Annotated in this window: 50 protein-coding genes and 4 pseudogenes (1 of these 54 running past the window's edge); 26 read left to right on the top strand and 28 right to left on the bottom strand. The window is 71.9% G+C overall.

Features of this window, described 5'->3' with window-relative positions; genetic code table 11:
- Both SSQG_RS02300 and SSQG_RS02295 read left to right on the top strand, forming a co-directional pair.
- Positions 1 to 461: the 3' portion of a TetR/AcrR family transcriptional regulator gene (locus SSQG_RS02300; protein WP_003988064.1), read on the top strand. It extends 169 nt beyond the left edge of the window; the window shows 461 of its 630 coding nt (coding positions 170-630); the start codon falls outside the window, past its left edge; the stop codon is at positions 459 to 461.
- A gap of 53 nt (positions 462 to 514) precedes the next feature.
- Positions 515 to 1673, top strand: a pseudogene (locus SSQG_RS02295) (acetyl-CoA C-acetyltransferase).
- 43 nt (positions 1674 to 1716) lie between these two features.
- Here SSQG_RS02295 and SSQG_RS02290 read toward each other — a convergent pair.
- Complete coding sequence (locus tag SSQG_RS02290; protein WP_039931801.1) at positions 1717 to 3180, bottom strand: aldehyde dehydrogenase family protein; 1464 nt, start codon at positions 3178 to 3180, stop codon at positions 1717 to 1719.
- 185 nt (positions 3181 to 3365) lie between these two features.
- Here SSQG_RS02290 and SSQG_RS02285 point away from each other — a divergent pair, with 185 nt between their 5' ends.
- Positions 3366 to 5795, top strand: a complete 2430-nt coding sequence (locus SSQG_RS02285) for a SpoIIE family protein phosphatase (RefSeq protein ID WP_003988061.1) — start codon at positions 3366 to 3368, stop codon at positions 5793 to 5795.
- Positions 5796 to 5852: 57 nt separating this feature from the next.
- Here the strand turns inward: SSQG_RS02285 and SSQG_RS02280 are convergent, their stop codons facing one another.
- Both SSQG_RS02280 and SSQG_RS02275 read right to left on the bottom strand, forming a co-directional pair.
- Positions 5853 to 7106, bottom strand: coding sequence for an SLC13 family permease (locus tag SSQG_RS02280; protein WP_244299018.1), 1254 nt, complete (start codon positions 7104 to 7106; stop codon positions 5853 to 5855).
- Positions 7107 to 7211: 105 nt separating this feature from the next.
- Entirely contained in the window at positions 7212 to 8333 is a 1122-nt protein-coding gene (locus SSQG_RS02275) for a PrpF domain-containing protein (protein ID WP_039931797.1), read from the bottom strand.
- 162 nt (positions 8334 to 8495) lie between these two features.
- Here SSQG_RS02275 and SSQG_RS02270 point away from each other — a divergent pair, with 162 nt between their 5' ends.
- Together SSQG_RS02270 and SSQG_RS02265 are read left to right on the top strand one after the other, a co-directional pair.
- Positions 8496 to 9452, top strand: coding sequence for a LysR family transcriptional regulator (locus SSQG_RS02270; protein WP_003988058.1), 957 nt, complete (start codon positions 8496 to 8498; stop codon positions 9450 to 9452).
- 35 nt (positions 9453 to 9487) lie between these two features.
- Positions 9488 to 9712 (top strand): annotated as a pseudogene (locus SSQG_RS02265) (MFS transporter); the annotation flags it as partial.
- A gap of 36 nt (positions 9713 to 9748) precedes the next feature.
- Here the strand turns inward: SSQG_RS02265 and SSQG_RS02260 are convergent.
- Both SSQG_RS02260 and SSQG_RS02255 read right to left on the bottom strand, forming a co-directional pair.
- Positions 9749 to 10978, bottom strand: a complete 1230-nt coding sequence (locus SSQG_RS02260; RefSeq protein ID WP_003988056.1) for an acyl-CoA dehydrogenase family protein — start codon at positions 10976 to 10978, stop codon at positions 9749 to 9751.
- A gap of 78 nt (positions 10979 to 11056) precedes the next feature.
- A complete protein-coding gene (locus SSQG_RS02255; RefSeq protein WP_003988055.1) occupies positions 11057 to 12076 on the bottom strand; it encodes an amino acid ABC transporter permease in 1020 nt (339 codons plus the stop codon).
- Between the two features lie 541 nt (positions 12077 to 12617).
- On the opposite strand from SSQG_RS02255, the gene SSQG_RS02250 reads away from it, so the two are divergent.
- The 9 genes from SSQG_RS02250 (at position 12618) to SSQG_RS02210 (ending at position 21128) form a co-directional block, all read left to right on the top strand.
- The gene (locus SSQG_RS02250) at positions 12618 to 13754 is read left to right on the top strand and encodes an LLM class flavin-dependent oxidoreductase (RefSeq protein WP_003988054.1); all 1137 of its coding nucleotides are present in this window, start codon (positions 12618 to 12620) and stop codon (positions 13752 to 13754) included.
- A complete protein-coding gene (locus SSQG_RS02245) occupies positions 13751 to 14248 on the top strand; it encodes a GNAT family N-acetyltransferase (RefSeq protein WP_003988053.1) in 498 nt (165 codons plus the stop codon). The genes SSQG_RS02250 and SSQG_RS02245 overlap by 4 nt, the downstream gene beginning before the upstream one ends.
- 8 nt (positions 14249 to 14256) lie before the next feature.
- The gene (locus SSQG_RS02240) at positions 14257 to 15198 is read left to right on the top strand and encodes an ABC transporter substrate-binding protein (protein WP_003988052.1); all 942 of its coding nucleotides are present in this window, start codon (positions 14257 to 14259) and stop codon (positions 15196 to 15198) included.
- 3 nt (positions 15199 to 15201) lie between these two features.
- Positions 15202 to 16134, top strand: coding sequence for an amino acid ABC transporter permease (locus SSQG_RS02235; protein ID WP_003988051.1), 933 nt, complete (start codon positions 15202 to 15204; stop codon positions 16132 to 16134).
- Positions 16131 to 16895, top strand: coding sequence for an amino acid ABC transporter ATP-binding protein (locus tag SSQG_RS02230; protein ID WP_003988050.1), 765 nt, complete (start codon positions 16131 to 16133; stop codon positions 16893 to 16895). The genes SSQG_RS02235 and SSQG_RS02230 overlap by 4 nt, the downstream gene beginning before the upstream one ends.
- Before the next feature lie 35 nt (positions 16896 to 16930).
- On the top strand, positions 16931 to 17914 hold the full coding sequence (locus SSQG_RS02225; protein ID WP_003988049.1) for an ABC transporter substrate-binding protein: 984 nt from the start codon (positions 16931 to 16933) through the stop codon (positions 17912 to 17914).
- A gap of 183 nt (positions 17915 to 18097) precedes the next feature.
- A complete protein-coding gene (locus tag SSQG_RS02220; RefSeq protein ID WP_039931795.1) occupies positions 18098 to 19225 on the top strand; it encodes an MsnO8 family LLM class oxidoreductase in 1128 nt (375 codons plus the stop codon).
- A gap of 151 nt (positions 19226 to 19376) precedes the next feature.
- The gene (locus SSQG_RS02215) at positions 19377 to 20477 is read left to right on the top strand and encodes a winged helix DNA-binding domain-containing protein (RefSeq protein ID WP_003988047.1); all 1101 of its coding nucleotides are present in this window, start codon (positions 19377 to 19379) and stop codon (positions 20475 to 20477) included.
- 69 nt (positions 20478 to 20546) lie between these two features.
- The gene (locus tag SSQG_RS02210) at positions 20547 to 21128 is read left to right on the top strand and encodes an Rv1733c family protein (RefSeq protein WP_039931794.1); all 582 of its coding nucleotides are present in this window, start codon (positions 20547 to 20549) and stop codon (positions 21126 to 21128) included.
- Between the two features lie 107 nt (positions 21129 to 21235).
- Here SSQG_RS02210 and SSQG_RS02205 read toward each other — a convergent pair whose 3' ends face one another.
- From SSQG_RS02205 to SSQG_RS02165, 9 genes are all read right to left on the bottom strand, one after another.
- Positions 21236 to 22489 (bottom strand): cation:proton antiporter, encoded by a 1254-nt coding sequence (locus SSQG_RS02205; protein ID WP_003988045.1) that lies wholly within the window; start codon positions 22487 to 22489, stop codon positions 21236 to 21238.
- Between the two features lie 6 nt (positions 22490 to 22495).
- On the bottom strand, positions 22496 to 22981 hold the full coding sequence (locus tag SSQG_RS02200) for a cation:proton antiporter regulatory subunit (RefSeq protein ID WP_003988044.1): 486 nt from the start codon (positions 22979 to 22981) through the stop codon (positions 22496 to 22498).
- A gap of 128 nt (positions 22982 to 23109) precedes the next feature.
- Complete coding sequence (locus tag SSQG_RS02195; protein WP_003988043.1) at positions 23110 to 23568, bottom strand: hypothetical protein; 459 nt, start codon at positions 23566 to 23568, stop codon at positions 23110 to 23112.
- 168 nt (positions 23569 to 23736) lie between these two features.
- Positions 23737 to 25404, bottom strand: coding sequence for a purine-cytosine permease family protein (locus tag SSQG_RS02190; RefSeq protein ID WP_039931793.1), 1668 nt, complete (start codon positions 25402 to 25404; stop codon positions 23737 to 23739).
- A 144-nt stretch (positions 25405 to 25548) separates the two neighbouring features.
- Positions 25549 to 26811: a glycosyltransferase family 39 protein gene (locus tag SSQG_RS02185; RefSeq protein WP_003988041.1), complete on the bottom strand. Its 1263-nt coding sequence runs from the start codon at positions 26809 to 26811 to the stop codon at positions 25549 to 25551.
- A complete protein-coding gene (locus SSQG_RS02180; RefSeq protein WP_003988040.1) occupies positions 26808 to 28112 on the bottom strand; it encodes a bifunctional glycosyltransferase family 2/GtrA family protein in 1305 nt (434 codons plus the stop codon). Before SSQG_RS02180 ends, SSQG_RS02185 begins: the two co-directional genes overlap by 4 nt.
- Before the next feature lie 138 nt (positions 28113 to 28250).
- Positions 28251 to 28781: a hypothetical protein gene (locus SSQG_RS02175; protein ID WP_003988039.1), complete on the bottom strand. Its 531-nt coding sequence runs from the start codon at positions 28779 to 28781 to the stop codon at positions 28251 to 28253.
- 11 nt (positions 28782 to 28792) lie between these two features.
- Entirely contained in the window at positions 28793 to 29299 is a 507-nt protein-coding gene (locus tag SSQG_RS02170; protein ID WP_039931792.1) for a SigE family RNA polymerase sigma factor, read from the bottom strand.
- 236 nt (positions 29300 to 29535) lie between these two features.
- Positions 29536 to 29892 carry a DUF6479 family protein gene (locus SSQG_RS02165; RefSeq protein ID WP_003988037.1) on the bottom strand — a complete coding sequence of 119 codons (357 nt, stop codon included), beginning with the start codon at positions 29890 to 29892 and terminating at the stop codon, positions 29536 to 29538.
- Between the two features lie 117 nt (positions 29893 to 30009).
- Here SSQG_RS02165 and SSQG_RS02160 point away from each other — a divergent pair, with 117 nt between their 5' ends.
- The 4 genes from SSQG_RS02160 (at position 30010) to SSQG_RS02145 (ending at position 32919) form a co-directional block, all read left to right on the top strand.
- Positions 30010 to 30384, top strand: a complete 375-nt coding sequence (locus SSQG_RS02160; protein ID WP_003988036.1) for a hypothetical protein — start codon at positions 30010 to 30012, stop codon at positions 30382 to 30384.
- Between the two features lie 113 nt (positions 30385 to 30497).
- Entirely contained in the window at positions 30498 to 31676 is a 1179-nt protein-coding gene (locus SSQG_RS02155; protein WP_003988035.1) for an acyl-CoA dehydrogenase family protein, read from the top strand.
- 56 nt (positions 31677 to 31732) lie between these two features.
- Entirely contained in the window at positions 31733 to 32530 is a 798-nt protein-coding gene (locus SSQG_RS02150) for a metalloregulator ArsR/SmtB family transcription factor (protein WP_003988034.1), read from the top strand.
- A complete protein-coding gene (locus tag SSQG_RS02145) occupies positions 32527 to 32919 on the top strand; it encodes a VOC family protein (protein WP_003988033.1) in 393 nt (130 codons plus the stop codon). The genes SSQG_RS02150 and SSQG_RS02145 overlap by 4 nt, the downstream gene beginning before the upstream one ends.
- Positions 32920 to 33024: 105 nt before the next feature.
- Here the strand turns inward: SSQG_RS02145 and SSQG_RS02140 are convergent, their stop codons facing one another.
- Both SSQG_RS02140 and SSQG_RS02135 read right to left on the bottom strand, forming a co-directional pair.
- Positions 33025 to 33684 (bottom strand): response regulator, encoded by a 660-nt coding sequence (locus SSQG_RS02140; protein WP_003988032.1) that lies wholly within the window; start codon positions 33682 to 33684, stop codon positions 33025 to 33027.
- Entirely contained in the window at positions 33681 to 34808 is a 1128-nt protein-coding gene (locus SSQG_RS02135) for a sensor histidine kinase (RefSeq protein WP_039931789.1), read from the bottom strand. The genes SSQG_RS02140 and SSQG_RS02135 overlap by 4 nt, the downstream gene beginning before the upstream one ends.
- A 230-nt stretch (positions 34809 to 35038) precedes the next feature.
- Here SSQG_RS02135 and SSQG_RS02130 point away from each other — a divergent pair, with 230 nt between their 5' ends.
- Positions 35039 to 35437, top strand: coding sequence for a DUF6223 family protein (locus SSQG_RS02130; protein ID WP_003988030.1), 399 nt, complete (start codon positions 35039 to 35041; stop codon positions 35435 to 35437).
- Between the two features lie 83 nt (positions 35438 to 35520).
- Here the strand turns inward: SSQG_RS02130 and SSQG_RS02125 are convergent, their stop codons facing one another.
- Positions 35521 to 36192, bottom strand: a complete 672-nt coding sequence (locus SSQG_RS02125; RefSeq protein ID WP_003988029.1) for a CBS domain-containing protein — start codon at positions 36190 to 36192, stop codon at positions 35521 to 35523.
- 803 nt (positions 36193 to 36995) lie between these two features.
- Between SSQG_RS02125 and SSQG_RS02120 the strand changes: the two genes are divergently transcribed.
- A complete protein-coding gene (locus SSQG_RS02120; RefSeq protein ID WP_003988028.1) occupies positions 36996 to 37409 on the top strand; it encodes an Hsp20/alpha crystallin family protein in 414 nt (137 codons plus the stop codon).
- 183 nt (positions 37410 to 37592) lie between these two features.
- Here SSQG_RS02120 and SSQG_RS02115 read toward each other — a convergent pair whose 3' ends face one another.
- From SSQG_RS02115 to SSQG_RS02095, 5 genes are all read right to left on the bottom strand, one after another.
- Positions 37593 to 38348, bottom strand: coding sequence for an FAD:protein FMN transferase (locus SSQG_RS02115; RefSeq protein ID WP_003988027.1), 756 nt, complete (start codon positions 38346 to 38348; stop codon positions 37593 to 37595).
- A gap of 79 nt (positions 38349 to 38427) precedes the next feature.
- Positions 38428 to 38892: an FMN-binding protein gene (locus SSQG_RS02110; RefSeq protein ID WP_003988026.1), complete on the bottom strand. Its 465-nt coding sequence runs from the start codon at positions 38890 to 38892 to the stop codon at positions 38428 to 38430.
- Positions 38893 to 38922: 30 nt separating this feature from the next.
- Positions 38923 to 40290 carry a ferredoxin reductase family protein gene (locus SSQG_RS02105; protein ID WP_003988025.1) on the bottom strand — a complete coding sequence of 456 codons (1368 nt, stop codon included), beginning with the start codon at positions 40288 to 40290 and terminating at the stop codon, positions 38923 to 38925.
- A gap of 99 nt (positions 40291 to 40389) precedes the next feature.
- The gene (locus tag SSQG_RS02100) at positions 40390 to 41883 is read right to left on the bottom strand and encodes a sensor histidine kinase (RefSeq protein WP_003988024.1); all 1494 of its coding nucleotides are present in this window, start codon (positions 41881 to 41883) and stop codon (positions 40390 to 40392) included.
- Between the two features lie 2 nt (positions 41884 to 41885).
- Positions 41886 to 42629, bottom strand: a complete 744-nt coding sequence (locus SSQG_RS02095; RefSeq protein WP_003988023.1) for a response regulator transcription factor — start codon at positions 42627 to 42629, stop codon at positions 41886 to 41888.
- Positions 42630 to 42941: 312 nt separating this feature from the next.
- Between SSQG_RS02095 and SSQG_RS02090 the strand changes: the two are divergent.
- Positions 42942 to 43820 (top strand): annotated as a pseudogene (locus SSQG_RS02090) (universal stress protein).
- A gap of 121 nt (positions 43821 to 43941) precedes the next feature.
- Here SSQG_RS02090 and SSQG_RS02085 read toward each other — a convergent pair.
- Positions 43942 to 46272: a heavy metal translocating P-type ATPase gene (locus SSQG_RS02085; RefSeq protein WP_003988021.1), complete on the bottom strand. Its 2331-nt coding sequence runs from the start codon at positions 46270 to 46272 to the stop codon at positions 43942 to 43944.
- A 290-nt stretch (positions 46273 to 46562) separates the two neighbouring features.
- Here SSQG_RS02085 and SSQG_RS02080 point away from each other — a divergent pair, with 290 nt between their 5' ends.
- On the top strand, positions 46563 to 47468 hold the full coding sequence (locus SSQG_RS02080; protein ID WP_003988020.1) for a universal stress protein: 906 nt from the start codon (positions 46563 to 46565) through the stop codon (positions 47466 to 47468).
- Positions 47469 to 47572: 104 nt separating this feature from the next.
- On the opposite strand, the gene SSQG_RS02075 is transcribed toward SSQG_RS02080, so the two are convergent.
- Together SSQG_RS02075 and SSQG_RS42385 are read right to left on the bottom strand one after the other, a co-directional pair.
- Positions 47573 to 48304: a CBS domain-containing protein gene (locus SSQG_RS02075; RefSeq protein WP_039931787.1), complete on the bottom strand. Its 732-nt coding sequence runs from the start codon at positions 48302 to 48304 to the stop codon at positions 47573 to 47575.
- A gap of 38 nt (positions 48305 to 48342) precedes the next feature.
- A pseudogene (locus SSQG_RS42385) lies at positions 48343 to 48565 on the bottom strand (acetate--CoA ligase family protein); the annotation flags it as partial.
- Between the two features lie 691 nt (positions 48566 to 49256).
- Between SSQG_RS42385 and SSQG_RS02070 the strand changes: the two are divergent.
- Positions 49257 to 50180 (top strand): universal stress protein, encoded by a 924-nt coding sequence (locus tag SSQG_RS02070; RefSeq protein ID WP_003988016.1) that lies wholly within the window; start codon positions 49257 to 49259, stop codon positions 50178 to 50180.
- Positions 50181 to 50205: 25 nt separating this feature from the next.
- Here SSQG_RS02070 and ppk2 read toward each other — a convergent pair whose 3' ends face one another.
- Positions 50206 to 51009: a polyphosphate kinase 2 gene (ppk2, locus tag SSQG_RS02065; protein ID WP_003988015.1), complete on the bottom strand. Its 804-nt coding sequence runs from the start codon at positions 51007 to 51009 to the stop codon at positions 50206 to 50208.
- 90 nt (positions 51010 to 51099) lie between these two features.
- Complete coding sequence (locus SSQG_RS02060) at positions 51100 to 51603, bottom strand: flavodoxin domain-containing protein (protein ID WP_039931785.1); 504 nt, start codon at positions 51601 to 51603, stop codon at positions 51100 to 51102.
- A gap of 196 nt (positions 51604 to 51799) precedes the next feature.
- Here SSQG_RS02060 and SSQG_RS02055 point away from each other — a divergent pair, with 196 nt between their 5' ends.
- Positions 51800 to 52825: a 6-phosphofructokinase gene (locus SSQG_RS02055; RefSeq protein WP_003988014.1), complete on the top strand. Its 1026-nt coding sequence runs from the start codon at positions 51800 to 51802 to the stop codon at positions 52823 to 52825.
- 4 nt (positions 52826 to 52829) lie between these two features.
- Here the strand turns inward: SSQG_RS02055 and SSQG_RS02050 are convergent, their stop codons facing one another.
- Complete coding sequence (locus tag SSQG_RS02050) at positions 52830 to 53717, bottom strand: universal stress protein (RefSeq protein WP_039931783.1); 888 nt, start codon at positions 53715 to 53717, stop codon at positions 52830 to 52832.
- Positions 53718 to 54153: 436 nt separating this feature from the next.
- On the opposite strand from SSQG_RS02050, the gene SSQG_RS02045 reads away from it, so the two are divergent.
- On the top strand, positions 54154 to 55002 hold the full coding sequence (locus SSQG_RS02045; protein ID WP_039931781.1) for an oxygenase MpaB family protein: 849 nt from the start codon (positions 54154 to 54156) through the stop codon (positions 55000 to 55002).
- A 66-nt stretch (positions 55003 to 55068) separates the two neighbouring features.
- A partial coding sequence (locus SSQG_RS02040) for a serine/threonine-protein kinase (protein ID WP_158680983.1) occupies positions 55069 to 55991 on the top strand: 923 nt, incomplete at its 3' end.

Genomic DNA, 55991 nt, shown 5'->3' with positions numbered 1-55991 from the left:
ACTACCACTTCGACTCCAAGGAGTCGATGCTGGACGAGATCCTCTCCGGCTTCCTGGACGAGCTCTGGGCACGGTACGACGCCGTGCTCTGCGCCGGGCTCGGTCCCAGGGAGACGCTGGAGGCCCTCGTCACCGAGTCCTTCCGGGAGATCGACCGCCACCTCGACGCGGTCGCCATCTACCAGAAGGAGTCCAGGCACCTCGGGACGCAACCGCACTTCGCCTATCTCGTCGAGTCGCAGCAGAAGTTCGAGAAGGCGTGGCTGGGCACGCTGGAGCGCGGAGTGTCCGCCAAGGTCTTCCGCGCCGACCTGGACGTACGGCTCACCTACCGCTTCCTGCGCGACACGGTCTGGGTCGCCGCGTCCTGGTACCGGCCGGGCGGCCGGCACAGCCCCGAGGAGATCGCCCGCCAGTACTTGTCGATGGTGCTGGAGGGCATCGCGCCACGCGACTCGTAGGCAGACCCGCACATCGCAGACCCGCACATCGCAGACACGGATGAGGAGACGTCATGGCCGAGGCCTACATCGTCGAAGCGGTGCGCACCCCGGTCGGCCGGCGGGGCGGCGGGCTGTCCGCCGTCCACCCGGCCGACCTCGGCGCTCACGTGCTGACCGCGCTGATGGAGCGCTCCGGCGTCGACCCGGCCGCCGTCGAGGACGTCGTCCTCGGCTGCCTCGACACCGTCGGCCCGCAGGCCGGTGACATAGCCCGCACCAGCTGGCTGGCCGCCGGACTGCCGGAAGAGGTGCCCGGGGTGACGGGTCGACCGCCAGTGCGGCTCCTCGCAGCAGGCCCTGCACTTCGCCGCACAGGGTGTGCTCTCCGGCACCCAGGACCTGGTCGTCGCCGGCGGTGTGCAGAACATGTCGCAGATCCCCATCGCCTTCGCCACCCGGCAGGCCGCCGAACCGCTGGGCCTGACCGAGGGACCGTTCGCCGGCTCGGTGGGCTGGCGGGCCCGCTACGGGGACCGGCCGGTCAACCAGTTCCTCGGCGCCGAGGAGATCGCCCGCAAGTGGGACATCACTCGGGAGGCCATGGAGGAGTTCGCGCTGCGCTCCCACCAGCGGGCGATCCGGGCCGTCGACGAGGGCCGCTTCGACCGGGAGACCGTCGCGTACGGCGACGTGACCCACGACGAGGGACCACGCCGCGACACCAGCCGGGAGAGGATGGCCGCACTGCAGCCGCTGGTGGAAGGCGGCAGGCTGACGGCCGCGCTCTCCTCGCAGATCTCCGACGGCGCCTCGGCCGTGCTCATCGCCTCGGAGCGAGCCGTACAGGAGCACGGTCTGACCCCAAGGGCCCGCGTCCACCACCTCTCGGTGCGCGGCGAGGACCCGATCCGCATGCTGTCCGCCCCGATCCCCGCCACCGCGCACGCCCTGAAGAAGTCCGGGATGACGCTCGACGCCATCGACCTGGTCGAGATCAACGAGGCCTTCGCCTCCGTGGTGCTGGCCTGGCTGAAGGAGACGGGCGCCGATCCGGAGAAGGTCAACGCCAACGGCGGCGCGATCGCTCTCGGCCACCCGCTCGGCGCCACCGGCACCCGGCTGATGACCACGCTCCTGCATGAACTGGAACGCACGGGCGGCCGCTACGGCCTGCAGACGATGTGCGAGGGCGGCGGTCAGGCCAACGTGACCATCGTCGAACGCCTCTGAGCCGACGGCACCCCACCGGCGGCCCCCGCCCCCGCTGGCAGGGTCACAGCGACCCGGGCGCCGTCATCCAGCGCCACTGCGTGAACTGCTCCAGGCTGGAGGTCCCGCCGATGCGGGAGGCGTTGCCCGAGAGGCCCATGCCGCCGAACGGCGCGTTCGCGGCGTCCTTGGCGGACACGTCGTTGATGTGGATCATGCCGGTGCGCAACCGCTGCGCGAAGGCGGTGGCCCGGGGGAGGGACCGGGAGTGGACGGCGGCGGTCAGGCCGTACGCGGTGTCGTTGGCGATCTCCACGGCCTGGTCCTCGCCGTGGAACGGGATGACGGGAGCGACAGGTCCGAAGATCTCCTCGGTGAAGACAGGCATGGTCCGGTCGACGCGGTCCAGCACGGTGGGCGGGTAGAAGAGCCCCTCGCGGGTGCCCCCGGTCAGCACACGTGCCCCGCCGACCACGCTTTCGTCCACGATCCGCTCGATCCGGGCCGCCTGCCGTTCGCTGATGACGGGACCGATCACCACGCCGTCGTCGCGCGGGTCCCCGATCGGCAGCGCCTTCGCCTGCCGGACGAGCGCCTCGGTGTACGCCTCGACGACATCCGCGTGCACCACATGGCGCCCGGCGGCGACACAGGCCTGCCCCTGATAGCCGAAGGAGCTGACGGCCCCCGCCGCGGCGGCCGCCTCCACGTCCGCGTCCGCCAGCACGACGATCGAGTTCTTGCCGCCCAGCTCCAGCGACACGCGTTTGAGCCCTTCGCCCGCTACCCGGGCCACTTCCCGCCCGGCCTCGGTCGAGCCGGTGAACGAGACCATCGCGACATGCCGGTCGGCGACGACCGCACGCCCGGTCTCCGCGCCGCCGGGAAGGACGTGCAGCACTCCGTCGGGCAGCCCGGCCTCCTGGAACAGCCGCGCGACGAGAACACCTCCGGAGACCGGGGTGAGGGGGTCCGGCTTGAGCAGCGCGGCGTTGCCGAGGACCAGCGCCGGCGCCAATGCCCGCATCGCGAACAGCAACGGCGCGTTCCAGGGGGCGATGACCCCCACCACCCCGAGCGGCACCCGCCACGCCAGACTCGTCCCGCCGGGCGCCTGCGGCGTGAGGACCTCGCCCGGGGGCAGCGACGCGAGCCCGATCGCGTGCTGCAACTGACCGAGCCCGGCGGCGATCTCGTAGTCTCCCTTGGTGGGGACGCCGCCCGACTCCCGGACGATCCATTCACGGACCGCCTCGCTGTGCTCCCGCAGGGCTCGATCGGCGCGCGACAGTACGTCGACCCGTTCCGACACCGTGGCCGCGGCCCATGCCGACCCGGCCCGGGCCGCCCGGGCACCGGCCCGCGCGACGTCCGCGGGTGAGGCCCGGCCCACCTCCGCCAGTGGCTCGCCGGTGGCCGGCTCGATCACCCCGAGGGTGCCGCCCTCGGGGTACCGCCAGCCCTCGCTGAAGATCCTTCCGGTCCACTCGGCCGCGCTCGGCCAGGTCCGCTCGCCGGTGACGGTCATGGTCACGCCCTCCGCCCTGGTCGGTGGATTGGGGCCCCGGCCCTCCCGCGCGGCCGTTCAGCGTTCCAGGCCATTCAACCCGGGAAGGGGCTATCTGTCATTCTTGGAACGTATCTGAACAAAAGGGGACGAACGTGGCAAGAGTGCGGCAAGAACACTGAGCGGCTGAGGCGGATTGAGGTTCCATGGCGAGATCAGCGTCCGTTCCGGGTGAGGACCGCGGTGCCTCGCCGCAGGATCTCGTCGACGAGGCGGCCACCGCGAAGGCCGTCGTGGACGAGCACGGCATCGTCACGGGATGGAGCGAAGGGGCGCGCAGGCTGCTCGGCTACCAGGACTCGGAGGTCGTCGGCAGGTCAGGGGCCGCACTGCTCGCCGACGGACTCCCGCCGGACGTGCCCGGCTCCCCGCAGACCCTGCCCAGGTGGAGCGGAAGGGCGACACTGCTGCACCGCGAGGGGCACTCCCTGACGGTGAATCTGCTGGCACACCTCCGGCAGGACGGCGACGGCCACGACGAGTGGCTGTTGCTCGCGGCGGTCACGAGTCCCGTGGTCAGTCCGGACGACGACGGGTTCCTCAGGAGGAGCTTCACCCAGTCCACCTGCACGACGGCGCTGTACGACACCCGCCTGCGGCTGGTCATGGCGAACGCGGACATGGAACGGGTGATCGGCCTGCCCGAGGAGGCGATGCGCGGGCTGCGCATCTCGGAGATCGTGCACCACCCGCAGGCCGACCGCACCGAGCGGCACATGCGACGTGCGCTGGAGACCGGCCGTCGGCAGGACCTCGAGGTCTCGCTGCAACTGGCGGGCCATGAACGCGCGACCGTGTGGACGGTGGCCCTGGCCCCGGTACGGGCGGGCGACGGCCGGACACAGGGTGTGCTGCTCTCGGCGCACGACATGACCGAGCAGCACCTGTCCCGGCAGCGGCTGGCCCTGGTGAACGCGGCGAGCCGGCGCGTCGGCAGCACGCTCGACCTGGTCCGTACCGCGCAGGAACTCGCCGACGTGGCCGTGCCACAGCTCGCCGACTTCGTCACCGTCGACCTGCTGCCGTCCATCGAGGGCGGTGCCGACCCGCCCTCGGGAGCCCCGCGCGGTGCCGTGCGGCTGCGTCGGGTCGCCCACCAGTCGGTTCTCGAGGGCTGCCCCGAGACAGTGGTCCCGAACGGGACCGTGGCCGTCTATCCGCACAGGTCGACGGCGGCCGAGTGCCTGGCCGCCGGCCGGCCGCTGATCCAGCAGGTCACCGCCGAGGCGATGGAGTATGTGCTGCGCCAGACCCCCGAGCGGGCCGAACGCATGCGACGGTTCGGGTTCCACTCGGTGCTGGCGGTGCCCCTGCGGGCACGGGGCATCACCCTGGGCGTGGCCACCTTCTCCCGCCACCGGACCCCGGAACCCTTCGAACAGGACGACCTGCTGCTCGGCCAGGAGATCACCGAGCGAGCCGCCCTCAGCATCGACAACGCCCGCCGCTTCACCCGCGAGCGCACCACCTCCCTCACCCTGCAGAGCAGCCTCCTGCCGCAACGGCTGCCCGAGCAGTCCGCCCTCGACATCGCCTCCCGCTATCTGCCCGCCAGCGCACAGGCCGGGGTCGGTGGCGACTGGTTCGACGTCATCCCGCTGTCCGGCGCCCGCGTCGCACTGGTCGTCGGCGACGTCGTCGGCCACGGCATCCAGGCCTCGGCCACCATGGGGCGGCTGCGGACGGCCGTACGGACCCTGGCCGACGTGGATCTCCCCCCCGACGAGCTGCTGACCCACCTGGACGACCTGGTCACCCACCTGGCCGCGGGAGTCGACACCGCGGGCGAGGTCGGAGCCACCTGCCTGTACGCCGTGTACGACCCGGTGTCCCGCCGATGCTCCCTGGCGCGCGCGGGGCATCCCGTCCCGGCGCTGGCCACACCGGGCGGCGGGGTCGAGTTCCTCGACATCCCCGCGGGGCCTCCCCTCGGGCTGGGCAGTCTGCCCTTCGAGGCCGTCGATCTGGAACTGCCCGAAGGAAGCGTCCTCACGCTGTACACCGACGGCCTCGTCGAATCCCGGTTCCGCGACATCGACGACGGCATGGACGCACTGCTCCAGGTGCTGCGGCGGTCCGGGACCTCGCTCGAGAGCACCTGCGAAGCGGTGCTGCGGACCATGCTCCCGGACCGGCCGGCCGACGACGTGGCCCTGCTCGTGGCCCGCACCCGCGCCCTGGACGCCCTCCACGTGGCCACCTGGGAGGTACCACCCGACACCGCCGCGGTCGCCACGGCACGCAAGAACGCCTGCCGGCAACTGGCCGACTGGGGTCTCGAGGAGTACGTGTTCGTCACCGAACTCGTGGTCAGCGAGCTGGTCACCAACGCCATCCGGCACGCGCGACCGCCCATCGAACTGAGGCTGATCCACGACCGTGCCCTCATCTGCGAGGTGTCGGACGGCAGCACCACCGCCCCGCACATGCGCCGGGCCCGCACCTATGACGAGGGCGGCCGCGGGCTGCTCCTCGTCGCCCAGTTGTGCCAGGGCTGGGGCGCCCGGCAGACACCCGACGGCAAGATCATCTGGGCCGAGCAGGCTGTCCCCGAGGCGGCCCTCCCCGACGTGTGAGCGTCCGGCAGACGGTGTCTGCCGGACGCACATGCGGCACAGGCGTGCGCGAGGACGCTATGACCAGGGCAGGACCAGGGCGCCCCAGGCGACGACCGGGCCGAGGGCCACGATGCCGCCGGTGTAGCTGATGATCTGGCGGTAGAAGCGGCGGCTGTCCACCCCGCGGGCGTTGCTCAGGACGAGTGCGCCGTTGGTCGAGAAGGGGGACGTGTCGACGATCGTCGTGGAGACGGCGAGAGCGGCGATCAGACCGGCGGCGCTGAGGTGGCTGGAGAGCAGCAGCGGCACCGCGATGGGGATGATCGCGGTGAGGATCGCGGTGGAGGAGGCGAAGGCCGAGGTGATGGCCACGGTGAAACACAGCAGCAGGGCGACGACGACCGGGGCGCCCAGGCGGGCCGCGTGTTCGGAGATCTCCTCGATGACGCCGGCCTTCTCCAGCATCGCGATGTACGTCATCATGCCCGCGACCAGCAGCAGGGTGGACCAGCTGACGCCGTCCACGGCCCTCTCCTGCCGCTTCATGTCCACCAGGGCCAGCAGAGCGCCGGCCGCGAGGGCCAGGAAACCGATCTCCAGATGGAAGGCGAGCGCGCCGACGACCAGGGCGACGAGAGCCGCGAGGGTGAGCCCCTGCCGCCAGTCGGGCCGGCCCGAGACGGTGACGTCCTCGTCGTCGCTTCGCTCGGCGGCCTCCTCCGCCAACGGGGCGGGCCGCTTGGCGAGCAGCGCGTAGGTGATCACGGACAGCACCACGTTGATCAGGAAGCTGGCACTGAACAACGCCAGGGGGGAGACGTGCAGACCGGTCTTGTCGACCAGGCCGAGCACCAGCGCGCCGGAGACGGCGACCGGGGAGAACGCGCCCGCGTGCCCGCCGCTGATCACCATCATGCCGACGACCAAGGGGTTGAGCTTGTAGCGGTAGGCGAAGTTCATGCCGATCGGCGCGAGGATGGCGACGGCGGCCGGGGTGAAGGTGCCGAACGCCGTCAACAGCGCCGCCACCAGGAACAGCACCCACGGGATGAGCGAGACCTTCCCGCGCACCAGGCGTACTCCGGCGGCGACGAGCCAGTCGATGGTGCCGTTGCGGCGGGCCACGGAGAACAGGTAGGTGACGCCGACGATGGTCACGAAGAGGTCGGCCGGGAACCCCTCGAAGATCTCGTCCTCGGTGAGGCCGAGCGAGGCGGTGCCGACCGCGAAGGTGGCGACGAAGGCGAGGATGCCCAGATTGATCGGCAGCACGGTGCCGACCACGAACATCACCAGCAGCGCTCCTACGGATATCACTTCAGCAGACATCATTGTCCTTGGTGCGGTGGGGACGGGTGGTGCGCCCCGGGGGCGCAAGGTATCCCGGGGCGGACGGCTGGGGGACCGCGGCCCGAGGTGACGTTCGTCGCGGGTTCAGGCGGCGCGCGGCGCGCCTGTGTCCGGGACGTAGATGCGGGCGTCGGCGAGCAGCCGCGCCGCGCGCTGCACGGTGACCCGCCGCGGCAGGCCCTCGCGCACATCGGAACAGCGGACCGCGACCACGCCGGCGGGAGTGCCCAGACGCAGCCACTCGCCGGCCCGGCCGCTCGCGGCCCGGGACACGACGGAGTCCGCCGCCAGCCCCGCCGCCGCGACCGCGACGGCGGAGGTCAGGCCGATCGCAGGGTGCGGGGCGTTCATGGTGAGCATGCGCACCGAGACGTCGTAGTCCTCGGCCGCCACGCGCTCGCCGAGCGTGGTGGTGTACGCGACCGGGGGACCGGCCAGGCCTGCCTTGGGCACCGCGTCTCCCGGTTCCTGACCCGGCTGGAGCAGACCCATCAGAGGTGCGGCGGCATGACGGACGGCGCGCAGCCAGGGCACGTCGGCGCGCAGCCGCTCCGGTGACTCGGCCCCGGTCCGCCCCGCGTGGATGGCGTCGACGAGGACGACCGGGGCTCCGGCGTCCACCATGCTCACCCGCGTCGGCTCGGCGGCGTCGACCCGCAGTTCCTGTGCGCTCTCGCCGGTGGGGAACAGCAGACCGGTGGTGCCTCCGGCGGGGTCGCGGAAGGTGAGGCCTACGGCCACGCCGCCCGCGCGGGTGCCCGGTACGGTCTGCCGGCCGAAGTGCTGCACCACCCCTCCGGTGGTGTCCACGAGCCCTTCGAGGACCGTGCCGGTGTTGGTGTTGCGCATGACCACGCGCGTCCGGTCGCCGGCGATCGGCACCATGCCCTTCGCCGCCGCGTAGAGGGCGACGCCGGTGGCGCAGTTGCCGCAGTTGCTCGTCCACTCCACCGAGCCGGTGCCGATACCGACCTGGGCGAACAGGTAGTCGACGTCGACGCCGGGCTCGGGGGAGGCGCTGACGACCGCCGCCTTCGAGGTGGTGGGGGTCGCCCCGCCCACCCCGTCCAGCTCCACCGGGTCGGCGGCGCCGTACGCGGCGACCAGCAGCTTCTCCAGCTCGCTGCGGTCAGTGGGGACATCGACCTGGTTGAACAGCCAGCACTTGCTGGTGCCGCCACGTACCAGGGTCGCGGGAATGTGCACGTCTGAGGCTCTTCCTTGATCAACAGGGAGGGGGCCGGGCGGCCACGGGCACGTTGCGTGCCGGTGAACCGCGCCGGTGATTGCCGAGACCTTCGCAGAGGCGTGCCTTGCGAACAATCGCAGTTCGCTTCACCTGGGTTTAGCTCAGCTAAAGTCGTCGGCATGTTGAATGTGCGTCGTCTGCTGCTGCTCACCGAGGCCATCGAACGGGGCTCGCTCACCGCTGCCGCGGAGGCGCTGGGCATGACCACCTCCGCCGCCTCCCAGCAGATGTCCCTGCTGGAGCGGGAGGCCGGGCAACCCCTGCTCGAGCGGCTGCCGCGGGGCATCCGTCCCACACCGGCGGGTGCCGCGCTGGCCGGACGCGGACAGGCGATCCGCCGCGAACTGCGCGCCGCCCAGGCCGACCTGGACTCCTTCACCGCCCTCGACCAGGGCACACTGCGGCTCGGTTCCTTCCCCACGGCGAGCGCGTCCCTGCTGCCGCTCGCCCTCACCCGCTTCCGTCGCCGCCACGCCGGAATCCGCATCGAGGTACGCGCCGGTGTCCTCGCGGAGCTCCGCGAGATGCTGCACACGGGTGAGGCGGACCAGGGACTGCTCTGGGACTACGAGTGGAACCGCCTCGACGATCCGGCGCTCGCCCTCACCCACCTCCTGGACGACCCGACGGTGCTGGTCGTCCCCGCCGACTCACCCCTGCGCACCCATCCCTCCGTGCGTCTCGGTGACCTCGCCGACCAGGAGTGGATCATCCGTGCCGACAACCACCCCGTCGCGGACGTCCTTCGCCGCAGCTGTCGCCAGGCGGGATTCGAGCCGCGGATCGCGTACTCCTCGCACGACTACCAGGAGGCGCAGGCCATGGTCGCCGCCGGGCTCGGCATCGCCCTCGCGCCCCGCCTGGCGCTCACCAGCCGCCGCAGCGACGTCCGGCTGCTGCCTTTCGCCTCCGATGTGCCCGCCCCCACCCGCCGGATCCTCCTCGCCCGCGCCGCGGCCCCGGCCCCGCCACCCCCTCCCGCCCAGGCGATGGCCCAGGTCCTGCGCACGGTGGCGCAGCGGTTCGCCGCCCCCGGCCTGCACCGGGCCCAGCTCGGCGCGGTCCGGCGCAGCTGAGGTTTCTGCGGAGTCTGCATCTTCGCGTAAGGGGAGTGCCCGACATGAGCGCCCTGCCGGCGCCGATGCGGGACATCGTGGAGCACGCCTACGGGGTCGCCACGGCCGAACTCTTCCTCGTCGCCACGCCCTTCGCGGCGCTCGCACTGGTCGCCGTGCTGTTCATCAAGGAGAAGCCGCTGAAGACCACCAGCGGCATGGAGCGGCTCTCCGAGGAGGCCGGGAACGGAACTCCTCCGCGCGTCGAGGCAGGCGCCTGACCCGGCGGGACCACCGCGGGGCCCGCCGGCGGCCGGTCAGACGGGGAGGACGAACGGAGGGTGCGCGCCGTTGAGGAAGTAGTCCCCGACATCGCGGAGCCGGTGGGCGACGGGCTCGTACAGCGTGTGGGTACGGGCGTTGCGCCAGAAGCGGTCGAAGCCCAGCCGTGCGGACGCCGAGCGTGCGCCGATGATGTCGAGGGCGCGGGCGGTGGACTCCTGCGCGGCCTTGGAGGCGGCGGCTTCGGCCATGGCCACGAGGACGGAGATCTCCGCGTACTCCTCGTAGCCGAGGTCCTCGCCGCGGGCCAGCCCGTCGAGCACGGCTTGCCGCGCCTGGTCGGCGAGGGCGGACGCGGAGCGGGTCAGCACCGTGAGTTCCCCGTACGCGGTCAGCACCTGCGGGTCCTGCGGCGAGCCGACCGGCCAGTCGGGGTGCCAGTGGGAGAGTCCGGTCCTGCTGTACTCGCGGGCCTCGGCCAGGACTCCTTCCGCCATGCCGAGACGAAGCTGCACCGAGAGGAGACGCCCCACCGGTGACACCATCGACGTCAGGGGCGACAGGACGTCCTCGTCGGCGGCGAGCGAGCCCAGGACGTCGTGCGCGCTGACGGGCACGGCGTCGAACTCCACGCTGCCGCCGGCCGCGAGCCGCTGGCCGAACGGATCGGCGTCACCGTCCGTCAACACGCCCGGAAGAGCGGGGTCTACCACGAGGGCCAGTGGCTCGCCGGTGTCGGCCCGCACCGCTCGCACGGTGAGACGGTCGGCGACCAGGGCACCGGCGGCATAGCTCTGCCGGCCGTTCAGCACGTACCCCGTCGCGTTCCTTGCGATCGTCAGAGCCGGTTCCTGGCGTGCCAGACCACCACCCCAGCACCACTGCTCCGCGGTGGACCGCTGCTCCAGCCGGACCGCGAGATCGGGCTCGGTGAGGAACCGGGCACTCCACGACATGACGTAGTGACAGCCGAGCAGTTGGCCGATCGCGCCGTCGGCCGCCGCGATCTCCCGGACCACCGCGTACGCCGTGCTCCAGTCCCCGCCCCCGCCCCCGAGCCCGGCCGGTACGAGGAGCGTCAGCAGCCCCGACTCGCGCAGCCGCGACACCTCGTCGAACGGGGGCTTGCCCGCCTGCTCCCTGGTGACCGCGTCCGTGGCCAGGTCGTCCGCGGTCTCACGGGCCACGCGCAGCCAGTGCGCGCTCCCCGGTCCGGTCCGCTCGAGCTTCGAGTCGGAGCCGGACGGCGCAGGGGCAACGCCCATGGCTGAGGTCTCCTCACATAGGTGTGTGGGGCACGCGCTTCATCCTGCGCAGCAGCGCAAGGCCCCGTCAATACTTTCCTAGTAATTCGATAGGGAACGCAGGGAAAGACGGTACGCGGCCAGCCGGGCCCGCAACCGCTGCACCGGTGTGGGCGGCAGGGCCCGCGCGGCCCCGCGGGCGTAGTGGCGCTCGACGTAGAACTGCCCCACGCTGAGCACGGTGGTGACGGCGATGTACCAGAGCGTGGCCACCACCAGCAGCGGGATGACCTGGTACGTCTGGTTGTAGACCAGTTGCACCGAGTACAGCAGGTCGTGCACGGCCAGCACGCTGACGATGCTCGTGCCCTTCAGGGTGCCGATCAGCATGTTGCCGGCGGTCGGGACGATCGAGCGCATCGCCTGCGGCACGACGATCCGGCGCAGGGTGCGCGCCCTGCCGATCCCGAGGGCCTGGGCGGCCTCCGTCTGCCCGGAGTCCACCGAGAGGATGCCGCCGCGCACCACTTCGGCGGCGTAGGCGGCCTCGTGAAGAGTCAGGCCGATGACGGCCGTGAGGGCCGGTCCGAGCAGGTTGACGGTCTTGACGGTGACGAACTGAGGGCCGAACGGGATGCCGAGGCCGAGCGTCGGGTAGAGCGCGCCGATGTTGAACCAGAACAGCAGCTGCACCAGCAGGGGAGTGGACCGGAAGATCCACACGAAGCCCCAACTCAGCGTGCTCAGCACCGGGTTGGCGGACAGCCGCATCACGGCCAGCGGAATGCCGAGCAGAAAGCCGAGCACCATCACGAGCCCGGTCAGCCACAGCGTGAGCAGCAGCCCGTCGAGCACGGCGGCACTGGTGAAGTAACCGCCGACCACGTCCCACTGGAAGGCACGGTTGCGGACGACGGAGTTCACCACCATCGCGAAGAGCAGCAGCGCGACGGCGGCGGACAGCAGGCGGCCGATGCGCCGGCGCGGCACGATCCGCGGGAGATCCTTGCCCGGCCCGGTCTCGGGACCCGGGGCCCGGCCGGAGGTCTTCGCGCCGCCCGGGGACGGTGCGGGCGCGGAGTCATGAAGGGCGTTGGTGAGATCGGACGGCGAGGCCATCAGGGGCTCTCCAGGGGAGGAAAACGCGGCGTGGGCACGGGGCCGGAGCCCGGCTTCGGCGTCATCACGCTCGCCGCGTCCCTCAACGCGGTGCCGCCGATGGTAAGGGTGGGACGCCCAGCGGTGTCAACCGGACGCGGGAACCGCTCACCTCGCGTCCGGGATCCGAGCCGCAGTTGACGAGGAGCGAGTTGTCCTGCTCAATTAGTCACATGAATGCCGAGCAGCGCCTGGTCACCCGTGGCCACATCGACTTCGGTCGGGTGTGGTCCGCGGCGTGTTGCGCCTGACGCGGCAGCGGGCCGTCTGACCGGCCCTTCCCTCCCTCGGTGCCCCCGTAGCGGGCCGAGTCCTCTTCCTGACACGCGCTGCCGCCGCACCACCTCGCCCGGGGCCCGCACCCCGGCGTCATCACCCCTGCTCTTCATCCGGATCACCCCGCCCTGAGGCACCGTCACACACGACCGTGCCGAGGGCTGCCCCGCCCTGCCCGCGTACGAACGCGGCGCAGTGCCAGAGGACTTGAGGAAAGGCCGTACCCATGCCCGTGGAATTCCTCGGCATCGCCGCGACCCACGACGGTTCCGAAATCACCCCGCGCTCCGGCGCGGCCTTCGACAAGGAGTACACGCTCCGGCTCGCCCGGGCACACGAGGAGCACGGCTGGGACCGGGTGCTGTTCGCCTACGGCTCCGGATCACCCGACCCGGCACCGGCCGCCGCCTACATCGCGAGCAGGCTGGACCGGCTCCAGATCCTCCTCGCCCACCGGCCGAACGTCTCGTACCCGACGTTCGCCGCCAAGACCTTCGCGACCCTCGACCAGATCAGCGAGGGCCGTCTGACCGTGCACTTCATCACCGGCGGCAACGACCGGGAACAGGGCCGCGAGGGCGACGTCCTCACCAAGGACGAGCGCTACGCCCGCACCCGCGAGTACATCCGGATCGTCAAGAAGATCTGGACCACCCACGAGCCGTTCGACCACGAGGGCGAGCACTACCGCTTCCACGACTTCGTCAGCGACGTCTTCCCGGTCCAGCAGCCGCGCCCGAACGTGTCGTTCGGCGGATCGTCACCCGCCGCGTACGCGGCAGGCGGCGCCGAGGCCGACATCTACTGCCTCTGGGGAGAGCCGCTGGAGAGGACCGCCGAGCAGATCGAGGCCGTGAAGGCGGCAGCCCGTGCGGCCGGCCGCACCGACGTGCCGCGCATCCAGGTGGCGTTCCGCCCGATCATCGCCCCCACCGAGGAACTGGCCTGGGATAAGGCCCACCGTACGGTCGGTGCGATCAAGGCCCGCAGGGAGCGCGGCGAGGCGATCACCAAACGCCACAACGGACAGGCCCAGCCCCAGAACACCGGCTCGCAGCGGCTCATCGCCATCGCCGAGGCGGGGGAGCGCTACGACCGCGCCCTGTGGACCCCGACGGCCGCCGCCACCGGCGGCGCGGGCAACTCCAACGCCCTGGTCGGCACCCCCGAGACGGTCGCCCAGGCCCTGCTCGACTACTACGACCTCGGCGTCGACATCCTCTCCGCCCGCGGCTACGACCTGCTGGGCGACGCCATCGACTTCGGGCGCCACGTGATCCCGATCGTCCGCGAGGAGGTCGCCAAGCGCGACGCCGAGCGTGCGGCCCACGGGACACAGACCCTGGCGGCGGTGCACGGATGACCTCCGCACCGGAACTGACGTTCCTGCACGTCCCCGTCTCCGACCCCCGCGTCGAGCCACTCCTGCGTGAACTCGGCGACGAGTACTCCAGACGCTACGGCGGGGACGCGCACGCCGAGATGGCCCGCTACCCGGACGAGGAGTTCACCGAACCGTACGGCGGTCTCCTCCTGCTGCTCCTGGAGCGCGGTGAGCCCGTCGCGGGCGGCGCCTTCCGCCGGTACGACCTGGGCACCGCCGAACTGAAGCGGATCTGGACGCACTCCGCCCACCGGCGGCGCGGACTGGCCCGGCGCGTCGTCGCCGAGCTGGAGGCCGCGGCGGCCCTCCGTGGCTACCGGCGGATCTACCTCACCACCGGTCCGCGCCAGCCCGAGGCCCGTGGCCTCTACCTCACCACCGGCTACACCCCCCTGTTCGACACGGACGCCGACCCGGAGACCATCGGCCCGCTGCCGTTCGAGAAACACCTCGGAGAGGCCCGCACGAAGTGAGCATCCGCATGATCAGAACCCGTCTGCGCAGCGCCGCCGCCCTCGCGTTGCTGCCCGCCCTCGCGCTCACCGCCTGCGGCTCCGGTGGCACCGCCGGCACCACGAGCGCGGCCGCGCAGTCGCCCGCGCCCACCGACGACCCGGTCGCCGCCGTCCGCAAGGTGGACTCCGCCGCCGCCCTGCTGCCCGCCGACGTCCGCCGGTCGGGCCGGCTCCGGATCGGCAGCTCCGTCGGATTCCCGCCCGGGGCCTACTACCCGAACGGACCCGGCAAGGCACCCGCCGGCCAGGACATCGACATCGCCGACGCCGTGGCCAAGGTCCTCGGCGTGAAGGCGGTGCGCCAGGACGCCTCCTTCGAAACGATCCTGCCCGCCCTCGGCAGCGGCAAGTACGACGTGGGCACCGGCAACTTCGGCGTCACCACCCAGCGCCTGAAGACCGTCGACTTCGTCACCTACATCAACGACGGCCAGGGCTTCGCCGTGAAGAAGGGCGACACCACCCTCAAGAAGAAGGTCACCGACCTCACCCAGCTGTGCGGCCTGACCATCGGCACCGGCGCCGGCACCACCTTCGAGACCACCCTCGCCGAGCAGAAGGGCGTGTGCGCGAAGGCCGGCAAGAAGCCGTACGAGGTGAAGGTCTACTCGGAGAACGCCGCGACGCTCACCGCGCTCCAGCAGGGCCGCATCGACGTGATCATGTCGACCATCAACGGCCTTCGCTACCAGGCGGCCCAGCCCGCGGCCGGGACCGCCTTCCTCGGCGAGTACCACCGCCTCGACGTCGGCTTCGCCTTCCGGAAGGGTTCCCCGCTCACCAAGGCCTTCCAGGCCGCCGTCAACGAGCTGATCGAGGACGGCACCTACGCCCGGATCCTCGAGAAGTGGGGCACGTCCGCCTCCGCGATCGACACCTCGCGGATCAATCCGCCCGAGCACAGGTGACCCATGAGCAGTGACACCATCACGGAACCGGCCACCCGAGCGGTCGAGGACCCGGCCGAGCTGAAGATCGTGCCCACCCGCCACTACGCCCGGTGGGCCGCCGGCGCCGCCGTGGTCGTGCTGGTCGCCCAGTTCGTCCACGGACTCGCCACCAACCCCGTCTGGGAGTGGAACGTCTTCCGCGACTACGTCTTCTCCGAGACGATCGTCCAGGCGGTGTGGGTGACCCTCCAGCTCACCGCCTACGCCACCGTCCTCGGCTTCCTCCTCGGCACCGTGATCGCCTTCATGCGGCTCTCGCGCAGCCCGGTGCTCTCCACCGTCGCCTGGACCTACATCTGGATCTTCCGGTCCATCCCGATGATCGTCCAGCTGGTCTTCTGGTTCAATCTCAGCGCCCTGTACGAGGAGTTGGGCCTCGGCATCCCCTTCGGCCCGGTGTTCGTGTCCGTCGACAGCAACACCCTCATCGGCACCATCGGCGCCGCGGTCATCGGGCTGACCCTGCATCAGGCCGCCTACGCCGCCGAGATCGTCCGCGGCGGCGTCCTCGCCGTCGACCACGGACAGCTGGAGGCAGCCGCCGCGCTGGGGATCCCCCGGCTGCGGCAGATCCGCCGGATCGTGCTGCCGCAGGCCATGCGTGCCATCCTGCCCACCGCCGGCAACGAGATCATCGGCCTGCTCAAGGGCACCTCGGTGGTCTACGTGATGTCCATCGGCGAGCTGTTCTACCAGGTGCAGGTGATCTACGGCCGCAACGGCCGGGTCGTTCCGCTGCTGCTCGTCGCCACCGCCTGGTACGTCGTACTGACCTCCCTGCTGTCGGTGGCCCAGTACTACGTGGAACGACGCTACGCCCGGGGCGCCGACCGCACCCCGCCGCCCACCCCCCTCCAGCGCGCCCGGCGCTTCGTGACGAAGGAGAGCACATGAGTGCCGTCATGGTCGACGTCCACGGCGTCCACAAGAGCTTCGGCGCCCTGGAGGTGCTGCGCGGTGTCGACCTGGAGGTCCGCGCGGGCGAGGTCACCGTGATCCTCGGCCCGTCCGGCTCCGGCAAGTCCACGCTGCTGCGCACCATCAACCACCTGGAGAAGGTCAACGCCGGCTGGATCAGCATCGACGGTGAACTCGTCGGCTACCGCCGCTCCGGCGACAAGCTGCACGAGCTGAAGGAGAAGGACGTTCTGAAACAGCGGACCAACATCGGGTTCGTCTTCCAGAACTTCAACCTCTTCCCGCACCTGACCGTACTGGAGAACCTCGTCGAGGCTCCCGTCTCCGCGCTGCGCCGCCCGCGCAACGAGGCCGAGGACACCGCCCGCCGGCTGCTGGAGCGGGTCGGGCTCGCGGACAAGGCCGCCGCCTACCCCCGGCAGTTGTCCGGCGGCCAGCAGCAGCGCGTCGCCATCGCCCGCGCACTCGCCCTCGAACCCAAGGTGCTGCTCTTCGACGAACCCACCTCGGCCCTCGACCCGGAACTGGTCGGCGAAGTCCTCGACGTCATCAAGGACCTGGCCAGTACCGGCACCACCATGATCGTCGTGACCCACGAGATCGGCTTCGCCCGCGAGGTCGCCGACACCGTGGTGTTCATGGACGACGGTGTCGTCGTGGAACAGGGCCCGCCCGCCGCCGTACTCGACGCCCCACAGCACGAGCGCACCCGCGCCTTCCTCTCCAAGGTCCTCTGACCATCCCCCTCTTCCCCTGCGCAAGGAGCACCACCGTGGCCACCCTCGTCGCCCGCCGCACCACCGCGGCCGCCCTCGGACTCGTCGGCGCCCTCGTCCTCGCCGCCTGCGCCAACCCCACCGACGGCGGCACCACCGACGTCGCGGCCACCACCGGCGGCAAAGCGAAGATCAACATCAGTCCCGACCAGAACCGCGTCACCACCGGCAAGGTCGAGTCCATAGCCGCCGAAGTACCCGCGAAGATCCGCAGGAGAGGCACGCTGGAACTCGTCGCCTCGTCCGGCTCCGCCGCACCGCTGACCTTCTACGCCACCGACAACAAGACCGTCATCGGCGTCGAACCCGACCTCGCCCACCTGGTCGCGAACGTCCTCGGCCTCAAGCCGCACATCAACACGGTGTCCTGGGAGAACATCTTCGTCGGCCTCGACAGCGCCAAGTACGACGCCGGCCTCAGCAACATCACCGTGACCGAGGAACGCAAGGAGAAGTACGACTTCGCCACCTACCGCGAGGACAACCTGGCGTTCGAGGCGAAGAAGGGCAGCGGCCTGAAGGTCACCGGACCGGAGGACGTGGCGGGCCGGACCGTCGCCGTGGGCAGCGGCACCAACCAGGAGAAGCTGCTGATCGAGTGGTCCAGGGAGAACGAGAAGGCCGGCCGGAAGCCGGTCGACATCAAGTACTACCAGAACGACAGCGACACCTACCTCGCCCTCCAGTCCGGCCGGATCGACCTCTACCTCGGTCCCAATCCGACCGCCGCCTACCACGCGGCCACCACCGGGAAGACGGAGGTCGTCGGCACCTACTCCGGCGCCGGCGCCCACCTCCAGGGCCTCATCGCGGCCACCACCAAGAAGGACAGCGGACTGGCGAAGCCGCTCGCCGACGCACTCGACCACGTCATCGAGAACGGGACGTACGCGAAGGTCCTCGGGCGCTGGGGCCTGTCCGACGAGGCCGTGAAGAAGTCGGAGATCAACCCGCCCGGTCTGCCGAAGACCGGCAGCTAGTGCCGCGGCAGGCAACGTTTGCCCGTCAAGGAGCGGCGTCCGGTGCGTGCTCCCGGCGTGCCCCCTGCTCGAAGATCTCGGGGGAGCGTGCCGGGCGTCGCGCCGGGGCGAACGTCGCCTGTCGGGGCACTAGCCCTCCGCCCGGAACCCTCCCGTCGCCTGCCTGCTGAGGAGCACCCGACCATGTCCGGCATCCCGCTCGGAGTCCTCGACCTCGTCCCGGTCCCGTCCGGCTCGACCGCCGCCGAGGCCCTGCACCGCACCATCGACCTCGCGCGCCACACCGAGCGGTTCGGCTACAGCCGCTACTGGTTCGCCGAGCACCACCTCAACCCGGGCGTGGCCGGGACCTCGCCCGCTGTCCTCCTGGCCCTGACCGCCTCCGCGACCTCCACGATCAGGATCGGGTCCGGAGCCGTACAACTCGGCCACCGCACGGCCCTGTCCACCGTCGAGGAGTTCGGGCTGATCGACGCCCTGCACCCCGGACGACTCGACCTGGGCCTCGGCCGCTCCGGCGGCCGCCCGCCCGGACAGACCGCGCAGCCCCGCCCCACCACCACCCCCGTCGTCGACGGGCACACCCCCAACGGCCTGAAGATCCCGCCCCGGTTCTCGTTCGACCACCTGCGGGGCTCACCCCGCCTCAGGCTGCAGCGGGAGCTGTTGCAGCAGCCCGGCGCCACCCACCAGGACTACGGCGAACAGGTCGGCGACATCCTTGCGCTGCTGCGCGGCGACTACCGCTCGGCGGACGGCCTGGAGGCGCACGCCGTCCCCGGTGAGGGCGCCGACGTGCAGGTGTGGATCCTCGGCAGCAGCGGCGGGGAGAGCGCCGACGTCGCCGGCCGCAACGGTCTGCCCTTCGCCGCCAACTACCACGTCAGCCCGGCCACCGTGCTGGAGGCGGCCGAGGGCTACCGGGCCGCGTTCCAGCCCTCCGACCACCTCGACAAGCCCCGTGTCAGCGTCTCCGCCGACGTCGTCGTCGCCGAGGACGACGAGACCGCCCGCGAACTGGCCACCGGTTACGCCCCCTGGGTCCGCAGCATCCGCACCGCCGAGGGCGCGATCCCCTTCCCCACCCCCGAGGAGGCCCGTGCTCAGGCCTGGACGGAGGAGGACCGAGCCCTGGTCGCCGACCGTGTCGACACCCAGTTCGTGGGCTCGCCGGGGCGCGTCGCCGACCAGCTGGAACAACTGCGGGAGGCCACCGGCGCCGACGAGCTCCTCATCACGACCATCACCCACGACCACGACGACCGGGTGCGCTCGTATCAGCTCCTCGCGGAAGAATGGCAACGCCGGTGAGAGGTGCGCGGTTTCACCGGCCGGTGGCTCACCCGTGGTGACGCGGGTTGCGGTCACGACCTGACCGCAACTCCTGCGACGGTGATCGGGCAAGCCGCCCGGACCTCTCGAACCACGGGTCGGCTCACGACTCGAAGGCCGAGGTGCTGCGATGACCGTTCTCGACGCCCGGGCGCTCAACCGCGCCGCTCTCGCACGGCAGTTGCTCCTCGACCGTGCCGACTTGCCGGTGCTGGACGCGGTCGGGCACCTGGGCGGTCTCCAGGCGCAGGAACCGCAGGAACCTTTCGTGGGGCTCTGGTCGAGGCTGCGGGCGTTCGAGCCGGCCGGGCTGTCGGATCTGCTGACCGGGCGGAGCGTGGTGCGGACCCACCTCATGCGCCGCACCGTCCACCTCGTCACCGCCGCGGACGCCCTGGCCTGGCGGGCGCGTCACGACGGCATGCTGCGTCAGCGGGTGCTCGGGACCTACCGCCGCGAGCTCGCGGAGGTGGACCTCGGCGAGCTCGCCGTGGCGGGCCGGGAGGTCATGGCCGACGGGGAGCCCCGCTCGATGGGCGAGCTCGCCCGCGCCGTCACCGGTCGCTGGCCGGCGGCGGGGCCGAGGCCCCTGGGTGAGATGCTGGTCGCCGCTCTGCTCCCGACGGCGCAGTTGCCACCACGCGGGGTGTGGCGTACGACGGCGGGAGCGCGCTACGCGCTGATCTCGTCCTGGCTGGGGCGCGAGATCGACCCGCCGGAACCGGACGGCTCCGACCCCGTGGGGCAGATGCTGCTGCGGCGCTACCTGGCGGCGTTCGGACCCGCCGCCTCGGCCGACCTGCGCGCCTGGTGCGGACTGGCCGGACTGCCCGCCGCGATCGCCGCGCTGCGCGAGGAACTGGTCGCCTTCCGGGACGACCGCGGCCGGGAACTCCTGGACCTCCCCGACGCTCCGCGCCCCGACACCGACAGCCCCGCCCCGGTGCGCTTCCTCCCGGCCTTCGACAACGCCGTGCTCGGCTACCACGACCGGAGCCGGATCATCGACGACGCCCATCGCGGGCTGTCGGTCCAGGGCGCCCGCGTCGTCCTGGTCGACGGGCGGGTCGCCGCGACCTGGACCGTCCAGGCGGACACCGTCCTGGTCACCCCGCTGCGTCGCCTCTCCCGGACCGAGCGGGCGGATGTCGCCGAAGAGGGGTGGGCGCTGGCGTCCTTCCTCTCCGAAGGAGAGAGCGACCGGGTACGGATCGCCCCGTCTCCCGGCTGACAGGCCCGCCCGGGGTGCCGGGCGCACACTGGAAGGGTGGCGCCGGTGCTCACGAGGGGGTGTCGGCCGATGAGAACGTCAGAGCGTGTGACCGTGCGCGGGTGGCGGTGGCGGCACAACGCGCTCAAACGGCGCGTGGACGTCGTCGAGGCGTGGGTCGTGCTCGCCGGCTGGGTGCTGGCCCTGGTGGGCGGAGTGCTCGCCGGGCTGCTGGCGGCGGGTGCGGTCGAGACGGCCGTCGAACGCCAGCGGGCCGAGCGCCGTCAGGTCGCGGCGGTCGTCGTCGAGGACGCGCCCGGACCGTCCATGGCCCGGTCGGCGGGTGACCACCGGGTGTGGGGCAAGGTGCGGTGGACCGCGCCTGACGGCACGACGCACAGGGAGCAGGCGCGGGTGCCGGCCCGGGCTCCGGCCGGGAGCACCACCCCCGTGTGGGTGAACCGGAGTGGTGACATCACCGCTCCACCGGTGAGCGACGTCGAGGCGTGGCTGCACACGGCCGTGGGCGGCGGGCTGGCCGGGGTCTTCGCGGGCGGTGTGGTGCTGGGGGCCGTCTGGCTGACCCGGCTGTCCCTGGACCGGCGGCGGATGGCGCAGTGGGACGCGGAGTGGGAGCGGATCGACACGCGCCGGGGCTGGAAGACGGGGTGAACCGGACGACGGCCTGAGGGCCTGAGGGCTGCACGGCGTGCCGCCGAGGCGGGGGCCCACCCGGCGGAAGCCGACGGGTCGACGGCCGCACCGTCCCTGTCACACGATCAGGTGCGGCCGACCGTGTCCTGGCCCTCGATGGCCTTGTGGGCGCCGGGCGGAGCGGACGCCTGCTCTGCGGGGGACGCGGTGCTCCTCCGGCGCAACCGGCCGCTCAGGCGCGCGGCCAGGGGCTCTGTGTAGCGGGCGGTCAGGGGGCCGAGGAGGACCAGGATGAGGACGTAGGCCGTGGCGAGGGGGCCGAGGGCGGGGTCGATGCCGGACGTGACGGCCAGTCCGGCGATGACGATGGAGAACTCGCCCCGGGCCACGAGTGCGCCGCCGGCACGCCAGCGGCCCTTGGGCCCGAAACCGGCGCGGCGCGCTGCCCAGTAACCGGTGGCGATCTTCGTCGCGGTGGTGACGGCCGCCAGGGCGAGGGCGGGCACCAGGACGGGCGGGATGCTGGCCGGGTCGGTGTGCAGGCCGAAGAAGACGAAGAACACCGCGGCGAACAGGTCCCGCAACGGCGCGAGCAGGCTCGTCGCACCCTCGGCGACCTCACCGGACAGTGCGATGCCGACCAGGAAGGCGCCCACCGCGGCGGACACCTGGAGCTGCTGCGCGAGCCCGGCGACCACCAGGGTGACGCCGAGCACCACCAGCAGCAGCTTCTCGGGGTCGTCACTGGAGACGAAACGGGAGACGTGGCGGCCGAAGCGCACCGCGAGGACGAGCACGAGCGTGGCCACGCCCAGGGCGATCGCCAGCGTGACACCGCCCGCGGCCAGGCCCGCCCCGGCCAACAGGGCCGTGACGATGGGCAGGTAGACCGCCATGGAGAGGTCCTCGAGGACCAGGATGCTCAGGATGACGGGCGTCTCGCGGTTGCCGAGCCGCCCCAGGTCGCCCAGGACCTTGGCGATGACGCCGGAGGAGGAGACCCAGGTGACACCGGCCAGCACCACGGCGGCGACCGGCCCCCAGCCGAGCAGCAGGGCCAGGGCCGCACCGGGCAGGGCGTTGAGGAACGCGTCGACGAGCCCGGCCGGGTAGTGGGTCCTGAGGTTGGAGACGAGGTCGGCGGCCGTGTACTCCAGGCCCAGCATGAGCAGCAGCAGGATGACGCCGATCTCGGCGCCGACGGCCACGAAGTCCTCGCTGGCGCCCAGCGGCAGCAGTCCGCCCTTGCCGAACGCGAGCCCGGCCAGCAGGTAGAGGGGGATCGGCGAGAAGTGGAAGCGCCCGGCGAGGCGGCCGAGCAGGCCGAGGGTGAGGATGAGGCAGCCGAACTCGATCAGGAAGACGGCGGAGGAGTGCATGGCGGGTCACTCCCGCCCCAGTATCGCGGCGGCCGCCTCCACGCCCTCGCGGGTTCCGATGACGATGAGGGTGTCGCCGCCGGCGAGCCGGAGGTCCGGTGCGGGGGAGGGGATCGCCTCGGCCCGGCGCAGCACCGCCACGATGGACGCGCCGGTGTCGGTGCGGATCCGGGACTCCCCCAGCAGCCGGCCGTTCCAGTGCGAGGCGCCGGGCAGTTCGATCCGCTCGGCGACGAGCCCGAGGTCGGTGGTGGACAGCAGGTTCGGCGTGTGGTGGGCGGGCATCAGCGCGTCGATGAGTGTGGCCGTCTCCTCCGCCGTGAGGCGTACCGAGAGGTCACAGGCGTCGGGGTCGTCCTCGCGGTAGGCGCTGATCGTCCGGTGGCCGTCGCGGTGGGCGACCACGGACAGGCGGCGGCTGTCCCGTGTCGTCAGGTCGTAGCGGACACCTATGCCCGGCAACGGCGTACTGCTGAGGCGTGGCGCGCTCATCTGTCCCCCTTCCGTCGGCGTGAGCGTTGCTGTGCGCCTGCGGGGGCCGCGCCCGGACGAAACGGCCCAGATCCGGCCTGTGCGCTCATCCTAGGCGGCCGGGTGGGACCGCACCCGCCCGTGTTGCGCTACCTGGACGGTTCCGGGAACGGCGCTCCGGACGGGAGGGGAGTGGCCGCGGGTGTTCTCGCGGTCGCCCCTTCCACCTGCCGTACGGTGCCTGTTCCCGGCCTCTCGCCGGTGCCCGCGCCGGTGGACAGCTGGGACCAGGCGCCCAGGGCCAGGGCGACGGCCGCGGCGGTGGCGGCGACCCGTCCCACGCGCCGGGCCTTGGCACGCCGGTCCAGATCCCGCCAGGACGCCCGGACCCACGGCTCCTCCGGTTGCCACAGGTCACCGACGGCGTGCGACGGCTGGGGCCGGCGTCCCGCCGCCCGCTCCCGCGCGGAGGGTTCCTTCGGGGCGGAGGCGCTTATGGCGTACTCGGTGTCCGTGAGGAACTTCAGCCACACCTCGTCCGGGACCGGGGAAGTGCCGTCCTGCTCGTCGGGCGTCTCCCGCCCGCTGCCCGTTCCTTCGGTGGTCACGTCCCGTCATCCCCTCTCCGACGGTCGGCCTGATCATCACGTACCGCAAGATCAGTATGCCGCCCGGCGTCCGGAGTCTCCCCTCATCCGGTCTCGCCCAGTGCGTCCGAGACCGACTTGGAACGTGCCGTACGGCGGGAGCACACCGGGGCGCTCCCGCCCGACGGGTCAGGCGGTCGCGGGCAGGACGTGGTCGCCGACCCTGTCGGTGCTCAGGCAGAGCGAGCAGACGACCGCGTCGTGTGTGCGGCAGGCGGCCACGTCCGGACGTTCGAACCGCTGCCGGCACACATGGCACTCGTAGGTCGCGGCACTGGGGTTGCCGTCCTCGTCGAGCATCGGCTCGGCGATGCCGTCGTCGGTGCGGCGCAGGTAGTACCTGCCCTTGGTGACCACCGCCATCAGCGGAGTGAGCACGAACGCGATCACGGCGGCTGCGACGGGGGAGTACGGCTGGAGCGTGTCGCCCAGCGCGTGGAAGTACAGGGCGATGGACAGCCCGGAGGCGGCGACGAAGGCGACGACCCCGACCGGGTTCACCGCGTAGAGCATGCCGCGGCGGAACTCGGGGGCGTGCGGGGACAGTTTCAGCACGTACTTGTTGATGCCGATGTCGGTGGCGACGGTGACCACCCAGGCGATCGCGCAGTTCGAGTAGAAGCCCAGGATGCTGTTGAGGAAGCTGAACATGTCGGCCTCCATCAGGGCCAGCGCGAAACCCAGGTTGACCAGGACGAAGACCATCCGGCCCGGGTAGCGCCTCGTGACCCGGGTGAAGGAGTTGGTCCAGGCGAGCGAGCCGGAGTACGCGTTCGTCACGTTGATCTTGATCTGGCTGATGACGACCAGGGCCACGGCCAGCGGGAGGACGATCCAGGACGGCATCATCGCGTCGAAGGCGTGCTTGAACTGCTGGATCGGCTCGGGCGCGGCAGTGGGACCCACCTCGGCGATGATGTACACCGCGAGGAACACGCCGATGGCCTGCTTCAGCGCGCCCAGCACCACCCAGCCCGGGCCGGCCATGCCCACGGCGGTCCACCAACTCTGCTTGTTCGCCTCGGTCTTGGGCGGCATGAAGCGCAGGTAGTCGATCTGCTCGCCGATCTGCGCGATCAGGGACAGGCACACGCCGGCGCCCAGCAGCACGGAGGCCGTGTTGACACCGCCGTCCCCGTCGGTCCCGGCGTAGGCGAGGAAACGGTCGACCGTGCCCGGGTCGGTGGCGACCAGGTAGACCAGCGGGCCGACCATCAGCAGCAGCCAGATGGGGGTGGTCCACACCTGGAGCTTGCTCAGCGCCGTCATGCCGTAGATGACCAGCGGGATCACCATCAGGGTGGAGACCAGGTAACCCAGCCACAGCGGCAGTCCGAGGCCCAGCTTCAGGCCCTGGGCCATGATCGACCCCTCCAGGGCGAAGAAGATGAAGGTGAAGCTGGCGAAGATGACGCTGGTGAGGACCGAGCCGAAGTAGCCGAAGCCCGAGCCGCGCGTGATCAGGTCCAGGTCGATGTTGTAGCGGGCCCCGTAGTAGGCCAGCGGGAAACCGGTCACGAAGATCACGACGGCGGCTACGGCGATGGCGAGCAGCGCGTTGCCGGTGCCGTGGGCCAGGCCGATGCCGGCCCCGATGGAGAAGTCGGCCATGTAGGCGATGCCGCCGAGGGCGGTCGTCGCCACCACCATCGGAGTCCACCGCCGGTAACTGCGCGGCGCGAAGCGGAGGGTGTAGTCCTCCAGCGTCTCCTTGACGGCCTGGTCGGCACCCGGTGCCGCCGCCTCCTGCGCGGATTCCGCCTCGGTGACCTCTGCCAGTCGTGGCTCGGTACTCATGCCACGCCTCCTTGCTGCTGCGGGTTTTTGGGGGGCTGACAAGGCAGGCACGGTAGGCAGCGGTCGTTACCCCTAAATACTTCCCGCGTGAAGGGAGTGTTTCGGAGGCATCTCGCCAGGCACCGGGGGCCGTTCCGGAGGTGTCTACGGCACTCCGAGCACGAACAGCACGTACCCCGCGTACGACCCGGAGGCCAGCGCGGCCGTGCCGAGGGCCGTGGCCAGGGACGGCCACCGCAGCCGCCGCAACGCCAGGGCGAGCGGGACGAACAGCGGGAAGAGCGGGAGCAGATAGCGCGAGACGTTGCCGAAGATCTGCTGGGTGGACATCACCATGAGGTACGACAGGACCGTGTAGACGACCAGGACGACAGGCGGTCTCAGGCGTATCAGCAGCACGGTCAGCACCGGCACCGTCAGCACCACGCAGACACCGATGACGTCCTCGAAGGCCCTCGCGAAGAGATAGTCGAAGTGCCCCACCGGAAGGGACGTCAGCACCTTGAACGTGTGGGCCCCCCAGTCGAACTTGTGGGCCCAGGCACCATCCTGGAGTTTCGAGTAGCCATTGATGTCGCCCATGCGGTAGTTGACCCACGCCAGGTAGCCGAACAGGCCGAGCGGCGCGATCGCCACGGCGGCCAACGGACGGCGCACCCCGTCCTCGCGTCGGCGCAGGGACAGCACGGCGGCGACGGCGAGGGCGGCCACCAGGGCGGCGGCGGTGGGCCGGCAGAGCCCGGCCGCGCAGGTCAGCAGACCGGCGGTGAGCCAGCGGCGGGACATGACGGCGTGACAGGCCCACGCGGCGAGTGCCGTGTAGAGGGACTCCGAGTAGCCCGACCACTCGGTGCCCGAGCCGGGCCACACAGCCCAGAGCCCGGCCGCGACCAGCCCCGCCCGGTGGCCGCCCAGCCGCTTCGTCACGGCGTAAATGCCGAGTGCCGCGACGAACGAGGCGAGGATCGAGACCGTCAGGCCGGCGCCGTACAGCCCGAGTCCGGTGCACTCCGAGACCAGTCGCATCAGCGCCGGGTACAGCGGGAAGAACGCCGCCGAGTTGCCTTCGAGGGTGATCAGGCCCGTCGCGCCCGGCACCGGTCTCAGCGCGGGGTCGTACCCGTGCGCGGCGACCTGCTGGTACCACCAGCCGTCCCAGCTCGCCAGGACGTCCCAGGCATGCTTGCCGCCGCCGAAGCGGGGATTGTTCTTCCGGAAGTCACCGGCGGAGTCCAGCAGGTACATGAAGACGGCGAAGCCGGCCAGTTTCAGCACGCCGTACGTCACCAGCACGGGCCCATGGCGCACGGCGGCCCCGCGCAGCCGTCGCCCGAACTGCCGGGAGTCGCGGAGGCGTTCGGGGGAACGGAGGCCGGACGGCGCTCGACGCAGCTCGACGGTGCTCATGGGGATCCTGTCGTACGGCGATCGGAGCGGTCCGGGAACACCCAGGCCCGGAAGAGGAGGAAACGCAGCAGCGTCGCGGCGAGGTTGGCCGCCACGAGCGTCACGAGCTCGCAGCGATGGCCCGCGCCGGGCGCGATGTGGTGCAGGGCGGCCAGCGAACCGCTGGTCAGAACCAGCCCGACCAGGAACGCCGCCAGCCCCTTGAGGTGATGCCGCAGCACGCCGCCGCGGCCCCGCACCCCGAAGGTGAGCCGCCGGTTCGCGGCGGTGTTGGCGAGCGCGCTGGCGAGCAGGGCGAGCGCGTTGGCGGCCTGCGGCCCTGCCGAGGGCCGGAGCGCGGTGTAGAGCAGCAGGTAGCACAGGGTGCTGGCGACACCGACGGCGGCGAAGCGCACGACCTGCCGGGCCAGACCGGTCGGCAGCTCCCCGGCGAGGTCGCCGCCACTGCGGCGCAGCGCGCTCAGCGGCAGCCGGCCGCGGGCCAGCGCCCGGCCGAGCCTGGCCATGCCACGCAGGTCGGCCAGGGCCGTTTCGAGGATGTGCACCCGGCTGTCGGGATCGTCCACCCAGTCCACCGGCACCTCGTGGATCCGCAACCCGGCGCGCTCCGCGATGACCAGTAACTCGGTGTCGAAGAACCACTCGCGGTCCTCCACCAGCGGCAGCAGCCGTTCGGCGACGTCCCGCCGGACCGCCTTGAACCCGCACTGCGCGTCGGAGAACCCCACCGCGAGCGTGGAGCGAAGGAGCCCGTTGTAGCAGCGGGAGATGATCTCCCGCTTCGGACCCCGCACCACGCGTGAGCCACGGGCGAGACGGGTGCCGATGGCGATGTCCGAGTGGCCCGAGATCAGCGGTGCGACGAGCGGCAGCAGCGCCGCGAGGTCGGTGGACAGATCCACGTCCAGATACGCCAGCACCGGCGCGCGCGAGCGCGACCAGGCGGTGTGCAGCGCACGGCCCCGCCCCTTCTCGGCCAGCCGGATCCAGTCCGTTCCGGGCAGCTCCGCGGCCAGCCGTGCGGCGATGCCCGGCGTCCGGTCGGTGCTCGCGTTGTCGGCGATGGTGATCCGGAAGGGGTAGGGGAAGGTCTCGCCCAGGTGCGCGTGCAGACGCCGGACGCACGGTTCCAGGTCGTTCTCCTCGTTGTGGACGGGGACGACCACGTCGAGGACCGGTTCCGGGTGGTGTGCGGGCAGGGGTGCCCGGCGCGGCAACGCGGACGGCTCGGCGAGAGGGCGGTCGGGGTGGTCGGGGCGGTCGGGGCGGTCGATCAGGGCCGACCGCCGTACGGTTCTCATGGCTGATTCACGTTCTCTCTCTGGCGCGGGGCATACGCGAGCGCCGACCCGCGGGCATGCCGAAGGCGCGCTTGACAGGTGGTGCGGTGACGGAGCGCGGGGCGGGGACGCCCCGGACGGGAAGGGCCGCTCAGGCGGCTACTCGGTGCCCGCCGACGAGGAGGGCTCCTCCGTCTCCAGACGGGACGGCAGGGCGGTCGTGGGGGAGGGGGAGGGGGGCGGCGTGGGGAACTCAGACGTGGCCGGGGGCTCGGGGACCGTGGTGGTCGGCGTGGGCCTGAACGACGTGCCCGTGGCACCCGTGGGTGTGTCACCGCCGGTCGCGGTCGCGGTCGCCGGCGCGGACGACGCCGGCTGGGTCGAACTCGGGCTCGGATCAGGGGCGTTCGTCGTGGGCTCGTCCTCGTACGAGGGCGTCGGGCTGGTCGCCGGCGGGGGCCGGCGGTCTTGATCGGCGGGCTGGGCCCGGGTGAGCATGTTCGGCAGCAGCGCGAGCCCGACACTCAGCCCGGCCACCGCCACGGCGGAGCCGCCCGCCTTCCACAGCAGCCGCGACCGGCGGCGGGTCCGGATGTCCGCGTGCAACCGCTGCCGGTGCTCGGGCTCGTAGGGAGTGTGCTGCTGGGTGTCGCGCATCAGCCGCGACAGGTCCCGCTCGAAGTCGTCCATCGCTTCTCCTTTCACCCCACGGGCCTGACGGCGTCGGACAGGATCTGACGGAGCCGGGCGACTCCGCGTGACGCGTGGGACCGCGCGGTACCCACCGGACAGCCCAGCGCCTGGGCGACCTGGGCCTCGGGCAGGTCCTCGTAGTAGCGCAGCACCACCGCGACCCGCTGCTTGGGCGACAGCAGGGCCAACGCGGCCTCCAGCCGCCGGCGTTCCGCCACGGTGGACGACACGTCGTCCGGATCGGCCCGGTCGGGCAGCTGCTCCACCGGGCGCTCACCCCACCAGCGCCGCCGCGCCGAGCGTGCCGCCATCCGCACGAGCACCGTGCGCACATACGCCTCCGGAGCCTGTTCGGCGACCTTCGGCCAGGCGAACCACAGCTTCACCAGGGCTTCCTGCACCAGGTCCTCGGCGCGCTGCCGGTCGCCCCCCGTCAGCAGACGCGCGACATGGAGCAGCGCCGACCAACGGGCGGCCACGAACTCGTCGAAGCCGTCCGCCCGAACCTGCTCCATCCTCACCGTCCCGCGTCTCAGGGCTGCCTACACCCCTGAAAAAGACGCTGGACCCCGCTCCACGCTGCACTTGGGTCCTGTGATCCAGCTCACCGTGTTCGGGCGCCGACCGGGCACCGGCCACGCAGAAGGGCCCGTGCGGTGCACGGGCCCTTCCTTCCGGCTCTTCGGTTGTTCGGCAGTGACGTCTGCGTGCGCTCGCCCTTCGGCTGGTGGAATGCCGCGGGGAGCGGAGGTCAGTGGCCGCCCGGACCGCCACCGCCGAACGAGCCGCTGCTGCCCTCACTCCAGCGGGGACGCTCCTGGGACGCGCTCGTCCGGCTGCCGTGCCTCTTCAGCTCGTGCGGCGTCAGACGCTCCTGGCTTCTCGGTATCTCCTCGGGCTCCCGGCGTTCACTCGTCTCGCGGACCGGGCCGCCGTCGGGCAGTCGCGGCTGCTCGTCGGGTCGGGGCGTGGGCAGCTCCCTGCGTTTGACGCGGACGCCGAGGACGAAGGCCCCCAGCAGCAGGACAACGACCACCACACCCGCCGCGACCAGCCCGATACCAAGGGCGCCACGGCCCGCGGCCATCTCCATCCATGCGCTGTTCATGGCGCGCGGGTACCCCTGGTTCTCATCATGAACCGGCTCACCTCGACCGTGAGGACGGTGCCCTTGCGGTCCCGGGTGCCGGGGTTTGACGGGCATCGACGGGGCTACCCGCGCGGTGTGACTTCGACGACATCCCAGGAGGAGCTGTTCCGGTTCCTGGAGGACCGCTTCGCATGCGCGCAGGCGTGTACAGAGTGCGCCCGGGCGTGCGCGCTGCGCGCGAGCCTCGTGGATCCCGACGGCACCGAGAACCAGGAACTCGTACGGCGTAAGGGCATCATGTGCGCGGAGGTCTGCGACGCGACCTGCCGTGTGCTGTCCGAGCAGAACCAGGTGGACGAGACCAGCATCCGCGTCCAGGTGGAGTGGTGCCGGACGGTGTGCCTGGAAGCCGCCCACGTCTTCGACCGGCAGCCGGGGGCGGAGGACTCGGCGGCGATGTGCCGTGCGTGCGCCCGGGCGTGCACGGACTTCCTCGTCACACTGAACTGACAGCCGCGGGGAGGGCGCACTCCGGGCACGTTCGCGCCTCGCCATTCCCAATTTCTGCAACACGTTCTACGGTGTGCGCCGACAGGACCGGCCTTGGGGAGCCTGGAGGCGCCATGCACCTCGAATACACGCCCGAGCAGCAGCGGCTGCGCACCGAACTGCGCGCCTACTTCGCCGAACTCGTCCCGGACCACGCCTACGCCCGGCACGGCGACCCGGCCACCCAGAAGCGGTTCTACCGCGAGACCATCCGGCGGCTCGGCACCGACGGCTGGCTCGGCGTGGGCTGGCCCGAGGAGTACGGCGGGCGCGGACTGACGGCCATGGAGCAGTTCATCTTCTTCGACGAGGCCGCCCAGGCCGGCGTCCCGCTGCCGCTCATGGCGCTGAACACCGTCGGCCCGACGATCATGCAGTACGGCACCGACGAGCAGAAGGCGTACTTCCTGCCGAGGATCCTCTCCGGCGAGATCGACTTCGCCATCGGCTACAGCGAGCCCGGTGCGGGCACCGACCTGGCATCCCTGCGCACCCGCGCGGTACGGGAGGGCGACGAGTACGTCGTCAACGGCCAGAAGATCTGGACGACCAACGGCGACACGGCGGACTGGGTCTGGCTGGCGGTCCGTACCGATCCCGACGCGCCCCCGCACAAGGGCATCACCATGCTGCTCGTGCCGACCTCCGACCCCGGCTACTCCTGCACCCTGATCAACACCCTCGCCTCGCACGACACCACGGCCAGCTACTACGAGAACGTGCGCGTGCCCGTCTCCCGGCGGGTCGGCGCCGAGAACCAGGGCTGGCGGCTGATCACCAACCAGCTCAACCACGAACGCGTGACCCTGGCCGCCCACGGCACCATGGCGATCCGCTCCCTGCACGACGTGCAGCGCTGGGCGACGGAGACCAAGCTCGCCGACGGGCGCCGCGTCGCCGACCTGCCTTGGGTGCGCCGCCTCCTGGCCCGCACACACACCCGGCTGGACGCGCTCAAGCTGCTCAACTGGCAAATGGTCGGTGCCGTCCAGGACGGCACCCTCACCCCGCAGGACGCCTCCGCCGTCAAGGTGTACGGCTCCGAGGCCCGGCGCGACGCCTACGCCTCGCTCATGGAGATCGTCGCCGCGCCGGGCGCACTGAAGGAGGGCTCGGCGGGCGCGGTCCTCCACGGCGAACTGGAGCGCGGCTACCGTTCGGCGGTCATCTTCACCTTCGGCGGCGGCAACAACGAGATCCAGCGGGAGATCATCTCCTGGATCGGTCTGGGTATGCCACGGGTACGGCGCTGACTCCTTTCGATCCACTGGGGTTGATGCATCAATCTGGCTTGATGTAGCTTCGGCGTATGGGATCCCGGCCCGCGGACGCAGCCCTCGCGCCTCCGGAGTTCGTCCGGCTGGCCGCGCATCCGCTGCGCTGGCGGCTGCTGGCGGAACTCGCCGACGGCGACCATCGAGTCCGTGAACTGGTGGAACGTGTCGGGGAGCCGCAGAACCTCGTCTCGTATCACCTGCGTCTGCTGCGTGACGGCGGACTGGTCACGGCCCGGCGCAGCAGCTTCGACGGCCGGGACACCTACTACCACCTCGACCTGGAGCGTTGCACTGACGCACTGGCGGCCAGTGGCGCCGCCCTGCACCCGGCGTTGCGCCAGCCCCCCTCATCGCCAAGCAGTCCCGTCGGCCGGGCGCGAGGCCGCCGACTCGCGGTGCTCTTCGTGTGCACCGGCAACGGCGCCCGCTCGCCGATCGCTGAAGCCCTGCTGCGCCACCACACCGCCGGCCGTGTCACTGCGGTCAGCGCCGGCACAAGCCCCCAGCCGCAACTGCACCCGCATACCGTCCGGGTCCTGCGCGAGTCGTTCGGCATCGACCTGTCCGGTCGGCGTACCCAGCACGTGGACGACCTGGTCGGTCGCCGTTTCGACCACGTGATCACCTTGTGCGACAAGGCGCGTGAGATCTGCCCGGAGTTCGGCCCGCGTCGGGTCCACTGGAGCATGGCCGACCCGGGTGCGGCCGCGGAGACCGGCGAGGCCGGCTACGCGGCCTTTCAGCACGTGGCGGCAGACATAGACACCCGTGTCAGGCATCTGATGCCGGTCCTGAACACCCCCGAGACCGTTGCGAGGTCCGAGCCATGACCACTCACGACGAAGACGAATACGTCAGCGTGCGCTACCTCGTCGATGACGTGCAGGCCGCCATCGACTTCTACACCACCCACCTCGGGTTCACGTTGCACTCCAGTGCGGCCCCCGCTTTCGCCGACGTGGTGCGTGGTCGGCTCCGGCTGTTGCTGTCGGGCGCGGCGAGCTCGGGCGCCAGGGCCACCCCGAAGGAGGCCGCCGTCGCGGGTGGCAACCGCATCCACCTCACCTGTGACGACCTCGATGCCGAGATCGCCCGGCTGCGCGGCGCCGGTCTCTCCTTCCGCAGCGAGGCCGTCTCCGGCCCCGGCGGTCGCCAGATCCTGCTGGCCGACCCGTCGGGCAACCTCATCGAACTGTTCCAGCCCGCTCGTCGGCCCTGAACCAGGTGGTGGTGCAGGGTGTCTTCGCCGGTGCCGGGCCGGCGGTGATCGGAGCGATCGCCGGATCCGCCATCCCTCTCGCCGCAGCGCGGCCGTGACCGGCTGTCAACTGCTGCGCGGGGTGACCAGGCCGGATTCGTAGGCGAGGACCACGAGTTGGGCCCGGTCGTGGGCGTGTAGTTTCGTCATGGCACGGTTGATGTGGGTCTTCGCAGTCATCGGACTGATCACCATGTGGCCGGCGATCTGGTCGTTGGACAGGCCTCGTGCGGCCAGGGCGACGGCTTCCCGTTCGCGGCTGGTCAGCTCCTCCAGTGCGGCACTGGTGGTGGGGGGCGGCTGCGTGACGTACCGGTGGATCAGTTTGCGGGTGATGGACGGGGCGAGCAGAGCCTCGCCTCGGGCGGCCACCCGTACGGCGTGCAGGAGGTCCTCCGGCACGATGTCCTTGACCAGGAACCCGGCGGCGCCGGCGCGTAGCGCTTCGAAGACGTACTCGTCCATGCCGTAGTTGGTCAGCATGACGACATGCACGCCGGCCAGGGACGGGTCCGCGGCGATGCGCCGAGTCGCCTCGATGCCGTCCATGACGGGCATGCGGATGTCGATGAGCGCGACGTTGGGCCGCTGCTCCCTGACGAGCGCCAACCCCTCTTCGCCGTCGGCGGCTTCGGCCACCACCTCGACGTCGTCCTCCAGATCGAGCAGCGCGCGGAAGCCGCTGCGGATGAGTGGCTGGTCGTCGACCAGCAGGACACGGATCATGATGCTCGTTCCACAGGGAGTTCGGCCTGGACGATGAAACCGTGTTCGGCGCGCGGCAGCGCACGTAGCCGGCCTCCGAGGGCGGTGACCCGTTCGCGCATGCCGAGCAGCCCGAGGCCGGGGGCAGGGGCGTCGTCGGGAGTGGCCTCGCCGTCGTCTTCCACCAGGACGGCAAGGGTGTCGGGCCGGTACTCGATGCGGACCGCCGCGGTGGTGGCGCAGGCGTGCCGGGCCGTGTTGGTCAGCGCCTCCTGGACGATGCGGTAGGCGGTCCGGCCCACCGCGGCCGGCACGTCATGCCGTTGCCCTTCGATCGTCAGCGTCGTGTCCAGGCCCATCGACCGGGCGCGCTCCACGAGCTCCCTTACGTGCTCCAGGCCCTGCGGCGGCGCCGTGTCGTCGTCGCGCAGGGCTTCCAGAGTCGCGCGCAGCTCCCGGGTCGCCTCCCGTCCGGCCTTCCGGATCGCCAGGAGCGTCTCGGGCACCTGCTCGCCGCGCCTGCGAGCGAGGTGGACGGCGACCTCGGACTGCACCTTGATGATCGAGATCTGGTGGGTGAGGGAATCGTGCAGCTCCCGCGCGATGTGCAGCCGCTCCTCGTCGGCGCGGCGCCGAGCGGTCTCCTCCCGGGTGCGTTCGGCTTCGTCCGCCCGCCGCTCGGCCTGCCGCAGCGCTTCCCCGGCGGCGAAGGCGGCGATCAGCCAGGCGATCTCCAGTACGTTCCGGGCCTGCGTGAACGCCTCGCGCGCCGGCCCCTCGCGGAAGGCCGGCGCCGTGAGGGGGAGGACGACGAGCAGGGACACGGATGCCGCCACCGTCAGGGCACGGTGCCCGACCCGCACCGCGCCGTACACCGCGACCAGATACGAGACCGCGAGCACTTCAAAACCCGCCGCCTCGTACCCCACCGCGCACAGGCCGGTGACAGCCAGCACGGCAATCGGGGCCCTCCGACGCGCGACCAGCGCCAGACCGCCCGCCGCCATCAGCACAGCGCCGACCAACTCGCGCTCCCCGGCCGGGTGCTGCCCGGACAACCCCGTGCCCAGCAGCAGCGCCGCCACGCCGACGGCGATCGCCAAGTCCATGACACCGGCCGGGACACGGAAACGCCCTGTGTCCATGCGTGCACCCTAGCCGGACGCCGCTGCGGGCGAGTCCCGCCCACGGACGAACGACCGGCTACCGCACCCGCGGTACTCGACCGACGCCTGCCGCACGCGCAGCAGTCAACTGCCGTGCCGGCGGCAGTCCGAGAAGACCGCGCCCGCCGGACGACCACCGGCGCGGTCGGCAGGCACGCTCAAGGCCCCACGACACCGCGGCTTCCCCGCGCGAGAACGAGGAGAGTGGCATGAGCGCAACAGATGTTCTGATGGTGGCAGCCGAGGGCGGGGCCATCGGCGACGGGCGGACGGGGGCCGTCCTGGCCCTGTGCGTAGGCCTGGCCGGCGTGGCCCTCGGCTGGCTGGCCCTGGCCCGCGTCGCCGGCCGTATCCGCACCGGCAACGCGCGCACCGGCGCCATGGCGGCCATGGCGGTCGGCCTGACCGGCACGGCCCTGGCGGCCCTGCATCTGGCCACCTCCAGCGGGGGCCCCGGAACCGGCAACGGGATGGTGGGAGCAGTCGTGGCCATCCCATTGGGATTCACCGCCGTGGCACTCGGCCGACAGGCTCTCGCCCGCTCCCGACGCACGGAGTGGACCGCCGAGGACTGCGAAGACGCGCGGGAGCTCGGGTCCGCCCCATGAGGATCACCTGTCCGTCGACTGTCGTCCCGGTGACCGGCGAGGCCGACAACGACCAGGGCCGGGCAAGCAGAAGCCGGCGCGGTTCAGCCGGTGGGAGCAGGCCTCGGCGACTCGTCGAAGCGGCTGGTCAGATCCGCTTCCACGGACACCACGCCGTCGACGCCGCGGCACAGCCGCTCGATGACGGGGACGAGTCGGCCGGTCTCCACACGGCCCTTGAGAGTCACCCGGCCCTCGTGCACGTCGACCGCAACGTCCCTCGGGGCGAGACCGAGGGTTTTGGTGAGGACGTCACGGGTGATCTCGTCGCTTAGCGCCTCGTCCCGGCGCAGGAAGACCCGCAGGAGATCGCCGCGGCTCACGATGCCGATCAGCGTGCCCGCCTCGTCGACGACGGGGAGTCGTTTGACGCCTTCGACGTCCATGAGACGAGCCGCCTCGACGACTGTCCACTCCGGGCGGGCGCAGACCGCGGGAGCCGTCATCAGCTCTCCGGCCGTGGTCCCGTCCGCCGAGAGGGTTCCGTCCACCGGGGCCGGGGGCAGAGACAAGCCGTTGGGGTCGGGTCGCGCCGCGATCGTGCGGAGCAGGTCGGCTTCCGAGACCACCCCTATCGGGTGATCGAGTTCGTCGACCACGGGCAGAGCGGTCACATCGTGGTCGGCCAGCAGTCCGGCGACCCCCTTGAACGGCGTGTCCCGTCGTACCCGTACGACGGGACGCGTCATGAGTTCTCCGATCGTGCGGTGCTGCATGACACGCCTCCCTTCGGTCCGCGACCGACCGCTGCGCGCGTTGGCTCGGCGGTCCTCCGCATGGCTTCTCACCTTCAGCCTGCGCCCCGGACGTGGCCGTGTGCTGGGGGCCTTGGTGCAGAACGAGAGGGCCGTACGTCCTCGATCGACGGGACCTTCGGGCCCTGGTGCGGCGAGAGGAGGGCGAGCTGTGGGCGTTGCTCACGGAAGCGGAGGCCCGGCTGCTGATGCTTCGCGGACGATCAGGGGCCGTTCGGCCCATGACCTCACTGCATTCAGGAGTGAGCCGGGAAGTGCCGCGAGGCCTTGCCACGCAGGTGGGAGGACGCCATGCACGGACCCGTGTACACCGTGAGCGACGTGATGACCCGCACCGTCGTCGCTCTGGCCGCCGGGGGGCCTTCAAGGAGATCGTGCGGACCGTGGAAGAGCGGCGGATCAGCGCACTGCCCGTCGTCGACAGGAGTTCCGCGACAGTGCCTCCGGCCGGGGGCCGCGGGCCCGGCCTCCGACAGGCCTCCGGAAGGCGCAGGCGGTCGCCGCGGCCGATCTGATGACCTCCCCGGCCGTCACCGTCCACCCCGATGCCACCCTCGCCCAGGCCGCGAGTTCCCCGGACCCCGGCACCGTCCGGTCCTCGAACCCGACCTCGCAGGGGAGGAGGACGACCGACGGCCCACACCCCAGCCCCGTCCGTGAGCGTCCCCCGACAACTGGGTCGACCGGCCCTGCCAATGGGGTCGTTGGGCCCTTCTCCCACGAACTCCGAGGAGTGAAGCTGGAATTGCAGAAAGGAGGGTGATATGAGCAGCATGCTGGAGCGACTGCCGGGCTGGCCCGACCTGTTCGGCTGGGTGGAGACGGGGCTTCCCGGGGCGCACGTCGCCCCCGGGCTGCACGGCATCCGCATCGAGGAACACCTCGGGGACGGCACGTACGTCGTGCGGGCCGAACTTCCGGGCGTCGACCCCGACAAGGACGTCGAGATCACCGTCGACGACGGGCTGCTGACGCTGCGCGCCGAGCGCACCGAGCAGACCACGGAGAAGCACCGCACCGAGTTCCGCTACGGCACCCTCGCCCGTGCCGTCCGGCTTCCCGCCGGAGCGAAGGGCGACGAGGCGGCCGCGGAATACAAGGACGGTGTGCTGACCATCACGGTCCCGGTCCCGGAGGCGAGGACGGGAACCAGGGCCATCCCGGTGCGACACGCCTGAGCGGCCGTGGGCGCCCGCACCACAACTGTGTGCGCGGTCGGTGAGCCACCGACCGTGCACACGACTGCGTGCGCAGTGCCGTGCGCCTGCCGTGAACTCTCAGCAAATACACGGCAGTTGCTCGCCCAACGGCATCTCCATCACTCGCCGGGCGGGCACCGCCACGGGGACCTTCGGCCTCGATCAGACCGGCCAGGTCACGGACGAGGAGGAGGACCCTGCGACGCCCGGGAACCCCCGGGTCCACCAGGTGTGGGAGTCGGAGGTGACTGCGAAGGCCTCGACACCGGGGAGGGACTCGACCCATGCGCGGGCGCGCGGACCCATGGCGAAGGCGGCTGTCGCGCAGACGTCGATGTCGGTGAGGTGGCGGCCCACCAGGGTGATCGAGAGCAGCCCCGAGTCTGCCGGACGGCCGGTGTGCGGGTCGAGGATGTGAGCGCCGCGTTCGGCCGTGCCGGAGGTCGCCACGGCAAGGTCCCGGCCGGTCACGAGGGCGCAGAGCTGACCGGGCCGGGCCGGACAGGCGATGCCGACGCGCCAGGGCACGCCGGGGGCGCACTCGCCGCGCAGCTGGACGTCGCCGCCGCCGTTGACACAGGTGTTGCGCGCCCCGGCCCGCTCCAGAATCACCGAGGCCCTCTCTATGGCCCAGCCTTTGACCAGGCCGGTGGGGTCGAGGCGGCCGCCGGGGGCGCGGCTGAACCAGCCGTCGGTGAGGCGCTCGGCGTTCTCACAGAGCCACAGCACTTCGGCGACGTCCCGGTCGCAGTCGGCGAGAGTGATCTCGCCGCGTGAGAGGCGGCTGATCTGGCTGCCGGGACGGTAGGTGGAGAAGACCTCGTCCACCTGGTGCAGCCATGCCACGGCCCTGTCGAGGGCGTGCCGTACGGCGCGTGTGGGGGCGTCGCGGATGTCGAAGGAGAAGACCGTGCCCATGGCGTGCTCGACGTGGCGCAACCCACGGAGTCCTTCGGCGCTCGTGGCGGTCTCGGGCACGTCGTACCCCTCGGGTGTGTCAGGCACCGGCCTTGTCCAGGGCGCTCTGGAGGGACTGCGTGTAGCCCTCGCTGGTGTAGGAGGCGCCGGAGACGGCCTGAATGTGCGCACTCTGCGCGCCCAGCGCCTCCCTGGTCAGGGTGGGCACGGCGTAACCGGAGATCGCCCGGCTGCGCGACGCCCCGCTCGGGGTCTGCAGCGCCCGGACCTTGGTCAATTCGCCGTGGGAGAGAGTGACGGCGATCTGCACCGGGCCGTAGGGGGTCTGCTCGACGGCGCCGGTGAAGGTGCCGGTGGCCCCCGCGCCGCCGCTCGCCCCGCTGGAGTGGCCGGTGCCCGAGCCCGGTGTCGGCGAGGACGTCGCGGCACCCGAGCCGGTGCCGGCCGGTGCGGACGGCGTGGTGTGGTGCGGTTTGAGGGACAGCAGCAGGACCAGTCCCGTGACGGAGGAGGTGGCCAGGAGGGCGGCGCGGCGCATGGCCATGAGGCCGTTCCTTTCAGCTCGCGGGCGGTCTCAGAACGCGAAGGACTCGTGGTGGATGCGGCGGCGCGGCACTCCGGCCCGGCGCAGGGCGGGTATGGCCGCGGACGTCATTCCGGGTGGTCCGCACAGATAGACGTCGCGCTCGGCGATGTCCGGCACGAGGACGGCGAGTCCACCGGCGGTGAGGGGCGAGGAGTGCTCGGCCGGTTCGTCGACCACGTAGTGCACGGTGGCGCCCCGCCGGGCGGCGATGGCGTCGAGCTCCCGCCACAGCGCCACGTCCTCAGGGCGGCGCGCCCGGTACACCAGGGTGACCTCGCCGGGCAGTGTCTCGAACAGGGCACGCAACGGGGTGATCCCCACGCCACCGCCCAGCAGCAGCACCTTGGGCGACGTACGCCGTGCCGCGGTGAAGGCACCGTACGGCCCCTCCGCCCACACCCGCGTCCCCGGCCGCAGCCGGGCCAGGGCCTCGCTGTGGCGGCCGACGGCCTTCACGGTGATCCGCAGGCGCCCCGGGCCGGGCGGCGCGGAAAGCGAATAGGGGTTCGCAGTCCACCACATCCCCCGGGTGAGGAAACGCCAGCGGAAGAACTGACCGGGCTCCGCGCCCAGTCCCTCCAGATGCCGCCCCGTCATGAAGACGGACACCACGCCGGGCGCCTCGGGCCGCACCTCGGTCACGACCAGCCGGTGCCGCAGCCCCCGCCGCACCGGGGTGAGGAAGCGATACCACACCAGCAACGCGGCCACGCCGGTGTAGAGCGCGTACCAGGCGGCCTGCGCGGGGCGGTGCGTCACGAAGTCGGCTCCGTTGGAGAGCTGGTGGAAGAAGGCCAGAAAGACGGCCAGATACGTGGCGAAGTGAAGGTAGTGCCACGTCTCGTAGCTCAGTCGGCGGCGCACGGCGCGGGCCGAGAGGACGCCGGTGGCTACCAGGAGCACGAATCCGGCCGTGGCCGCGAGCATGTCCGGATAGGTGCGGATGAACGTGGCGGCCTGATCCACGACGCCTGCGTGGTCGCCGGCCGCGTAACCGAGAGTGATCAGCAGGACATGGGCGAGCGTCAGCGAGATGGTGTACCGGCCGCCCAGCGCGTGCCAGCGGGCCAGGCGGTCCGAGCCGACGGCCCGCTCCAGGACGGGAAGACGGGACATCGACGCGAGCAGCACCGCGCACGCGTAACCCGCCAGCAGGCCGGTGACTCGGCCGGCGTTGGTCAGCCACCCGGAAAGACCGACCACGGAGGTGGTGTCGGCCCACCAGAGGCCGATGACGGCCAGGGCTCCGGCACCGACCAGCAGCTGGGCCACGGCCCCCACGACGCGGGGGGCCGTCAGGCCGGGCCGAGGGGGACGCGGCCTGGCATGGCGGTTGTACGCGGACGTGGTGGCCACGGGACTCCTAGGTGTGCCGGCTGTGTGTCGGCCACCCTGCCGGGACAACTTCTCCAAACTCTCTGAGAACGCCCCCTCACACCCGTACTCAGAGGGAACTCAGAGCTGGTCCTCGCCGGCCGCGAGCGGCAGCCGCAGACGGAATGAGGTGCTGCCGGGGCCGCTGGTGACACTGATCGTGCCGTGGTGGGCGGTGATGACGGCGTCCACGATCGCCAGCCCCAGGCCAGTGCCGCCCGTCCGGCGCGAGCGGCCGGGGTCGGCCCGGGTGAAGCGGTGGAAGATCTCTGCCTGGAGGGCCTCGGGAATGCCCGGCCCGTCGTCGGCGACGGTGATCTCGGCGTGGTGCGAGCCGGGGGCGAGCGACAGGGTCACCCTTGTACCGGGCGGGGTGTGGATGCGGGCGTTGGAGAGCAGGTTGGCCAGCACCTGGTGCAGCCGGTGCTCGTCGCCCTCGACCACGACGGGTTCCTCGGGCAGCTCCAGCTGCCAGTGGTGGTCCGCCGACAGGGCACGGGCGTCGTCCACGGCGTCGAGGGCCAGGCGTGTCAGGTCCACGGGTTCGCGTGCCAGGGGGCGGCCCGCGTCCAGGCGCGCGAGGAGGAGCAGGTCGTCGACCAGGCCGCTCATGCGCCGCGATGTCGCCTCGATGCGTTCCAGCGAGTGCCGTACCTCGTGCGGCAAGGGGCCGGGGTGGCGCAGGGCCAGGTCGGTGTGCGCGCGGACCGCGGCGATCGGGGTGCGGAGTTCGTGGCTGGCGTCGGCGGCGAAGTGGCGCAGGCGTTCCTCGCTGGCGTGGCGCCGGGCGAGGGCGTCACCGACGTGGCCGAGCATGCGGTTGAGGGCGGTGGCGACCCGGCCGACCTCCGTGTGCGTGTCGCTGTGGGGGACCGGGGCCGGCATGGCGACCTCTCCGGTGGTCAGCGGCAGACGCGTGACCTCGGTCGCCGTGGTGGCCACCCGTTCCAGAGGTCGCAGGGACAGCCGGACCCAGGCCGCGCCCGCGGCGGCGGTCGCCGCGAGAGCGGCGCTGAAGACGACGGCCTCCACCGCCACCAGCCGGTGCACCGTCTCCTCGACGGGACGCAGCGGCAGCCCCGTGACCAGGACGTCGCCGTCGTCGCCCCGGACGGTCGCCAGGCGGTAGCGGCCGGGCAACGCGGACAGATGGGCGCTGTGCCCTTTGCCGTCCGTCGGCAGCGACGCCAGGACCCGGCTGTCGGCCGACGTCAGGTGGACCGCGGCGTCGGTGTCGTCGTCGACCACGGCGGCATGGGTCGGGTGGGCGGCCACCAGCCGGGCGCCGAAGGTGCCGTCGGCCTGGCCGCGGGTGTCGGGCGCGTTGTCGGCGTCGGGACGGTTCTCGTGCTCCAGGCTGGCCGCGAAGCGGCCGCCCGTCATGGCGAGCTGCTGGTCGATCCGGCCGATGAGGAAACTCTCCAGGGCGACGACGGTCGCGACACCGATCACCGCGCACGCCACCGCCAGCAACACCACGAGACCGGTGGTGAGCCGCAGACGCAGGGAGGCCGGCCTGGCCCGCCGGGCGGCGAGCGCTCGGCGCAGCGCGGCGCGTGGGCGTGGCCCGGACATCGTCACGACCGGTCCTGTTTGAGGACGTATCCCACTCCGCGCACCGTGTGGATCAGCGGGGCCTGCCCGGCGTCGATCTTCTTGCGCAGGTAGCTGATGTACAGCTCGACCACGTGGGCGCGCCCCCCGAAGTCGTAGGACCACACGCGATCGAGGATCTGCTCCTTGGACAGCACGCGGCGCGGGTTGCGCATCAGGAACCGCAGCAGTTCGAACTCGGTGCGGGACAGCTCGACGATCCGGCCGGACCGGGTGACCTCCCGGGCCTCCTCGTCCATCACCAGGTCCGCAACGACGAGCCGCGGAGCGTCGGCCTCGCGCGACATGCCCGCCCGGCGCACGAGACCGCGCAGTCGCGCCAGCACCTCCTCCAGGGCGAAAGGCTTGGTGACGTAGTCGTCTCCCCCGGCGGTGATGCCCGCGATCCGGTCCTCGACGGCGTCCCGCGCGGTCAGGAAGAGCACGCAGACCTGCGGGATCCTGCGACGCAGGGCGTGCAGCACCCCCAGTCCGTCGGTGTCGGGCAGCATCCAGTCCAGGACGACGGCGTCGGGGTGGAAACCGTCGGCCGCCTCCAGCGCGCCCGCGCCGTCGCAGGCGATGCGGACTTCCCAGCCCTCGGAGCGCAGCGCGGCGCCCAGGACGTCCGTCAGGTCGGGTTCGTCGTCCACCACCAGGACGCGGACGGCGCCGCCGTCGAGCCTGCGCAGCGGAGGGGGAGTGGTGTGGTTCGGCGTGGTGCTCATCTTGCTTCAAGCATCGCGCCTCCTGAGCGGTTCCGAACGGGCGGAAGCTTCTGAGTTTCCTCTGAACTCCGCGAGGGAACGCCGGCCCGTGGCGGCCGGGGGTGCTTCGTCTCCCGAATGCTCTTCACCGGCGGTTCGGCAAGGGACGACCGCACCGGTTCACGGGCCGCGACACATCCCCTGCCCGGGTGGGCCGAACGTCCTCGGTTGTGGCCCGACCGCCCCTGCCGACCGCGGCGCGGGGGTGCGACCGTGACAGTGATAGCCCCCTGCTGCACGACGTGGCAGCCCGGAAGATTGGCGGTGGGGATCATGGAACTGCCCTTGGTCGTGGGCGTCGACGGGTCGGACGGCAGCATCCTGGCCGTCGACTGGGCGGTGGAGGAGGCCGTACGCCACGGCCTGCCTGCCGTTGCGTCTGGTCTACGGCTCCCAGTGGGAGCGGTACGAGGGTGCGGTGCCGTCGCTGACCCGGCAGCGACCGTCGGAGGAGGTGATGGCGCAGCACATCGTCGCTTCCGCCGAGGAACGCGTCCGGAGGCTCAATCCTGATGTCAAGGTGTCGGTCGAGACGGTGCCCGCGGAAGCGGTGTCCGCCCTGCTCGGTGAGGGCGACAGCGCAGCCGCCCTGGTGACCGGCTCGCGCGGGCGCGGAGAGCTGCAGGGAGCCCTGCTGGGCTCGGTGGGTCTCGCCGTCGCGGCACGTGCCCACTGCCCGGTCATCGTGGTCCGTGGCGACAAGGCCGCTCTGGCCGGGACCCACCGGCGGATCCTGCTCGGAGCCGGAGAACCCGACACGAGCGGTGAGGCCGTGCGGTTCGCGTTCCGGGAGGCCGAGGCGCGTGGATGCGTGCTCGACATCGTCCGCGCCTGGCGCTTCCCGGAGCGCGAGCAGGCCGGGCATCCGGCTCCGGTGGAAGAGCCCGGGGAGCACGAGGCCCAGGCCTCCGAACTGATCGACAGGCTGGTCGCCGAGGCAGCTGCCGATCATCCGGCCGTGCGCGTGAACCGGGTGACGGTCGAAGGGCCGGCCCGCAAGGGTCCCTCGTGCACCGCTCGGCCGCCGCGGACCTCGTGGTCGTCGGCGCACGGCGCCGGTCCGGCCACTTCGGCCTCCAGCTCGGCCGGGTGAGCCACACCCTGCTGCACCACGCCGCCTGCCCCGTGGCCGTCGTCCCGCAGCGCGTCTGAGGCACCGGGCGCCCGGGACCCGAGACGCGCGGACAACGGCCGCTTCGCCACGCGTGGGGGTAGCCACGCGTGGGGGCTGCCCGAGTGCCCGGTCATTGCCCGAGCGCCCGGTCATCGCAACTCACGGGGCGAGGGAGAAGTAACTCTCCTCTTCCTGGGCGAAATGCAGGCGCAGCACGGTGTTCAGGCCGTAGAGGCACGCCCGCAGGTCGTCGAGCTGCTCGGGGGCCAGCCCACGGGCCGCGTGGGCGAGGCGCAGATGCGTGGCGATACGCCGGGAGAGACGCTCGATCTCCGCATGGGCACGGCTCATGGTGGCGGTCGCCTCGGGGCCGCCGAGGGCGGGGGCCAGTGCGGGGTAGAGCCGGTGCTCCTCGGCGTACTCGTGCGGCAGCAACCGCTCCGTGAGCAGCCGGTGCGCTTCCTCGACCGCCGCGAGTGCCCGGGGGCCGGGACTGTCCGAGAGGCGGTCGGCAGCGTCGCGCACGGCCGTGAGGACGTCCTGGAGGTCGTCGTGCTCGGCGGCGAAGCGGTGGATCAGCGCCTCGGCATCGGGCGGCAGCGTCGGGCGTCCGGTCCGGTCGGTGCGCAGGGCCCGCAACGCGTTGAGGATGACGGCGACGTCGATGCCCTCCTGGAGCAACGCCCCCACGGCCGGCGGCAGCAGTCCGGCGGCCGCCGCGGCCATCGCCGCCAGGGACAGCAGCATCCCGCCGAGGGCGCTCTGCACCGCGATGCGCCGGGCACGGACGGCGATGAAGACGGCGTCGGCCAGACGGTCCACGCGATCGGTCGTCAGCACGATGTCGGCAGCCTCGGAGGAGGCGGTGGAACCGTGGGCGCCCATCGCGACGCCCACGTCGGCGGCGGCCAGGGCGGGGGCGTCGTTGACGCCGTCACCGACCATCACGGTGACCGCGTGGTCCCGCTCCGCGCGTACGGCGGCGACCTTCTCCGCCGGGCCGAGCCCGGCGCGCACCTCGTTCAGACCGAGGAGGGCCCCGACCTCGCGGGCGGGCGCGCTCCCGTCACCGGTGAGCATCACCAGCCGCTCGATGCCCGCCGTACGCAGGTAGCGGAGGGTGCGCGGGGCGTCCTGGCGCAGGGGATCGCGCAGGAGGACCGCGCCGCCCGGCTCTCCGTCGACGGTGAGCCAGGCGACGGCCGCGCCCTCGAGGAGGGCACGGTTGTCCACCGCTCCTTCCCAGGGCTGCCGGGTGTCCGCCGAACCGGCGCGACCGATGGAGACCCGGTGCCCTTCCACCGTGCCGGTGGCTCCTCGGCCGGGTTCCTCTGTGACGTCGGCGGGAGCCGGCAGCTCCAGCCCCCGTTCCCGGGCCGCCTCGACGATGGCCCGGGCGAGCACGTGGGGCGAATACTGGTCGACCGAGGCTGCGAGCCGGAGCACCTCCGCCGTGGTCCGGCCGGGTGCGGCGGTCACGTCGAGGACGCGGGGACGGCCGCGGGTGAGGGTGCCGGTTTTGTCCAGCAGCAGGGTGCGGGCTCGACCCAGGTTCTCCAGCGCGCCTCCGTCGCGCACGACCACGCCGAGGCGGGAGGCGCGGGAGAGGCCGGAGACGATCGCGACCGGTGCGGCGAGCAACAGGGGGCACGGAGTGGCGACGACCAGGACCGCGACCGCCCGCACAGCGGAGCCGCTGGCCAGCCATGCCAGTCCGGCCACGAGGAGCGACAGTGGCAGGAACCATGCCGCGTAGCGGTCGGCCAGCCGTACAACGGGCGCGGACTCCGCACCGGCCCGCTGGGCCAGCCGCACGATCCCGGCGTAGGTGCTGTCCCGCGCGGTCGCGGAGGCGCGCAGGTCGAAGGCGCCGCCGGCGTTCACCACGCCGCTGCGGAGTGCTTCACCGCAGGCCCGTTCGACTTGGACGGGCTCGCCGGTGAGCACGGACTCGTCGAGTACGGCGGCGGCACTCCCGACGGTGCCGTCGACCGGAACCACCTCGCCCGGGCCCACCACGAGCAGGTCGCCGGCGGCGACCTCGTCCAGTGGCACGGTGCGCACTCCCCTGCCCGTGCGAAGGCGTGCCGAACTCGGTGCGTGTTCCAGCAGGGCGCGCAGGTCGCGGGTGGCCCGTCGCCGGGCGGTGGCTTCCAGCATGCGCCCTGAGGCGAGCATCAGCGCGATCAGAGCACCGGCCAGGTACTCGCCCACGGCCAGGGTGCCGCCCAGAGCCAGGACGGCGATCAGGTCCACGCCCGCGTGCCCGTGTCGCAGCGCCGCCAGCACCCACCACACGGCGGGTACGACCGCGGCCACCGTGCCCAGCCCCCAGAAGAAATCGGCGAGGCCTTCGGCGCCGGAGAGCCAGGCGACCCCGCCGGCTGCCAGGGCAGCCGCCGTGACCAGCAGCAGGACAGGTTCCACCCGCGGTGCCGAGCCCGCGGGGGCGAGGCGGCGCAGCCGGTTCGTGAAGAGGGAGATGTCCATGGGCTGACCTCGGGTGGGTCCGGCGTGTCCTTGCCGTGTCGGTCCCGACCATCACATCGCGGCGGACCATGTCGGCGGCAGGGGGCACACAGCCCTCGCTCGGGGCCGCTCGGCCCCGAGCGAGGGGCACTGATCCACTTCGCTCAGCCCGGGCCGGTGGGCGGTGTGCCCGGCGACCGGCCCTTCGGCGATGGGGCCGAACGGCCGGGTCGGGGGACCTGTGCCCCCTGCTCCGTGACCACTGCGCGGCGCGAACCTGAGGGCGGATACCGATTCAGGAGGTGGACAGCATGTTCCGTTCCGTCCTGGTGGGCTTGGACGGCTCGTCCGAGAGCCGGGCCGCAGCGGAATGGGCGGCCCGTGAGGCGAAGCTGCGTGGACTGCCCCTGCGGCTGGTGCACGTCTGGGAGCCCGTACCGGAACCGATGGCACAGGCACCGCTCCTTGGCGCGGAGACCCAGCAGCACTGGAGCGAGCGGATCCCGCGCGAAACCGCCGAAGGGCTCCAGTCGCGTCACCCGGGAGTGGACGTGACCGCGGTCCACCTGAACGGCCGGCCCGGCGATGTCCTGGTGGACGTGGCGAGGGACGCCGAACTGCTGGTTCTGGGCTCCCGCGGGCTGAGCGGGGTCGGAGGGTTCATGGTCGGTTCCGTGGGCCAGGCCGTCATTGCGCGCACCGAGGCGCCGGTGGTGCTGGTGCGCTCCGGGGAACAGGCGGCGGACGAGCACACCATGGATCCGGCCGGCATACCGTCCGCGGCGACATCGTTCCGTCCGGTGCTGCTCGGACTCGACATCCGAAGCCCGGACGACACGGTCATCGCCTTCGCCTTCGAGGAGGCGGCCCGTCGCCGAACGGCCCTGCGCGTCCTGCACGCCTGGAGCCCTCCGCCGTACAACATCTACGGCCTGTCCGACCATGTGAGCGTGTATGACGAGCTCGCCCGGGAGAAGGCGGCCGAGCTCACCGACGCGCTGCGCCCCTGGCGGCAGAAGCACCCGGCCGTCGAGGTGATCGAGGCCTCCCGGGCAGGCAGCGCCGCGGACCAGATCGCCAACTCCTCTCGCAATGCCTCCCTCGTTGTCGTGGGCCGACGGATCCGGCGCAGCCGCTTCGGCGCGCACATCGGTCCTGTCGCGCATGCCGTGCTGCACCACGCCGTCGCCCCGGTTGCCGTGGTGGCACATGCGTGAAGAGCGGCACCCGTCGTCCGTCCGGGACGCTCACAGGCCTGCCGCGTGGTCGGCGGGGACACAGGTCCGCAGGTCGGGCGGCGGGTGGTGGTTGCCGAGCGCCCTCATGGCCCGCGCTGCCAGTAGTAGGGGAGTCCGTGCAGGGCCGGCTCCTCGGGCGACAGCCGTGGGTCGTCGAAGCGGTAGGTGAGGTGGTCGACGACGGCGACCACGCCGTCCGTCTGACGGCACATCTCCACCGCCGTCGACGCGTCGACACGCCGTTCCAGCTGTCCGGTGAGGATGACCACACCCTCGTGGACGTCCACGTCGACAGCATCGGGCGGCAGCCCCAACGCCCGCCCCAGCACGTCGTCCCTGATCGCCTGTCGGATCTCGGCGTCCGGGCGCAGGAAGACCTGGAGCAGATCGCGGCGGGTGACGATACCGACGAGCCGCTCCTCGTCGTCGACGACCGGCAGTCGTTCCACTCGGTGGTGTGCCATGACGCGCGCCGCCTCGACGGCGGACGCGTCGCCGTGGACCGTGATGGCCGGGCGGGACATGAGCTGACCGGCTGTCCGGGCGTGGGCCCTGGCCTGGCGGGCGCGCGATCCCGGCGTCCAGCGCGGCCGGCGGAACAGCCGTCGCGGCCCGGACGGGCCGGGGGCCTCCGCCTGCCTGGCCATCAGATCCGTCTCGGAGATCACCCCGAGGACCTTCTCGTCGTCGTCCACCACCGGCAGGCCGCTGATCCGGTGCTCGGCGAGCAGCCGGGCCACCTCTTTGAACGGCGTGCCGTACCCGGCGCGCACGACGTCGGCTGCCATGAGCGCGCCGACCTTGTTGTGCCTCATCGTGTTCCGCCTCCTTCATCGGTGCACGGACCCACAGGTCAGCGGAGCCGCCGCAGATAGGGTTCGTGGGCGCGTCGTTTCAGCAACCGGATCCGCGCGTCCAGAGCGGTGATGTTTTCAGGCCGGGCGAGGACCGGATTGAAGTCCGCCTCCGCCAGTTGCGGCAGGTCGCCCGCCATCCGGGACAACCGTGGCAAGAACTGCTCCAGCCGGGAGATCGACCGGGCGGGTGCCGTCACGTCCGAAGAGGAGCGGGCACCGGGCAGTGCCGGTGTCGCCGTGCAGTCCGGCGCTTCGCCGTACCCATCCTGTGGCCCTCGGCTCACTTACATCACACCTCCGTTCGCCGGTGGGCCATAGGGCCGGGCGGCCCCGAACGGGAGACCGTCCGGCTCGTCTTCGCGCAGCGGCGGCGCCCGACATCTCCGCCCAGAACGTCGTGTGCGTGAGGACGAGCCGACGGTGAGCGGCGGGCCTGCGCTCCGGGCGAAGGAGTACAGCAGCACGTCGTCCCCGGGCCCGCCCCTGGCACGGTTCTGGTCGACTTCCGCAGGGAGGCGGGCAGGCTCCGGCGCCAGCATCGGCCAGGCGTGCGCCCTCTCCTTCGGGGAACACCCCGAGCCCCACCACAGCGCACGCCGGCCGACGCGGATCGTGCCGGGGCCTGTGCGGGGACGGAAGTCCGGGCATGCCGGGACCTTCGGCCCTGTGCCCGGGACCGCTGCCGTTCGATGGTGGGACCAGGTGGAGAACCCGTCGGCGATCTGCCGGAGGCCGGCTCATGGGCACGCGAAGCCCACCGTGTGCATCGGGTCCGCCCCCGGCCCCGCAAGCACCACTGCAGGCGAGGCCGGACCTGCTGAGACGTCCGTCCGGCAGGTTCGAATTCCTGTTCGGGTTCACGGATGAGACGCCTTCGGGTTCACGGATGAGACGTCAGGAGGTGCCGGCCATGACGAGGACGGTCGTCGCCGGTGTGGACGGTTCACCCGAGGGTCTCGCCGCGGCCGACTGGGCGGCCAGGGAGGCGCTCCGCCGAGGACTGCCGCTCCGGCTCGTCCATGCCTGGGAGGGGGGCCTGCCGGCGGACATCGCCCCGGACGCGGTGCTTCCGGAGCTGAGGGCGCCTCAGTATCGCGCCATGCGCGTGCTGCGCAGCGTCCTCGACCAGTTGGTCGAGCGTTATCCGCAGCTGTCCGTCTCCGCGGAAGAGGTGTGCAGGCCGCCCGTCTCCACTCTGCTCGCCGAGTCGGAGAACGCCGATCTTCTCGTCATCGGCAGTCAAGGCCCCAGCGGCCTGGGCGGATTCATGTCGGGGTCGGTCGCCATGGCCACCGTGGCCCGGCTGCAGCACGCTGTCGTCCTGGTACGGGAGGGTGAGACGGCCGAGGCGGAGCATCTGCCGGGAGTCGACGGGAAGCCCTCGATCCGCATGCCCTGCCGCGACGTGGCGGTCGCCGTCGGCCTCGACGAACCGTCCCACGACGTCCTGGACTTCGCCTTCCACGCCGCCGACCTGCGCCGGGCACCGCTGCGCGCCGTGCACGCCTGGCGCGTACCCGTCTCTCACGGTCTTCCGGACGCCGAGGCACGTGCCCGAATCAGAGGGGTGGCAGAACGCGAGCTGGCCGCGCTGCTCGCACCGTGGCGCGAGAAGTACCCCACCGCCGTCGTCGAGGAGCTTCACGAGGGGTGGCCGGCACACGTCCTCGTCCGGGCCGCGTCCGGCGCGGGCCTGGTCGTCGCGGGCAGCCGCGGACGCCGTACGGCGTTCGGCCCCCACACCGGTCCGGTCGTACACGCCCTGATCCACCACGTGCACTGTCCGGTCGCGCTGGTGCCGCACGACTCCAAGGGACGGCCGAGCATGAGGTGACGGCACCGCGTCGGCTCTCGGCCCCTCACAGGCCTGCCGCGTGGTCGGGGACGTAGGTGCGCAGGTCGCGCGGCGGGCGCTCGTAACCGGTCGAGGGCGGCCGGTCCGGTAGCTCCAGCACCGGAGGAGGCGCCTCGTGGTACGGCACCGAGTGCAGCAGATGGGCGATCATGTTGAGCCGGGCGCGGCGTTTGTCGTCGCTCTCGACGACGTACCACGGTGCCTCGATGATGTCGGTGTGCACCATCATCTCGTCCTTGGCCCGCGAGTAGGCCTCCCAGCGGCTGATCGAGTCCAGGTCCATCGGTGACAGCTTCCAGCGGCGCAGCGGGTCCTCCAAGCGCTTCCGGAAGCGCTCCTGCTGCTCGGTGTCGCTCACCGAGAACCAGTACTTGCGCAGCAGCAGGCCGTCCTCGACGAGCATCCGCTCGAAGATCGGGCACTGCCGCAGGAAGAGCTGGTGCTCCTCCGGTGTACAGAAACCCATCACGTGCTCGACGCCGGCCCGGTTGTACCAGGAGCGATCGAACAACACGATCTCCCCGGCGGCCGGCAGGTGCTCGACGTATCGCTGGAAGTACCACTGGGTGCGCTCCCGCTCGGTCGGTTTCGGCAGCGCGGCGATCCGTGCGACCCGCGGGTTGAGGTGCTCGGTGACCCGTTTGATGGTGCCGCCCTTGCCGGCCGCGTCCCGCCCCTCGAAGACGACGACCAGCCGGGTGCCCTCGGCACGCACCCACTCCTGGAGCTTCACCAACTCCGTCTGCAGGCGCAGTAGTTCCTTTTCGTACACCTTGCGCCGAACCCTCACCGCCTCGTGGTCCGACATGCCGCCTCCCGTTCCGCCGGGTCCTCGGGACACCGTTCCGGCACCGTACTGCCCGGCCGGGGGTCCCGCACGGCACGCGAGGTGAGTGGGTCAGCCTTCGGGGGCCTGCAGGTCCCGGGCCACCATGGCCGCCCAGGTGCCGATCCGCTCGAAGTCGCGGAAGTCGCCGCCCCTTCCGGATTTGACGATCATCCGGGCGATGCGCCCCTTGACGTCGCCCTCCAGGCGTCCTCCGAAGGTCGCGTGCCCACGCGGATCGACGTGGTACATCACCCGTCGTACCCCGGGTGCCGGAGGGATGTTCCGCTCGGACGCCGAGGGGTCGAGGGGGCCGCTGCTGAACAGCCACACCGGCCGCTCGGCCAGGGCTTTGCGGTGCCGCCGCGCGAAGCGGCGTGCGTCCCGCTGCCAGCGGCCCCCGTAGAGCCCGCCACCGAGGACGACCGCGCCGTACGGCACGAGGTCGGCCACGTCCGAGGCGGGCCGTACGTCCACGTCCAGTCCCTCCTTGGCCAGGACCTCACCGATGTGCTCGGCGATCTCGGCCGTCGAGCCGTTGGTGGAGCCGTAGGCCACCAGCACTGTCCCGTTCATGATCGCTGCCCTCCTCACGGCCGCACTTCCAGCCTCGGTCCCCGAAGGCCGCGAGCCGATGGGCCGGACGGGCACGAAGGGGGCCGACGGTCCCGGTCCGGCGCCCTGACACCCGTCGAGTGGCCGGCGTGGACGGAACCGAGGGAGGCTGGAGGCAGGCGGCGATCCAGGTGTGCGCGGCGGACGGGAGAGACCCATGAAGGTCGGAGTACTGACCGGCGGCGGTGACTGCCCGGGCCTGAACGCCGTGATCCGCAGCGTCGTCCGCAAGGGCGTCCAGGAATACTCGTTCGACTTCGTCGGCGTACGGGACGGCTGGCTCGGTCTGCTCAAGAACGACGTCGTTCCCCTGGACATCTCCAGCGTGCGGGGGATCCTCCCGCGGGGCGGGACCATCCTCGGGTCTTCCCGTACGAACCCGTTCAAGCACGAGGACGGGCTGCGGCGGGTGCGGGACACCCTCGCCGCGCACGAGGTGGACGCGCTCGTCGTGATCGGCGGAGAGGACACGCTGGGGGCGGCCACGGAGCTCAGCCGGCAGGGGATCGACCTGGTCGGTGTGCCGAAGACCATCGACAACGACGTCTCGGGCACCGACTACACCTTCGGCTTCGACACCGCCGTCGGCATCGTGACGGAAGCCATCGACCGCCTGCACACCACCGCGGAGTCACACATGCGCGCCCTGGTGGTCGAGGTGATGGGGCGGCATTCCGGATGGATCGCCCTGCACGCGGGCATCGCAGGCGGCGCCAACGTGATCCTCATCCCGGAGCGGCCGTTCGACATCGACCAGGTCTGTGAGCAGGTGAAGCGCCGGTTCGAGATCAACTACGCGCCGATCGTCGTCGTGGCCGAAGGGGCCGTCCCCAAGGAGGGGCAGATGATCCTCAAGGACCAGTCGCTGGACGAGTACGGCCATGTGCGGCTGTCCGGCATCGGTGAATGGCTGGCCCAGGAGATCTCCGCGCGCACCGAGAAGGACGCCCGCACCACGGTCCTGGGTCACATCCAGCGCGGCGGCACCCCGAGCGCCTTCGACCGGTGGCTGGCCACCCGCTTCGGACTGCACGCCATCGACGCGGTCAAGGAGGGGGACTTCGGCCGCATGGTCGCCCTGCGGGGCACGCGGATCGTCCGCCTCCCCCTAGCCGACGCCACGGGGGAGAACAAGGTCGTCGACCCGTCGCTGTACGACGAGTTCGGCGCGTTCTACGGCTGAGCCGTCACATGGCGTGCGGCACGAGCACCAGCGGGCAGCGGGCGTGGTGCAGTACGGCGTGTGTGACCGGACCGAGTCGGCCCTCGGCCGCCCGGGGCTCGGTGCGGCGCCCCACGACGAGGAGGCCCGCGCTCCGGGAGGCGTTGAGGAGGGCTTCCGCGGGGTGGAGCAGCATGACGTCGGCGTCGGCCGTCACCCGCGGGTACTTCTCCTGCCACGGACGCAGGGCGTCGGAGAGCCGCAGAACCTCCTGGTCCTCCCAGATCGCGCGGTCCTCCTCGGTCACCACGAGGGTCCGGGACGAGACGGACTCGGCGGGAAAGGCCCACGCCTGCACCACGCGCAGACGGGACGCCCGTGCCTCGGCGGCCGAGAAGGCGAAGTCGGCCACCTCGCCGGCCGGCCGGTGCGCGTCGAACCCCAGCACGACCTGACCGGCGCCGCGTACCGGGGGCGCCCCGTCCGCGAAGACACCGGGGCGGGGAGGGACGAACACGGCGGGACAAGGGGCTGCCGCCGCCGTCCGCAGGGCCACCGAGCCGACCGCCAGCCCAGCGAAACCGCCCGTCCCGCGGGTGCCCACGACGAGGAGCCCGGCATCACGTGCCGCGGTGAGGAGAGCCCCGGCCGGGGCGTCGTCGGCCTGCGCGCATTCCACCTGGAGGTCCGGGTGGCGGCGGGTGAGGTCGGCGACCGTCCGCCGGAGCAGCCAGGCGCCCACGTGATGCAACCGGTCCAGGGCCGCGCCCGGAACGGCGGCTCCGGGAAGCGGCGGGGACGCGTGGAGCAGCAGCAGCGGAACGCCACGCAGCAGGGCCTCCCGCGCGGCCCAGTCGACCGCCGCCGCGGCGTACTCGGACCCGTCGACGCCTGCCAGTACAGGGAGACGCATCCTGGCCTCCTTCGTCCGGCCCGCACCGTGGCGGGCGCCCGCAGGCCTGTGGCTTCTCTCCTCCACTGTTCCACGGGCGGTCCACTCCGGCGCCCAGGAGACCCAGCACGCGCTCAGCCGGTCAGCGCTCGGCCCTGCGCGCCCGGTCCGGTGCGGGGGTGCCGTCCCGTCGAGCCGATGCGCCTTGGCTTCGGCGGCCGATGCCGCCCGTCGGGGTGGTGAGGACGGCGAGGCAGGCCATCTTGTGGTTGCCGGCGCCGGCTATCAGGACGGGGCTTGATCGGCGACATCGGCATATAAGGGGGAGTCTTACCAAACCTTTACTGGGTGGATGAAAACTCAACGACTGGACGGTTGCCCGCGCGGTGCCGAACCCGGGGGTATCGACCGGCTGTTCGACATGTGCCATCGTGGGCGCCGGGCGGAGGTGAGTCGCATGACCGGCGCGGACCCCGGGCTGTTCGGCCCCGGCTCGGTGACCTGGCAGGCGCACGGAGACCCCATGATGTGGATCGCCGGCGTCCGGGCGCTCTACCTCCAGGCCCTGCACCCACGCGCGGTACGCGGCGTCATGCAGAACTCCGACTTCCGGCGGGACGCCTGGGGCCGTCTGATGCGCACCGCGAACTTCGTCGGCACGACGACGTACGGCACCACCGAGGCCGCGGAACGGGCCGGCGCCCGGGTCCGGAAGATCCACAGCATGCTGACGGCGACCGACCCCGGCACCGGGGAGCTCTACGGCGTCGACGAACCCGGCCTGCTGCTGTGGGTGCACTGCGCCGAGATCGACTCCTACCTGGACGTCCTGCGCAGATCGGGGTTCCGCCTCACCGACGCCGAGGCCGACCGCTACGTCGGCGAACACCGGCAGAGCGCACGCCTGGTGGGCCTCGATCCGGCCGTCGTACCCGCCGACCGGGCCGAGCTCGCCACGTACTTCGAGAAGGTGCGCCCCGATCTGGCCGCCGGACCCGAGGCACGCGCAGTGGACGACTTCCTGCTCCGCCCGCCGACGCACCCCCTTCTCGTACCGGCGCGCGAGGTGCTGTGGCGGCGCGTGGCACACCTGGCGTACGCCTCTCTGCCGCCGTACGCCCACGAGCTGTACGGCAGACCGGCCCCCGCACCCGCCACCGTCACCCGGCAACTTCGCCTCACCGGTCTCCTGTTGCGCCGCGTTCCCGCACGTCTGCGGTGGCAACTCCCGCCGAAACACATCCTGCGCGCCATGGCGAGGCTCGGCCCCGACGCGCGCCCGGCACCGTACAAACTCGGACGATAGGCAGCCATACTGGGTGGGCCATGGGGAGGGGCGGGCGAACAGCTACCGGGGGGAGCGTCGCGCGACATGGGGGACAGCAGACTCATCCACGGCCGGTACCGGCTGCTCGACCTGATCGGGCGCGGCGGCATGGGCGAGGTGTTCCGGGCACGGGACGAGTCCCTGGGCCGGCACGTCGCCGTCAAGTGCCTCAAACCGCCGGGCCCCCAGCACGACCACGCCTTCACCCGCGTACTGCGGGAGCGGTTCCGCCGTGAGGCCCGGGTGGCCGCCGCCCTCCAGCACCGGGGCATCACCGTCGTGCACGACTTCGGCGAGTCCGACGGCGTCCTCTACCTCGTCATGGAGCTGCTGGACGGGCGCAACCTCAGCCAGCTCCTGGAGGACAACAAGCAGCACCCGCTGCCGGTCGCGGACGTCGTCGAGATCGCCGAGCAGGTCGCCGCCGCCCTGGCCTACTGCCACGAACAGGGCATCGTCCACCGCGACCTGAAGCCGGCCAACATCGTGCGGATCGGCGACGGCACGGTGAAGATCTGCGACTTCGGTATCGCCCGCCTCGGCCACGACATCGGCTTCACCTCCCGGCTGACCGGCACCGGCATCGCCATGGGCACCCCGCACTACATGTCCCCGGAGCAGATCAGCGGCGCCGAGGTCGACCAGCGCAGCGACCTCTACTCGTTCGGCTGCGTGCTGTACGAGATCGCCACCGGGGTACCGCCGTTCGACCTCGGCGACGCCTGGGCGATCCTCGTGGGCCACCGCGACACCCCGCCCCGCCCGCCGCGCGAACACCGGCCCGAACTGCCCGGGTTCCTCGAGCGGGTCGTCCTGGACCTGCTCGCCAAGGAGCCCGGACAGCGCCCCGGCGACGCCCGCGAGCTGGCCCGCCGCATCAGCGCGCACCGTGGCGCGCCCGGGTACGTACCGGCCGTCCCGGCGGCCCGGCACGCCCCGGACGCGTTGGCGCACGCGGGACGGCTGCC

The sequence above is a fragment of the Streptomyces viridochromogenes DSM 40736 genome (assembly GCF_000158955.1).
GTDB lineage: Bacteria > Actinomycetota > Actinomycetes > Streptomycetales > Streptomycetaceae > Streptomyces > Streptomyces venetus.
This window is presented reverse-complemented; position numbering and strand designations above follow the sequence as displayed.

Bases quoted from the DNA above. Each gene is read 5' to 3' on its own strand.
- SSQG_RS02290 (WP_039931801.1), bottom strand. From the start codon at position 3,180: ATGACCGTCACCGGCGAGCGGACCTGGCCGAGCGCGGCCGAGTGGACC.
- SSQG_RS02285 (WP_003988061.1), top strand. From the start codon at position 3,366: ATGGCGAGATCAGCGTCCGTTCCGGGTGAGGACCGCGGTGCCTCGCCG.
- SSQG_RS02280 (WP_244299018.1), bottom strand. From the start codon at position 7,106: ATGTCTGCTGAAGTGATATCCGTAGGAGCGCTGCTGGTGATGTTCGTG.
- SSQG_RS02270 (WP_003988058.1), top strand. From the start codon at position 8,496: ATGTTGAATGTGCGTCGTCTGCTGCTGCTCACCGAGGCCATCGAACGG.
- SSQG_RS02260 (WP_003988056.1), bottom strand. From the start codon at position 10,978: ATGGGCGTTGCCCCTGCGCCGTCCGGCTCCGACTCGAAGCTCGAGCGG.
- SSQG_RS02255 (WP_003988055.1), bottom strand. From the start codon at position 12,076: ATGGCCTCGCCGTCCGATCTCACCAACGCCCTTCATGACTCCGCGCCC.
- SSQG_RS02250 (WP_003988054.1), top strand. From the start codon at position 12,618: ATGCCCGTGGAATTCCTCGGCATCGCCGCGACCCACGACGGTTCCGAA.
- SSQG_RS02245 (WP_003988053.1), top strand. From the start codon at position 13,751: ATGACCTCCGCACCGGAACTGACGTTCCTGCACGTCCCCGTCTCCGAC.
- SSQG_RS02240 (WP_003988052.1), top strand. From the start codon at position 14,257: ATGATCAGAACCCGTCTGCGCAGCGCCGCCGCCCTCGCGTTGCTGCCC.
- SSQG_RS02235 (WP_003988051.1), top strand. From the start codon at position 15,202: ATGAGCAGTGACACCATCACGGAACCGGCCACCCGAGCGGTCGAGGAC.
- SSQG_RS02230 (WP_003988050.1), top strand. From the start codon at position 16,131: ATGAGTGCCGTCATGGTCGACGTCCACGGCGTCCACAAGAGCTTCGGC.
- SSQG_RS02220 (WP_039931795.1), top strand. From the start codon at position 18,098: ATGTCCGGCATCCCGCTCGGAGTCCTCGACCTCGTCCCGGTCCCGTCC.
- SSQG_RS02215 (WP_003988047.1), top strand. From the start codon at position 19,377: ATGACCGTTCTCGACGCCCGGGCGCTCAACCGCGCCGCTCTCGCACGG.
- SSQG_RS02210 (WP_039931794.1), top strand. From the start codon at position 20,547: ATGAGAACGTCAGAGCGTGTGACCGTGCGCGGGTGGCGGTGGCGGCAC.
- SSQG_RS02205 (WP_003988045.1), bottom strand. From the start codon at position 22,489: ATGCACTCCTCCGCCGTCTTCCTGATCGAGTTCGGCTGCCTCATCCTC.
- SSQG_RS02200 (WP_003988044.1), bottom strand. From the start codon at position 22,981: ATGAGCGCGCCACGCCTCAGCAGTACGCCGTTGCCGGGCATAGGTGTC.
- SSQG_RS02190 (WP_039931793.1), bottom strand. From the start codon at position 25,404: ATGAGTACCGAGCCACGACTGGCAGAGGTCACCGAGGCGGAATCCGCG.
- SSQG_RS02185 (WP_003988041.1), bottom strand. From the start codon at position 26,811: ATGAGCACCGTCGAGCTGCGTCGAGCGCCGTCCGGCCTCCGTTCCCCC.
- SSQG_RS02180 (WP_003988040.1), bottom strand. From the start codon at position 28,112: ATGAGAACCGTACGGCGGTCGGCCCTGATCGACCGCCCCGACCGCCCC.
- SSQG_RS02175 (WP_003988039.1), bottom strand. From the start codon at position 28,781: ATGGACGACTTCGAGCGGGACCTGTCGCGGCTGATGCGCGACACCCAG.
- SSQG_RS02170 (WP_039931792.1), bottom strand. From the start codon at position 29,299: ATGGAGCAGGTTCGGGCGGACGGCTTCGACGAGTTCGTGGCCGCCCGT.
- SSQG_RS02165 (WP_003988037.1), bottom strand. From the start codon at position 29,892: ATGAACAGCGCATGGATGGAGATGGCCGCGGGCCGTGGCGCCCTTGGT.
- SSQG_RS02155 (WP_003988035.1), top strand. From the start codon at position 30,498: ATGCACCTCGAATACACGCCCGAGCAGCAGCGGCTGCGCACCGAACTG.
- SSQG_RS02150 (WP_003988034.1), top strand. From the start codon at position 31,733: ATGGGATCCCGGCCCGCGGACGCAGCCCTCGCGCCTCCGGAGTTCGTC.
- SSQG_RS02145 (WP_003988033.1), top strand. From the start codon at position 32,527: ATGACCACTCACGACGAAGACGAATACGTCAGCGTGCGCTACCTCGTC.
- SSQG_RS02140 (WP_003988032.1), bottom strand. From the start codon at position 33,684: ATGATCCGTGTCCTGCTGGTCGACGACCAGCCACTCATCCGCAGCGGC.
- SSQG_RS02135 (WP_039931789.1), bottom strand. From the start codon at position 34,808: ATGGACACAGGGCGTTTCCGTGTCCCGGCCGGTGTCATGGACTTGGCG.
- SSQG_RS02130 (WP_003988030.1), top strand. From the start codon at position 35,039: ATGAGCGCAACAGATGTTCTGATGGTGGCAGCCGAGGGCGGGGCCATC.
- SSQG_RS02125 (WP_003988029.1), bottom strand. From the start codon at position 36,192: ATGCAGCACCGCACGATCGGAGAACTCATGACGCGTCCCGTCGTACGG.
- SSQG_RS02120 (WP_003988028.1), top strand. From the start codon at position 36,996: ATGAGCAGCATGCTGGAGCGACTGCCGGGCTGGCCCGACCTGTTCGGC.
- SSQG_RS02115 (WP_003988027.1), bottom strand. From the start codon at position 38,348: ATGGGCACGGTCTTCTCCTTCGACATCCGCGACGCCCCCACACGCGCC.
- SSQG_RS02110 (WP_003988026.1), bottom strand. From the start codon at position 38,892: ATGGCCATGCGCCGCGCCGCCCTCCTGGCCACCTCCTCCGTCACGGGA.
- SSQG_RS02100 (WP_003988024.1), bottom strand. From the start codon at position 41,883: ATGTCCGGGCCACGCCCACGCGCCGCGCTGCGCCGAGCGCTCGCCGCC.
- SSQG_RS02095 (WP_003988023.1), bottom strand. From the start codon at position 42,629: ATGAGCACCACGCCGAACCACACCACTCCCCCTCCGCTGCGCAGGCTC.
- SSQG_RS02085 (WP_003988021.1), bottom strand. From the start codon at position 46,272: ATGGACATCTCCCTCTTCACGAACCGGCTGCGCCGCCTCGCCCCCGCG.
- SSQG_RS02080 (WP_003988020.1), top strand. From the start codon at position 46,563: ATGTTCCGTTCCGTCCTGGTGGGCTTGGACGGCTCGTCCGAGAGCCGG.
- SSQG_RS02075 (WP_039931787.1), bottom strand. From the start codon at position 48,304: ATGAGGCACAACAAGGTCGGCGCGCTCATGGCAGCCGACGTCGTGCGC.
- SSQG_RS02070 (WP_003988016.1), top strand. From the start codon at position 49,257: ATGACGAGGACGGTCGTCGCCGGTGTGGACGGTTCACCCGAGGGTCTC.
- ppk2 (WP_003988015.1), bottom strand. From the start codon at position 51,009: ATGTCGGACCACGAGGCGGTGAGGGTTCGGCGCAAGGTGTACGAAAAG.
- SSQG_RS02060 (WP_039931785.1), bottom strand. From the start codon at position 51,603: ATGAACGGGACAGTGCTGGTGGCCTACGGCTCCACCAACGGCTCGACG.
- SSQG_RS02055 (WP_003988014.1), top strand. From the start codon at position 51,800: ATGAAGGTCGGAGTACTGACCGGCGGCGGTGACTGCCCGGGCCTGAAC.
- SSQG_RS02050 (WP_039931783.1), bottom strand. From the start codon at position 53,717: ATGCGTCTCCCTGTACTGGCAGGCGTCGACGGGTCCGAGTACGCCGCG.
- SSQG_RS02045 (WP_039931781.1), top strand. From the start codon at position 54,154: ATGACCGGCGCGGACCCCGGGCTGTTCGGCCCCGGCTCGGTGACCTGG.